At 63.1% G+C, this 53,219-nt stretch carries 58 protein-coding genes, 1 tRNA gene, 1 other RNA gene and 9 pseudogenes (1 of these 69 running past the window's edge); 40 read left to right on the plus strand and 29 right to left on the minus strand.

What is annotated here, in order from left to right; translation table 11 throughout:
* From ACZ1HK_RS07475 to ACZ1HK_RS07490, 4 genes are all read right to left on the minus strand, one after another.
* Window positions 1-83, minus strand: a tRNA-Leu gene (locus tag ACZ1HK_RS07475).
* Window positions 84-234: 151 nt separating this feature from the next.
* A complete protein-coding gene (locus tag ACZ1HK_RS07480; protein ID WP_472628169.1) occupies window positions 235-522 on the minus strand; it encodes a hypothetical protein in 288 nt (95 codons plus the stop codon).
* A 17-nt stretch (window positions 523-539) separates the two neighbouring features.
* A complete protein-coding gene (locus tag ACZ1HK_RS07485; RefSeq protein ID WP_472628170.1) occupies window positions 540-1,844 on the minus strand; it encodes a peptidoglycan-binding domain-containing protein in 1,305 nt (434 codons plus the stop codon).
* An 85-nt stretch (window positions 1,845-1,929) separates the two neighbouring features.
* Window positions 1,930-2,421, minus strand: a complete 492-nt coding sequence (locus ACZ1HK_RS07490) for a DUF2306 domain-containing protein (RefSeq protein ID WP_472630803.1) — start codon at window positions 2,419-2,421, stop codon at window positions 1,930-1,932.
* 115 nt (window positions 2,422-2,536) lie between these two features.
* Between ACZ1HK_RS07490 and ACZ1HK_RS07495 the strand changes: the two genes are divergently transcribed.
* The 10 genes and pseudogenes from ACZ1HK_RS07495 to ACZ1HK_RS07540 all read left to right on the plus strand — a co-directional run bounded on the left by ACZ1HK_RS07495 (window position 2,537) and on the right by ACZ1HK_RS07540 (window position 10,009).
* Window positions 2,537-3,088, plus strand: a complete 552-nt coding sequence (locus ACZ1HK_RS07495) for a hypothetical protein (protein WP_472628171.1) — start codon at window positions 2,537-2,539, stop codon at window positions 3,086-3,088.
* Window positions 3,085-3,297 carry a LytTR family DNA-binding domain-containing protein gene (locus ACZ1HK_RS07500; protein ID WP_472628172.1) on the plus strand — a complete coding sequence of 71 codons (213 nt, stop codon included), beginning with the start codon at window positions 3,085-3,087 and terminating at the stop codon, window positions 3,295-3,297. Before ACZ1HK_RS07495 ends, ACZ1HK_RS07500 begins: the two co-directional genes overlap by 4 nt.
* Before the next feature lie 3 nt (window positions 3,298-3,300).
* A pseudogene (lipB, locus tag ACZ1HK_RS07505) lies at window positions 3,301-3,971 on the plus strand (lipoyl(octanoyl) transferase LipB).
* Between the two features lie 105 nt (window positions 3,972-4,076).
* Window positions 4,077-5,033: a hypothetical protein gene (locus ACZ1HK_RS07510; RefSeq protein ID WP_472628173.1), complete on the plus strand. Its 957-nt coding sequence runs from the start codon at window positions 4,077-4,079 to the stop codon at window positions 5,031-5,033.
* A gap of 233 nt (window positions 5,034-5,266) precedes the next feature.
* The gene (locus ACZ1HK_RS07515) at window positions 5,267-7,189 is read left to right on the plus strand and encodes a cytochrome c oxidase subunit I (RefSeq protein ID WP_472628174.1); all 1,923 of its coding nucleotides are present in this window, start codon (window positions 5,267-5,269) and stop codon (window positions 7,187-7,189) included.
* A 108-nt stretch (window positions 7,190-7,297) separates the two neighbouring features.
* Complete coding sequence (locus ACZ1HK_RS07520) at window positions 7,298-7,750, plus strand: hypothetical protein (RefSeq protein ID WP_472628175.1); 453 nt, start codon at window positions 7,298-7,300, stop codon at window positions 7,748-7,750.
* 71 nt (window positions 7,751-7,821) lie between these two features.
* Complete coding sequence (locus ACZ1HK_RS07525) at window positions 7,822-8,259, plus strand: DUF2244 domain-containing protein (protein ID WP_472628176.1); 438 nt, start codon at window positions 7,822-7,824, stop codon at window positions 8,257-8,259.
* A 422-nt stretch (window positions 8,260-8,681) separates the two neighbouring features.
* On the plus strand, window positions 8,682-9,377 hold the full coding sequence (locus ACZ1HK_RS07530) for a hypothetical protein (protein WP_472628177.1): 696 nt from the start codon (window positions 8,682-8,684) through the stop codon (window positions 9,375-9,377).
* Between the two features lie 20 nt (window positions 9,378-9,397).
* Window positions 9,398-9,766 (plus strand): helix-turn-helix domain-containing protein, encoded by a 369-nt coding sequence (locus ACZ1HK_RS07535; protein ID WP_472628178.1) that lies wholly within the window; start codon window positions 9,398-9,400, stop codon window positions 9,764-9,766.
* A 78-nt stretch (window positions 9,767-9,844) separates the two neighbouring features.
* Window positions 9,845-10,009, plus strand: coding sequence for a hypothetical protein (locus ACZ1HK_RS07540; protein WP_472628179.1), 165 nt, complete (start codon window positions 9,845-9,847; stop codon window positions 10,007-10,009).
* A 164-nt stretch (window positions 10,010-10,173) separates the two neighbouring features.
* On the opposite strand, the gene ACZ1HK_RS07545 is transcribed toward ACZ1HK_RS07540, so the two are convergent.
* A complete protein-coding gene (locus tag ACZ1HK_RS07545) occupies window positions 10,174-10,632 on the minus strand; it encodes a GatB/YqeY domain-containing protein (protein WP_472628180.1) in 459 nt (152 codons plus the stop codon).
* Between the two features lie 152 nt (window positions 10,633-10,784).
* Between ACZ1HK_RS07545 and carA the strand changes: the two genes are divergently transcribed.
* A complete protein-coding gene (gene carA, locus ACZ1HK_RS07550; protein ID WP_472628181.1) occupies window positions 10,785-11,954 on the plus strand; it encodes a glutamine-hydrolyzing carbamoyl-phosphate synthase small subunit in 1,170 nt (389 codons plus the stop codon).
* A 90-nt stretch (window positions 11,955-12,044) separates the two neighbouring features.
* Window positions 12,045-14,054: a glycosyltransferase gene (locus ACZ1HK_RS07555; RefSeq protein WP_472628182.1), complete on the plus strand. Its 2,010-nt coding sequence runs from the start codon at window positions 12,045-12,047 to the stop codon at window positions 14,052-14,054.
* A gap of 4 nt (window positions 14,055-14,058) precedes the next feature.
* Here ACZ1HK_RS07555 and ACZ1HK_RS07560 read toward each other — a convergent pair whose 3' ends face one another.
* A complete protein-coding gene (locus tag ACZ1HK_RS07560) occupies window positions 14,059-14,694 on the minus strand; it encodes a GntR family transcriptional regulator (RefSeq protein ID WP_472628183.1) in 636 nt (211 codons plus the stop codon).
* A 99-nt stretch (window positions 14,695-14,793) separates the two neighbouring features.
* Here ACZ1HK_RS07560 and ACZ1HK_RS07565 point away from each other — a divergent pair, with 99 nt between their 5' ends.
* Together ACZ1HK_RS07565 and ACZ1HK_RS07570 are read left to right on the plus strand one after the other, a co-directional pair.
* A complete protein-coding gene (locus ACZ1HK_RS07565) occupies window positions 14,794-15,432 on the plus strand; it encodes a pyrimidine 5'-nucleotidase (protein WP_472628184.1) in 639 nt (212 codons plus the stop codon).
* A gap of 223 nt (window positions 15,433-15,655) precedes the next feature.
* Window positions 15,656-16,855 (plus strand): UbiH/UbiF family hydroxylase, encoded by a 1,200-nt coding sequence (locus tag ACZ1HK_RS07570; protein WP_472628185.1) that lies wholly within the window; start codon window positions 15,656-15,658, stop codon window positions 16,853-16,855.
* A 3-nt stretch (window positions 16,856-16,858) separates the two neighbouring features.
* On the opposite strand, the pseudogene ACZ1HK_RS07575 reads toward ACZ1HK_RS07570, so the two are convergent.
* The 3 genes and pseudogenes from ACZ1HK_RS07575 to ACZ1HK_RS07585 all read right to left on the minus strand — a co-directional run bounded on the left by ACZ1HK_RS07575 (window position 16,859) and on the right by ACZ1HK_RS07585 (window position 18,962).
* Window positions 16,859-17,992 (minus strand): annotated as a pseudogene (locus ACZ1HK_RS07575) (aminotransferase class V-fold PLP-dependent enzyme).
* A 38-nt stretch (window positions 17,993-18,030) separates the two neighbouring features.
* A complete protein-coding gene (locus ACZ1HK_RS07580; RefSeq protein WP_472628186.1) occupies window positions 18,031-18,483 on the minus strand; it encodes an Lrp/AsnC family transcriptional regulator in 453 nt (150 codons plus the stop codon).
* 23 nt (window positions 18,484-18,506) lie between these two features.
* Window positions 18,507-18,962: an Lrp/AsnC family transcriptional regulator gene (locus tag ACZ1HK_RS07585; protein ID WP_472628187.1), complete on the minus strand. Its 456-nt coding sequence runs from the start codon at window positions 18,960-18,962 to the stop codon at window positions 18,507-18,509.
* 134 nt (window positions 18,963-19,096) lie between these two features.
* Between ACZ1HK_RS07585 and ilvC the strand changes: the two genes are divergently transcribed.
* The 4 genes from ilvC (at window position 19,097) to ACZ1HK_RS07605 (ending at window position 22,253) form a co-directional block, all read left to right on the plus strand.
* The gene (ilvC, locus tag ACZ1HK_RS07590) at window positions 19,097-20,119 is read left to right on the plus strand and encodes a ketol-acid reductoisomerase (RefSeq protein WP_472628188.1); all 1,023 of its coding nucleotides are present in this window, start codon (window positions 19,097-19,099) and stop codon (window positions 20,117-20,119) included.
* Window positions 20,120-20,234: 115 nt separating this feature from the next.
* On the plus strand, window positions 20,235-20,696 hold the full coding sequence (locus ACZ1HK_RS07595; protein ID WP_472628189.1) for a GyrI-like domain-containing protein: 462 nt from the start codon (window positions 20,235-20,237) through the stop codon (window positions 20,694-20,696).
* 31 nt (window positions 20,697-20,727) lie between these two features.
* On the plus strand, window positions 20,728-21,339 hold the full coding sequence (locus ACZ1HK_RS07600) for a GNAT family N-acetyltransferase (protein ID WP_472628190.1): 612 nt from the start codon (window positions 20,728-20,730) through the stop codon (window positions 21,337-21,339).
* A complete protein-coding gene (locus tag ACZ1HK_RS07605; RefSeq protein ID WP_472628191.1) occupies window positions 21,336-22,253 on the plus strand; it encodes a DMT family transporter in 918 nt (305 codons plus the stop codon). Before ACZ1HK_RS07600 ends, ACZ1HK_RS07605 begins: the two co-directional genes overlap by 4 nt.
* Here ACZ1HK_RS07605 and ACZ1HK_RS07610 read toward each other — a convergent pair.
* The 4 genes and pseudogenes from ACZ1HK_RS07610 to ACZ1HK_RS07625 all read right to left on the minus strand — a co-directional run bounded on the left by ACZ1HK_RS07610 (window position 22,223) and on the right by ACZ1HK_RS07625 (window position 25,502).
* Window positions 22,223-22,702: a CAP domain-containing protein gene (locus ACZ1HK_RS07610; RefSeq protein ID WP_472628192.1), complete on the minus strand. Its 480-nt coding sequence runs from the start codon at window positions 22,700-22,702 to the stop codon at window positions 22,223-22,225. The genes ACZ1HK_RS07605 and ACZ1HK_RS07610 overlap by 31 nt on opposite strands.
* A 199-nt stretch (window positions 22,703-22,901) precedes the next feature.
* Window positions 22,902-24,199: pseudogene (locus ACZ1HK_RS07615) on the minus strand (8-oxoguanine deaminase).
* A gap of 34 nt (window positions 24,200-24,233) precedes the next feature.
* Window positions 24,234-25,047: pseudogene (gene hisN / locus ACZ1HK_RS07620) on the minus strand (histidinol-phosphatase).
* A gap of 68 nt (window positions 25,048-25,115) precedes the next feature.
* The gene (locus ACZ1HK_RS07625) at window positions 25,116-25,502 is read right to left on the minus strand and encodes a helix-turn-helix domain-containing protein (protein ID WP_472628193.1); all 387 of its coding nucleotides are present in this window, start codon (window positions 25,500-25,502) and stop codon (window positions 25,116-25,118) included.
* Between the two features lie 221 nt (window positions 25,503-25,723).
* Here ACZ1HK_RS07625 and ACZ1HK_RS07630 point away from each other — a divergent pair, with 221 nt between their 5' ends.
* Both ACZ1HK_RS07630 and ACZ1HK_RS07635 read left to right on the plus strand, forming a co-directional pair.
* Window positions 25,724-26,683 (plus strand): NADPH:quinone oxidoreductase family protein, encoded by a 960-nt coding sequence (locus ACZ1HK_RS07630; protein WP_472628194.1) that lies wholly within the window; start codon window positions 25,724-25,726, stop codon window positions 26,681-26,683.
* 62 nt (window positions 26,684-26,745) lie between these two features.
* Window positions 26,746-27,123 carry a VOC family protein gene (locus ACZ1HK_RS07635; protein WP_472628195.1) on the plus strand — a complete coding sequence of 126 codons (378 nt, stop codon included), beginning with the start codon at window positions 26,746-26,748 and terminating at the stop codon, window positions 27,121-27,123.
* Between the two features lie 6 nt (window positions 27,124-27,129).
* Here ACZ1HK_RS07635 and ACZ1HK_RS07640 read toward each other — a convergent pair whose 3' ends face one another.
* Window positions 27,130-27,984, minus strand: a complete 855-nt coding sequence (locus ACZ1HK_RS07640) for a LysR family transcriptional regulator (protein WP_472628196.1) — start codon at window positions 27,982-27,984, stop codon at window positions 27,130-27,132.
* Window positions 27,985-28,107: 123 nt separating this feature from the next.
* On the opposite strand from ACZ1HK_RS07640, the gene ACZ1HK_RS07645 reads away from it, so the two are divergent.
* From ACZ1HK_RS07645 to ACZ1HK_RS07675, 7 genes and pseudogenes are all read left to right on the plus strand, one after another.
* Window positions 28,108-28,332 (plus strand): DUF1127 domain-containing protein, encoded by a 225-nt coding sequence (locus tag ACZ1HK_RS07645; RefSeq protein WP_472628197.1) that lies wholly within the window; start codon window positions 28,108-28,110, stop codon window positions 28,330-28,332.
* 134 nt (window positions 28,333-28,466) lie between these two features.
* A pseudogene (locus ACZ1HK_RS07650) lies at window positions 28,467-29,226 on the plus strand (Bax inhibitor-1/YccA family protein).
* A 184-nt stretch (window positions 29,227-29,410) separates the two neighbouring features.
* Window positions 29,411-30,067 (plus strand): rhodanese-like domain-containing protein, encoded by a 657-nt coding sequence (locus ACZ1HK_RS07655; RefSeq protein WP_472628198.1) that lies wholly within the window; start codon window positions 29,411-29,413, stop codon window positions 30,065-30,067.
* Window positions 30,064-31,284 carry a chromate efflux transporter gene (gene chrA, locus ACZ1HK_RS07660; protein ID WP_472628199.1) on the plus strand — a complete coding sequence of 407 codons (1,221 nt, stop codon included), beginning with the start codon at window positions 30,064-30,066 and terminating at the stop codon, window positions 31,282-31,284. The genes ACZ1HK_RS07655 and chrA overlap by 4 nt, the downstream gene beginning before the upstream one ends.
* Before the next feature lie 102 nt (window positions 31,285-31,386).
* Window positions 31,387-31,554, plus strand: a complete 168-nt coding sequence (gene rpmG / locus ACZ1HK_RS07665; RefSeq protein WP_011454349.1) for a 50S ribosomal protein L33 — start codon at window positions 31,387-31,389, stop codon at window positions 31,552-31,554.
* A 118-nt stretch (window positions 31,555-31,672) separates the two neighbouring features.
* Window positions 31,673-32,050, plus strand: a complete 378-nt coding sequence (locus ACZ1HK_RS07670) for a hypothetical protein (RefSeq protein WP_472628200.1) — start codon at window positions 31,673-31,675, stop codon at window positions 32,048-32,050.
* Window positions 32,038-32,178 carry a hypothetical protein gene (locus tag ACZ1HK_RS07675; RefSeq protein ID WP_472628201.1) on the plus strand — a complete coding sequence of 47 codons (141 nt, stop codon included), beginning with the start codon at window positions 32,038-32,040 and terminating at the stop codon, window positions 32,176-32,178. Before ACZ1HK_RS07670 ends, ACZ1HK_RS07675 begins: the two co-directional genes overlap by 13 nt.
* 188 nt (window positions 32,179-32,366) lie before the next feature.
* Here ACZ1HK_RS07675 and ACZ1HK_RS07680 read toward each other — a convergent pair whose 3' ends face one another.
* Entirely contained in the window at window positions 32,367-33,059 is a 693-nt protein-coding gene (locus ACZ1HK_RS07680; RefSeq protein WP_472630804.1) for a metal-dependent hydrolase, read from the minus strand.
* A 123-nt stretch (window positions 33,060-33,182) separates the two neighbouring features.
* On the opposite strand from ACZ1HK_RS07680, the gene gatC reads away from it, so the two are divergent.
* From gatC to rnpB, 5 genes and pseudogenes are all read left to right on the plus strand, one after another.
* Entirely contained in the window at window positions 33,183-33,470 is a 288-nt protein-coding gene (gene gatC, locus ACZ1HK_RS07685) for an Asp-tRNA(Asn)/Glu-tRNA(Gln) amidotransferase subunit GatC (protein ID WP_472628202.1), read from the plus strand.
* Between the two features lies 1 nt (window position 33,471).
* On the plus strand, window positions 33,472-34,956 hold the full coding sequence (gene gatA, locus ACZ1HK_RS07690) for an Asp-tRNA(Asn)/Glu-tRNA(Gln) amidotransferase subunit GatA (RefSeq protein WP_472628203.1): 1,485 nt from the start codon (window positions 33,472-33,474) through the stop codon (window positions 34,954-34,956).
* 37 nt (window positions 34,957-34,993) lie between these two features.
* Entirely contained in the window at window positions 34,994-35,635 is a 642-nt protein-coding gene (locus tag ACZ1HK_RS07695) for a hypothetical protein (RefSeq protein ID WP_472630805.1), read from the plus strand.
* Window positions 35,631-36,304 (plus strand): annotated as a pseudogene (locus tag ACZ1HK_RS07700) (N-acetylmuramoyl-L-alanine amidase). The gene ACZ1HK_RS07695 and the pseudogene ACZ1HK_RS07700 overlap by 5 nt, the downstream one beginning before the upstream one ends.
* 139 nt (window positions 36,305-36,443) lie before the next feature.
* Window positions 36,444-36,828, plus strand: an RNA gene (gene rnpB / locus ACZ1HK_RS07705) — RNase P RNA component class A.
* Window positions 36,829-36,919: 91 nt separating this feature from the next.
* Here rnpB and ACZ1HK_RS07710 read toward each other — a convergent pair.
* Window positions 36,920-37,348, minus strand: coding sequence for a nucleoside deaminase (locus tag ACZ1HK_RS07710; protein ID WP_472630806.1), 429 nt, complete (start codon window positions 37,346-37,348; stop codon window positions 36,920-36,922).
* Window positions 37,349-37,490: 142 nt separating this feature from the next.
* On the opposite strand from ACZ1HK_RS07710, the pseudogene ACZ1HK_RS07715 reads away from it, so the two are divergent.
* Window positions 37,491-38,036 (plus strand): annotated as a pseudogene (locus tag ACZ1HK_RS07715) (pseudouridine synthase); the annotation flags it as partial.
* Window positions 38,037-38,047: 11 nt separating this feature from the next.
* On the opposite strand, the gene ACZ1HK_RS07720 reads toward ACZ1HK_RS07715, so the two are convergent.
* The 4 genes and pseudogenes from ACZ1HK_RS07720 to ftsY all read right to left on the minus strand — a co-directional run bounded on the left by ACZ1HK_RS07720 (window position 38,048) and on the right by ftsY (window position 42,219).
* Complete coding sequence (locus tag ACZ1HK_RS07720) at window positions 38,048-38,860, minus strand: inner membrane-spanning protein YciB (protein WP_472628204.1); 813 nt, start codon at window positions 38,858-38,860, stop codon at window positions 38,048-38,050.
* Between the two features lie 9 nt (window positions 38,861-38,869).
* Window positions 38,870-39,771, minus strand: a pseudogene (locus ACZ1HK_RS07725) (EamA family transporter).
* Window positions 39,772-39,779: 8 nt separating this feature from the next.
* Entirely contained in the window at window positions 39,780-40,682 is a 903-nt protein-coding gene (locus tag ACZ1HK_RS07730) for a hypothetical protein (RefSeq protein ID WP_472628205.1), read from the minus strand.
* A gap of 43 nt (window positions 40,683-40,725) precedes the next feature.
* Window positions 40,726-42,219, minus strand: a pseudogene (ftsY, locus tag ACZ1HK_RS07735) (signal recognition particle-docking protein FtsY).
* Window positions 42,220-42,363: 144 nt separating this feature from the next.
* Between ftsY and ACZ1HK_RS07740 the strand changes: the two are divergent.
* Complete coding sequence (locus ACZ1HK_RS07740) at window positions 42,364-43,611, plus strand: alkane 1-monooxygenase (RefSeq protein WP_472628206.1); 1,248 nt, start codon at window positions 42,364-42,366, stop codon at window positions 43,609-43,611.
* A 243-nt stretch (window positions 43,612-43,854) separates the two neighbouring features.
* On the opposite strand, the gene ACZ1HK_RS07745 is transcribed toward ACZ1HK_RS07740, so the two are convergent.
* From ACZ1HK_RS07745 to ACZ1HK_RS07765, 5 genes are all read right to left on the minus strand, one after another.
* Window positions 43,855-44,706, minus strand: a complete 852-nt coding sequence (locus ACZ1HK_RS07745; RefSeq protein ID WP_472628207.1) for an ATP-binding protein — start codon at window positions 44,704-44,706, stop codon at window positions 43,855-43,857.
* Window positions 44,703-45,578, minus strand: coding sequence for a twin-arginine translocase subunit TatC (gene tatC / locus ACZ1HK_RS07750; RefSeq protein ID WP_472628208.1), 876 nt, complete (start codon window positions 45,576-45,578; stop codon window positions 44,703-44,705). Before tatC ends, ACZ1HK_RS07745 begins: the two co-directional genes overlap by 4 nt.
* Window positions 45,575-46,093, minus strand: a complete 519-nt coding sequence (gene tatB, locus ACZ1HK_RS07755; RefSeq protein ID WP_472628209.1) for a Sec-independent protein translocase protein TatB — start codon at window positions 46,091-46,093, stop codon at window positions 45,575-45,577. The genes tatC and tatB overlap by 4 nt, the downstream gene beginning before the upstream one ends.
* Before the next feature lie 40 nt (window positions 46,094-46,133).
* Complete coding sequence (locus ACZ1HK_RS07760; protein ID WP_472628210.1) at window positions 46,134-46,391, minus strand: twin-arginine translocase TatA/TatE family subunit; 258 nt, start codon at window positions 46,389-46,391, stop codon at window positions 46,134-46,136.
* A 118-nt stretch (window positions 46,392-46,509) separates the two neighbouring features.
* Window positions 46,510-47,589 (minus strand): ABC transporter ATP-binding protein, encoded by a 1,080-nt coding sequence (locus ACZ1HK_RS07765; RefSeq protein ID WP_472628211.1) that lies wholly within the window; start codon window positions 47,587-47,589, stop codon window positions 46,510-46,512.
* Between the two features lie 221 nt (window positions 47,590-47,810).
* On the opposite strand from ACZ1HK_RS07765, the gene ACZ1HK_RS07770 reads away from it, so the two are divergent.
* Window positions 47,811-48,038 (plus strand): hypothetical protein, encoded by a 228-nt coding sequence (locus tag ACZ1HK_RS07770; protein WP_472628212.1) that lies wholly within the window; start codon window positions 47,811-47,813, stop codon window positions 48,036-48,038.
* Between the two features lie 43 nt (window positions 48,039-48,081).
* Here the strand turns inward: ACZ1HK_RS07770 and ACZ1HK_RS07775 are convergent, their stop codons facing one another.
* The 3 genes from ACZ1HK_RS07775 to ACZ1HK_RS07785 are packed head-to-tail and all read right to left on the minus strand — an operon-like array spanning window position 48,082 to window position 50,630.
* On the minus strand, window positions 48,082-49,203 hold the full coding sequence (locus ACZ1HK_RS07775) for a hypothetical protein (RefSeq protein WP_472628213.1): 1,122 nt from the start codon (window positions 49,201-49,203) through the stop codon (window positions 48,082-48,084).
* On the minus strand, window positions 49,203-49,982 hold the full coding sequence (locus ACZ1HK_RS07780) for an SDR family oxidoreductase (protein ID WP_472628214.1): 780 nt from the start codon (window positions 49,980-49,982) through the stop codon (window positions 49,203-49,205). The genes ACZ1HK_RS07775 and ACZ1HK_RS07780 overlap by 1 nt, the downstream gene beginning before the upstream one ends.
* Before the next feature lie 36 nt (window positions 49,983-50,018).
* Entirely contained in the window at window positions 50,019-50,630 is a 612-nt protein-coding gene (locus tag ACZ1HK_RS07785) for a hypothetical protein (protein WP_472628215.1), read from the minus strand.
* Between ACZ1HK_RS07785 and ACZ1HK_RS07790 the strand changes: the two genes are divergently transcribed.
* Entirely contained in the window at window positions 50,623-51,093 is a 471-nt protein-coding gene (locus tag ACZ1HK_RS07790) for a Hint domain-containing protein (protein WP_472628216.1), read from the plus strand. The genes ACZ1HK_RS07785 and ACZ1HK_RS07790 overlap by 8 nt on opposite strands.
* On the opposite strand, the gene ACZ1HK_RS07795 is transcribed toward ACZ1HK_RS07790, so the two are convergent.
* The gene (locus tag ACZ1HK_RS07795; RefSeq protein WP_472628217.1) at window positions 51,090-51,458 is read right to left on the minus strand and encodes a SnoaL-like domain-containing protein; all 369 of its coding nucleotides are present in this window, start codon (window positions 51,456-51,458) and stop codon (window positions 51,090-51,092) included. The two genes, ACZ1HK_RS07790 and ACZ1HK_RS07795, sit on opposite strands and share 4 nt — an antisense overlap.
* 189 nt (window positions 51,459-51,647) lie before the next feature.
* Between ACZ1HK_RS07795 and ACZ1HK_RS07800 the strand changes: the two genes are divergently transcribed.
* The 4 genes from ACZ1HK_RS07800 to ACZ1HK_RS07815 all read left to right on the plus strand — a co-directional run.
* Window positions 51,648-51,980, plus strand: coding sequence for a hypothetical protein (locus tag ACZ1HK_RS07800; protein ID WP_472628218.1), 333 nt, complete (start codon window positions 51,648-51,650; stop codon window positions 51,978-51,980).
* Window positions 51,981-52,161: 181 nt separating this feature from the next.
* Entirely contained in the window at window positions 52,162-52,503 is a 342-nt protein-coding gene (locus tag ACZ1HK_RS07805; protein WP_472628219.1) for a hypothetical protein, read from the plus strand.
* Between the two features lie 155 nt (window positions 52,504-52,658).
* Window positions 52,659-52,943 carry a hypothetical protein gene (locus ACZ1HK_RS07810; RefSeq protein WP_472628220.1) on the plus strand — a complete coding sequence of 95 codons (285 nt, stop codon included), beginning with the start codon at window positions 52,659-52,661 and terminating at the stop codon, window positions 52,941-52,943.
* A protein-coding gene (locus ACZ1HK_RS07815; protein WP_472628221.1) for a hypothetical protein crosses the window boundary here: on the plus strand, window positions 52,933-53,219 show its 5' portion. Its footprint extends 22 nt past the window's final position; 287 of the gene's 309 nt are visible here — the first part of the coding sequence; the start codon lies at window positions 52,933-52,935; the stop codon falls past the right edge of the window. The genes ACZ1HK_RS07810 and ACZ1HK_RS07815 overlap by 11 nt, the downstream gene beginning before the upstream one ends.

A 53,219-nucleotide genomic window follows, 5' to 3' on the forward strand; every position in this document is an offset into this window, starting at 1 on the left:
GCGGTCGAGAAGACTCGAACTTCCACGGGAGTTACCCCACAGCGACCTCAACGCTGCGCGTCTACCAATTCCGCCACGACCGCACGTGATCAGGTAGTGCGCCGCTCTCTAGCCGCTCCGCTCAGGCTTGTGAAGGGGGCGAACGGCGCAAGGGGCCACTTTTTTCAGGGCGCTTGACCAAACGAAAACGGCGCGCCGATGGGGCGCGCCGTTCAAGGTCAGGAAATGGCGGGCTTACTGATCCACCTGGAACTGCTGGACACCCCCGAGAGCGGTGATGTTTGGCTCTTGCGAGATCAGAGGCTCGATCGTGGGCTCATTGCCAACGGGCGCGGGCGCGGGCACCTGAACGGGGGCGGGTTGCACGCCAGCCACCTGCTGCGGCGCGGGAGCCACGGCTTGCGGTGCGAGGGTCGGCGCCGGAGCGACGGCCTGCGGGGCAAAGGTCGCGGCACCCGGGATCACCGGCACCTGCGGCTGAAGCGCGGTCGGCGTCGGCTGAAGCTGCCCACCAAAGGTCACGGCCACGGCCTGACGGATCAGCGGAAGGCGGCCCGCGTCCGAGGGCTGAACACAGCAGGGGCACCGGCGGCCAGCGCGTTGAGCGAGGCATCATACCATTCATGGGCGCGATGCTCGTCCTGCGTCACGCCATAGCCCTCGCGCAGGTGGTGGCCCAGAAGCTCGCCATAGGCAGGCTCACCCGAGGCCACGAGGATCAGGGCCGAGCCCAAAGCCATCTGCATGTCATCGGCGCCATAGCCGACGCCAAGGCAGACGCGTGCGGTTGCGGCCAGCTCGGCCTGCGGAATGCCGGTGGTGATCGCAAAGCCCTGCGCGGCGGCGGTTGCCTGCTGCGGGCTAACAATGCCCACAAGACTCGCCTGCGCCGAAACGGCGTCCGAGAAGCCCTGGCACTGGACCGAGATCTGCTCATACGTCATGCCCACAATGGCTTCGGTCAGGTCATGGCCCTGGTTCACGGCACTGGCACGCGCCGTGCAGAACTGCTCGGACAGCGCAAAGCCGGGATTGCTCAGGTTGCCGAGGGTCATCATCCCGCCATTGGCCTGGCCCTGAAGGGCGACGGCGTCACAGCGCGACGACAGAACGGGCGCGTCAGAGGCCCCGGCGAAGAGGTTGGGAACCTCGGTTGCACCAGTGGCCGATGCCGTCGTGACAGGGGCGCCGCCTTCAGGCACCACGGTGGTGGTGGCGGGGTTCACGATCACGGTTGTGGTCGACCCGCCCGGATTGCCTGCAACGGTCGGGCCAGTCGTGCCGTTCAGCACGTCACGGTAGGCAACCAGAAGAGGCGCACCGGTCAAACCGCCGGCCTGCGCGGCACCACCATTGGTCGCCCACAGATAGGCACCAATCAGGTACTGCGCCTGTGGCTCAGGGAACGAACGGCCATTTACGGGATAGCCCAGGGCGGCTTGGTAACGCTCGACCGCTGCGCGGGTCGCGGGGCCAACCTGGCCATCCACGAAGCCTGCGTTAAAGCCGAAATAGTTCAGCGCCGTCTGGACCTGTCGGCCAGCTTCAGTCGCCGGGATCGCAGGGCGCGGCGGATTGTAGGTCGCCTGCGGACGCGGCTGCGAAGGCGGGCGCGGCGTCGCGGCGGGCGGTTGGACCTGAGGGGGCGGCGCCGGGCGGATCACCTGCGGCGGGCGCTGCGGCTGTTGCGAGGCGGCAATGCCACCCAGGATCGCACCGCCCAACAAAAGGCCACCAATCAGGCCGCGGGCATCGTCAACCTGGGCTTGTGCGGGGGCCGAAGCGATGGGGGTCAATGCAATCGCTGCAATAAGCGATGTCGTGGTCAAATACTTCGAAAACATGGAAAACTCTCCGGGGCAGCAGAAGGGGTAATCTCTCTCCTATACACCTTAACAGGCGAATCGCCGACTCCCGATGGGGAAAACCCTACTTCGCCGGAAATAGCCGTTGGCGGCCACGGATGAACGCGAAGGTCACAACCGCAAGTGCAATCGCCACAAAGCCCATTTCCGGCGCGTCACCGAACAGCATCTCGTTGAATCGCCGCCCGGGCAGAAGTGTCAGCAAGCTCGTGATGCCAAGCGCCTGCCAGTAGAGCGCGCGCATGATCGCCTGATGCCGCCAGACCTGACCGCGAAGGATCGCTTCCATCCCCTGATAGATCGAGATCAAGGCCCAGACGCCGAACAGGTGGATCGGGCCGAACGGACCAACAAGGGGCAGCACGACCGCCTCGATAAAGAATGCGGTAACGGCAAGCACGGTCATCGCAACAATCCAGACATACCCCATGGTCTTGTGCAGCCGGTCGCGTTTCTTGCGAGAAAGGGCGACAGGGCCAAGGCTCAGGGCAAGCAGGCCCGCCGCCACATGGATTTGCACGGCAGCGGGGGCGAACAGGATCGGGTCCAGAGTCATGGTCAAAGTCTCCCTCTTCGGACGAAAACGGCATCGCTTGTGATTGCGAAGACCCTCTGGCACCTTCCCCCCACCCGCACACAAGTCTGCATGCGCCAATGACCCGGAGAGTTTCGTGAACGACCCCAACCCGCCATCCGCGCTTCGTGAATGGCGGGCGCTTGCGACCAAACCGGTCACGTGGGTGATTGTGGCAGGCATTGCGGCACTGCTGACGATATTCGGCCCGTTTGAGACCAACACGCGCCTGACCCTGTTCCCCCGTTTCGCCTATTGGCTGGCCATGGTCGCGTTGACCTATTCAGTGGGCTTTGCCGCAAACGCGCTGATGCGAAACTGGGTCACGGGCCAGCACGTCGTGGTGCGCGTGGTCGCAGTCGGCCTCGCCACCGGCATCGGCATCACGCCGGTGGTGTTGGCACTGAACTACGTGACCTTTGCCTATATCCCCGCCTCGGGCGATTGGCCGCCGCTGCTGGTGCAATTCTTCGCAACTGCTCTGATCGTGACGATTATCTTTGAGGTTCTGACTGACCCCGCACCTGCGCCTGAAATCCGCGCCCCGGCCCTGCTGGACCGCCTGCCGCTTGAAAAACGCGGCCCCCTTGTGTTGCTGTCGTCGGAAGATCACTACACGCGCATCCGCACCACCAAGGGGAGGAGATGATCCTGATCCGCCTTGCCGATGCCATCCGTGAAGCTGCACCGACCAGCGGCCTGCGGGTCCACCGTTCCCACTGGGTGGCTCTTGATGCCGTTAAAGCAGCACGCCGCGATGGCGATCGTGCGATCGTAACCCTTTCAGACCGCAGCGAAATTCCAGTCAGTCGCGCCAATGTGCCGGCGATCAGGGAGGCGGGGCTTTTGCCCCGGTAGGCCATGGTCGAATGGATCACCTCTGACAAGCCCGTCCCCTACGACCTCGCCGTGACCGAGATGGAGGCCCGCGCCAACGCCATCGCGCGCGGTGAAGCAGGAGAGGCTGTGTGGCTGCTGGAACACCCGCCGCTTTACACCGCCGGCACCTCGGCCGAGCCCAAGGACCTCAAGGACCCGGACCGTTTCCCCGTCTTCCAGACAAGGCGCGGCGGGCAATATACCTATCACGGGCCGGGCCAGCGCGTGGCCTACGTGATGCTCGATCTGTCCAAACGCGGCCGCGATGTGCGCCGCTATGTGGAGCAGTTGGAGGCCTGGGTGATCGCCGCCCTGGCCGAGTTCAACGTGCAGGGCGAAATTCGTGAGGGCCGCGTCGGCGTCTGGGTCACGCGGCCCGAAAAAGCCCCCTGCCCGACGGAAGCCCCCGCGAAGACAAGATCGCCGCCATTGGCGTGCGGATGCGCAAATGGGTGTCGTTCCACGGCATCTCGATCAACGTGGAGCCCGACCTGAGTCATTTCGACGGCATCGTCCCCTGCGGTATCGAGGGCCATGGCGTCACCTCCCTCGTCGATCTGGGCTTGCCGGTGACGATGAATGATCTGGACGTGGCGTTGAAGCGGACGTTCGACGGGGCGCTTGGAGGGCGCCGTTCCGACAATCAGCGCTGACCCGTACTGTGTCGTACGCGTTACAATCACAGTATATTCACTATTCAGAATTCTCGTTCCCAGCGATACGTGAGATGTTCCGCGCATCATAGTTTGGGGGTTACTATGGCTGCTTTGAGAGATCTGCGCCGTGTCTGCGCTTTGGCATCGATTGGTTTGATTGCTTTGCCGGGAACGGCGGCCGCGCAAGATGACCCGCTTGCCACCGGCACTGTGCTTGAGTTCAGCATCGGCGCCGCCCACACGATGAACACGCTTCAGGACCAACTCACCACGCCAAATAATGCATCGCTCGCAGCTGTGCCAGGACCGACGATCGCCAGCACGAGCCTTCTGGATATCGGGAATGGTGCGCGCGCGGATCTCTCGTTCAGCCGCAATATTACGAGTGACCTACGTGGGTTCGTTGACATTTCTTTCAGCGAAACCTCGGCAGAACAGGTCCTGACCTTGGCAGGCAGCGCTTTCCCGGGCTCCTTTGATGATGGGTTCCAGATTATCGGCGGCGATCGTTACGCGTTCGATTTCGAGCATCGCACTTTGCTTGCGTCTGCGGGTGTTGATTTTGCTGAAATTGGCGGAGTCACGATTGGCGCCGGTATCCAAGCTGGTCTGTTGGAACAGAGCAGCCTGCTTGTGCGCAACGCAGGTGCCCGCATAATAAACGTCGATGCGACCAATCGCATGTTTGGGGTCATGGTGCGTGCATCGGACTACACGTCACTATCCGATAGGACCGGTGTGCGGTTTGGAGCTTCACTCGGCGTGCTGGCAAATTCCTACGACTATGATTTCCTGAACTCCAGCGGTGGTGGAGTCGATCAACAGGCTTCCGCAAGCGGCGAAACCGGAGTGATTTCATACGCTTTCACTGCACGCCTGGAACATGCTGTGTCCGCGCAGACATTTCTGACCATGGAACTCGGCGTTGAAGGTTTTTCGGGCATCGTCAATGGGTTCGACACGTTTCTCGACTTCCGAGGACGCGAAACGTCCGCATTTGTTGAACGTGGTGTGCAGTCCGAGAGCTACCTCTCCGTTGGCGTGGCTCATCGCTTCTAGCCAAGAGCCAAGAACGTCCAGGGTGTGAATCTCCGTCCCTGCGCCAATTTTACCCACCCGATCTTCACGTAAGCGCGAGATGTCGCGTTGATCCGTATACCCGGGCGCACTAAACCCACTGCCAAGAGACTCGATTTCGGGACCTATCGTGGTGCCGAAGCGCCAGACCAGCCGATCGCCCTTCAGACGGGCGCAGGCATCAAAGCGCAGTAAGACGCGAACAGGAGACGACCATGGCAGACGCCACGCTCTCAGGGCACGAGGGACACGACCGCCCGAACTTCTTTGTTCGGTGGTTCATGTCCACCAACCACAAAGACATTGGTATCCTTTACCTCTTCACCGCGGGCCTTGTTGGCCTCGTGTCGGTGGCTTTCACCGTCTACATGCGGATGGAGCTGATGGAGCCCGGTGTTCAGTTGATGTACGAGGCTTTCTCGGCATCGCCGGACGCCATTTCAGCGATTTTCGCGGATCTTCTTTCGGATCTGAGCGAAGTCGGTGGCGCCTCGATGGGGCCGCAACTGGCTGAAATCGAAAGTGGTTTGCTTGCCGCCGCGACAGGCGTTGGTGAAAACGCTGAGGTTGTGATCGACGGCACGATGATGGCCGACTTCTCGGGCGGCTCCGTGCGCGGTGAGATGGTTGCAGCCTTTGAGGGCCTGATTGCATCGGCCACACCCGAGCAAGCCCAGGTTTTGTTGGGAACTCTGGACCAGCTGGACGGCAACCCTGACGGCCATCTGTGGAACGTGATGATCACGGGCCACGGCGTCCTGATGATGTTCTTTGTCGTCATTCCCGCCCTCTTCGGCGGCTTCGGCAACTACTTCATGCCGCTGATGATCGGCGCGCCCGACATGGCGTTCCCGCGCCTGAACAACTTGTCCTACTGGATGTATGTTGCGGGCACCTCGCTGGCCTTCTGCGCCACGTTCATCGACGGCGGGGCCGGGCCGGGCTGGACGTTCTATCCGCCGATCTCCGCCCAAGGGGTCGAGACGAGCCGCGCCGTGGACTTCGCGATCTTTGCCATCCACGTCTCGGGCGCCTCGTCGATCCTTGGCTCGATCAACTTTATCACCACCTTCCTGAACATGCGCGCACCGGGCATGACGCTGCACAAGGTGCCGCTCTTTGCGTGGTCGGTGTTCGTCACCGCATGGTTGCTTCTGCTGTCGCTGCCGGTTCTGGCGGGGGCGATCACCATGCTGCTGACCGACCGTAACTTCGGCACGGCGTTCTTCGATCCAGCCGGTGGCGGGGACCCGATCCTGTTCCAGCACATCTTCTGGTTCTTCGGTCACCCCGAGGTGTACATCGTGATCCTGCCCGCGTTTGGCGTGATCTCCCACGTTGTGGCGACCTTCTCCAAGAAGCCGATCTTCGGCTACCTGCCGATGGTTTACGCGCTGGTGGCAATCGGTGGTCTGGGCTTCGTCGTCTGGGCGCACCACATGTACACAGTCGGCATGACGCTCACGCAGCAGGCCTACTTCATGGTGGCCACGATGGTGATCGCTGTGCCCACGGGCATCAAGATCTTCTCGTGGATCGCAACGATGTGGATGGGCTCGGTGACGTTCAAGACACCGATGCTGTTTGCCATCGGCTTCATCTTCCTCTTCACCCTCGGCGGCACGACCGGCATCATCCTGTCGCAGGCCGGTGTGGACCGGGCCTATCACGACACCTACTACGTTGTGGCCCACTTCCACTATGTGATGAGCTTGGGTGCGGTCTTCGGTATCTTCGCCGCCGTCTACTACTGGATGGCCAAGATGTCGGGGCGTCAGTACCCGGAATGGGCCGGTAAGCTGCACTTCTGGGTGTTCTTCATCGGCGCAAACCTGACGTTCTTCCCGCAGCACTTCCTGGGCCGCCAGGGCATGCCACGTCGCTACATCGACTATCCTGAGGCCTTTGCCCTCTGGAACTGGTGGTCGTCGATCGGCGCCTTCATGTCCTTCGCCTCGTTCATCTTCTTCATCGGCATCGTGTTCTACACCTTGGCCGCTGGTCGCAAGGTGACGGAGCCCGCCTATTGGGGCGATCACGCCGATACGCTGGAATGGACCCTGCCCAACCCACCGCCGGAGCACACCTTCGAGGAGCTTCCGACACGCGAGATGTGGGACAAGCAACCGGGCCACTGATGCGCCCAGACAAATCAACGATAGGCGCCCTGCGGGGCGCCTATTGCGTTTGGGACCTGCCGATATCAATCTGCAAATAGCATCGCACTTGCAACCGATCGGGGTCCCATGCGCTGGTTTGAATATGCGCTAGTCATCTGCATGATCGCCTTCGGCATTTGCGCCTATTTGGCAGCACAATCCGCAGCGGCAGTCAGCCCGCAGGCGGGCGCAGCGATGGACACTTATATCCAACGGGTCGCCACGATGCTCGTGATCGGTCTTGCCATGTATCTCATCATGATGCGCCACACCCGCGCCTGGATCAAAAGCGCCGGCGCTCTTCTGCTGGGTGCGTATAGCGCCATTCAGGCTCTGGTCCTTTGGCTACGCGCCACACAGCCCGATGCCAACGCGCCCTCCGCCGCGGTCGCGCTCGGTGATGTCGACTATACTCTGGTCTCGTCGCTTGATGTGGCTCTGGCATTTGCATCCGCAGGGCTCGTGATGGCGTATCTGCTTGTCTTTGCCATCGCGACGATGCTGCGCATGGCAGGGCTGTGGACGCGGCCGTCCGCCTGATCGGCAAAAGATCTGCGATATGCGACCGTTTTGCCGCTTGCCCCAGCGGTCGGGCGATACACAATACGCGTATGCCGATCCAATCCGCCGAGCCCCTGACCAACCCCAAAGGCACCCCGCGCCTGCGGTTGATCCTGACGCCCTACAAATCCCTCACTCCCGAGGGGTTCGTGTGGTTCATCGGCGTGACCGCAGCGCTGATCTCCGTCCCCCTCTTCTCCATCCTCGGCACCTCGGTCTTCTGGGCCCTCCTGCCCTTCCTTGTCGTAGCAATGTGGGGCGTCTGGGCAGCGCTGAAACGGTCCTGGCGCGATATGGACCTTTATGAGGAAGTCACCGTCTGGGATGACCTGATCCGCATCGAACGGCACGAGCGCAAGCGTGACATGAAGGATTGGGAAGCCAACCCTTACTGGGTGCGCGCGACGCTGCACAAAAAGGGCGGGCCGGTGCCGAATTACCTGACCCTCACGGGGGCGCGCGGGAGGTCGAACTGGGCCGGTTCCTGACGCCCCTGGAACGGGTCGAGCTTAGAGGTCTGATCGAGGCCAACCTGCGCCCGGTCTGACCGCGCGCATTTTCTCAATCTCCTTCATTCTTCCTTAACCCGACCACGGGACAAAAAGTGTCGGTCGACCAAATTCCGGGGCGTGCGAAAGCATCAGCGCTTCGGGCAGGATCATGAGGGTTTGCGTCTGGTCAAAGACAGCCCCCTCATTGGGCCGAGGTCAGACACAACGCGCAACGTCGGGGCACCACCCCGGCAAACCGATCCGCCATCGGGCGGCGCCGCCTTCCTTATCTGTGGACTTTTCCGGTCCCAACCCACCCGCCGATTCCTGAAAATCGGCCCGTTTTGAGAAATCGGTGCGCAAAACCGGCGGGCCACGGTTATCTTCCCTCCATTACTCGGATCGGGAGCGCTTTGCCCATGGAAATCCTAGACCTTGCCCTGCGCATAGCCTCCATCGCCCTGATGGTCCTGCTGGCCGTCCTGCTGGTTCGCCAAACCCGCATCGGATGGGAAGGCCGCATTTCCTTTATCGCCGTGGCCGCAACCGAATCCGCCTTCCTCCTGAACACCACGCTGATGCCCCTGGGCTTCCCTGCCGCGCTCAGCGCGAACCTGACGCTGCTGGCAAGCCTCTCCCCCAACGCGGTGACCTGGCTGATCGTCACAATCTTCCTCGACCCGCCCCTGCGTCGCTGGCCGTGGCTCGTTGCCTCCTCCATCGTCTCCGCCCTGTTCTACCTGCATCAGATCATGCCCGACGCGCCGCTGGCCTATCTGTGTGCCTTTTCCGGCATGGCGCTCTACGGCGCGCTTTTCGTGCTGGCGCTTTGGTCATCGCGCGATGATCTCGTGGAGTGCCGCTGCCGCGCGCGACCGGGCTTTGCGGCCGCAATCGCAGGGCTTGGCCTGATCCTGACAGGCTCACAGGCCTTTGGATTGCTGGAGGAAGGCACCACAGCGCTCGCGCTTCTTAAGTCCACCGGCATCTTCGCCGTGACCTTTGCCTTCGCGCTCTGGATCCTCAGCCCCGACGTGACGCTCTGGCCCAGCGATCAGGGCGCGCCGCCAAGCCCCGCGCCCAAGCCCGCCCCACAAGACCCGGACGCCCCCTGATCAACAGGTTGGAGACGGCCATGGCCGAAGGCATCTGGCGCGAAGAGGGTCTGACAATCGGCGCCCTGGCCACGCGCTTGGCCGTGCCCGAGCACCGCCTGCGCCGCGCCATTAATGGCGGGCTGGGGCATCGCAACTTTTCCAGCTTCATCAACCGCCAACGGATCGAAGCCGCCAAAGCGCAGCTGGCGGACCCGGACCTGTGCGGCAAAACGGTGCTGGAAATCGCCTATGATGTGGGCTTCGCCTCCCTCGGGCCGTTCAACCGTGCCTTCCGGGCGGAGACCGGGCAAAGCCCGACCGAATATCGCCGAACGGTCTGCGAAGATCTTGTTGCCGACCTCGCCGATCCTGAAAACATCACGCCGATCCGCGCAAATCTGCACTGATTTCCAAACATAGCGCGCCGGACTGGGCGCGGAGACCCATCCTTCTGATCACACGCACTTCAGATCAGGAGTTTCCCGATGCGCCCCACCCTTCTCGCCGCCCTTATCGTCCTTGGCTTTGCAGCCCAGGCAACCGCCCAAAGCGTCGCCATGCCCAATGTCAGCTTCCCCGAGCCCGGCACCTTCTGCGGTCCGTTCCAACTCTGCCAGCCGGACCTTGTCACCCAAGGCACGAACGGCTGATCTCTCTCCCCGTCTCCTGCGACATGCGCCCGCAATTTTTCGCAAGAAAAATTGCCGCCCCCGGACTCTGCGCGACCGCGAAGCGGGCGCAACCCCGCAGGGGACAACGCAAAGGGGCGGATGCATCTGCAACCGCCCCTTTCAATTCCAGTTTTTGACAGCTCTTAGCTCAGCCGCGCCTTCACCATCGGGCCAACTGCGCCAAAATCCATCTGGCCCGCATATTTGCCTTTCAGCGCGCCCATCACGCGACCCATGTCGCGGATGCTGTCCGCGCCCGCCTCGGCAATCGCCGCCTCAACGGCGGCCTCAGACTCTTCCTCGGACAATTGGCGGGGCAGGAAATCCTCGATCACGGCGATTTCCGCCTGCTCCTGCTCGGCCAGTTCCAGCCGCCCGCCCTCTTCATAGGCGCGTGCGCTTTCCTGGCGCTGCTTGACCATCTTGGCCAGGATCGCCAGCACTTCGCCGTCATCGACGCCGTCCGCGTTGCCTTTGGCACGCGCGGCGATGTCCTGATCCTTCACAGCCGCATTGATCAGACGCAGCGTGGACAGGCGCACCTGATCCTTTTCGCGCATGGCCGATTTGATGCCGTCGGTGATCTTTGTTCTCAAACCCATGGGTCTATCCCCACCTTTCGATGTCTCGAAGGCGCCTAGATAGGGATCGCATCGCCCCTGCGCAACCCACGAGCCTTGACCCGCACCGCGCCCGCCCTTAGACCACCGAAAGTTTGCCCGCCTGCCGCCATCAGAACCCGGAGCCGCTGCCCATGACCGCCCCTGCATCTCAAGATCATCCCACTGCCTGCCTCGTCCTCGCCGATGGCACCATTTTCTACGGGCGCGGGTTTGGCGCCACTGGCATGCGCGTGGCCGAGCTGTGCTTCAACACCGCCATGACCGGCTATCAGGAGATCATGACCGACCCGTCCTATGCGGGCCAGATCGTGACCTTCACCTTCCCCCATATCGGGAATACCGGCACCACGACGGAGGATGATGAAACGGCGGAGCCTGTGGCCGAGGGTATGGTCGTGAAATGGGATGTGACCGACCCATCGAACTGGCGAGCGCAAAAGCATCTGGTGGATTGGCTGTCCGCCACGGGCCGCATCGGCATCGGCGGCGTCGACACGCGGCGGCTGACCCGCGCGATCCGGCAGCAAGGCGCGCCCCATGTGGCGATGGCCCATGACCCCGAGGGCAAGTTCGATCTTGAGGCCATGGTCGCCGCCGCCCGTGGGTTCAGCGGGCTTGAGGGCCTCGACCTCGCCAAGGAAGTCACCTGCGCCCAATCCTACCGCTGGGACGAAATGCGGTGGGCCTGGCCCGAGGGCTACACGCGGCGCGAAGGTCCCGCGCCCAAGGTCGTTGCATTGGATTACGGCGCCAAGCGCAACATCTTGCGCTGCCTCGCCTCCGCAGGCCTCGACGTGACCGTCATGCCCGCCACCGCCACGGCGGAGGAGGTTTTGGCCCAATCGCCCGATGGTGTCTTCCTGTCCAACGGCCCCGGCGACCCCGCGGCCACCGGCGAATATGCCGTGCCGATGATCAAAGGCGTGCTCGACGCCGACATCCCTGTCTTTGGCATTTGCCTCGGGCATCAAATGCTGGCGCTCGCGCTCGGCGCGAAGACGGTCAAGATGAACCACGGCCATCACGGGGCGAACCATCCCGTCAAAGAGGTCTCTACCGGAAAGGTCGAGATCACTTCGATGAACCACGGCTTCACCGTCGACAGCCAGACCCTGCCCGACGGCGTATCCGAGACCCATGTGAGCCTCTTTGACGGCTCGAACTGTGGGATCGCGGTGGATGGAAAGCCGATTTTCAGCGTTCAGCATCACCCCGAGGCGTCACCCGGCCCCCAGGACAGCTTCTACCTGTTCGAACGCTTTGCCGAGGCTGTGAACGCGCGCGCCAAGACCCCGGCCTAAGCCCCGCCTCGCACCCGTCATCGGCATTTGAGGCAAATCGTTTACGATTTGTTAACCAGCCTCGTCCAAGCCTGAAGCAGACAGGACGAGATGAAGGGCCGATTTTTGGACGGGGACCTGCCCCAGGAACGCATACCGCCTGCGCGGTCTCAGGCCAAGTCTGTCATGGCCCGCGCGGCCCCGCGTGCGCGCGCCCTTGCCTCACCGGCCGCGCAACAGACCCCGAAACACCATGATGAGGCCAAGCATCTTGCGGCCCTGCTGCAAGTTCGTGGCCTGATCAGCCCCGCAGATCTTGCCCGGGCTGGGCGGGCCCGGCGCGGCACGACGCTGTCCCTCGGCCAAGTGCTGTTGACCCAGGGCGCGATCAGCGAGGCTGAGTTGCTCTCCGCGCTCACCCATATCTACGGTGTGGGCCTTGCCGATTTCGACGCCACGCCGCCGGACCGAAGCCTTGCTCCGCATCTGCCGGCCAAGGCGGCCATCGCCCATGAAGCGGTGATCTGGCAAAGCAGCGGGGCCACGCTGGTCATTGCCACCAGCCGTCCGGATCGCATCGAAGATCTGCGCGCCGCCCTTCCGCCCGGAACCCGCATCCTCAAGGCACTGGCCGCCCGCGCGCAAGTGATCGAAGCGCAGCGCCGGGTCTATGGCCCGCGTCTGGCCCGCGAAGCCGAGGCGCGCGTCCCCGCCCGCCATTCCTGCCGATCCTGGCGCGGCAGCGCGCTTGCCCGGATCGTGATCGCCGCGTCACTTGCCGTCTTGCTCGGCCTGCTCGTGGCGCCTCACGCTGTTGCTGTGGCGGTCTTCGGGGTGGCGCTTGCGGTTTTCGCCGCCAATAGCATTCTGAAAGTCGCAGCGCTGATCGCGTCAGTCCGCGCCGCGTCCCAGCAACAAGACCCGCCCGAAGCAGAGAGCCAATTCCTGCATCTGCCCACCGTCTCAATCATCGTGCCCCTCTTCCGAGAGCCGGAGGTCGCCGGTGCCCTGGTCGAGCGGTTGCGCCAGATTGATTATCCGCTTGAACGCCTCGACGTCCTGCTCGCGATTGAAGAGGATGATCCCCTCACCCTGTCGGCCCTGCGCATGGGCACCCTGCCCCCTTGGATGCGTGCCGTGATTGTGCCGCGCGGCCACCCGCAAACCAAACCGCGCGCCCTGAACTATGTGCTGAACTATGTCCGGGGCGACATCGTGGGCATTTACGACGCCGAAGACCGGCCAGAACCGGACCAGATCCGCCGCGTCGTGCAGCGCTTTTCCGAAGTGCCGCGTGATGTGGCCTGCCTGCAGGGGCGGCTTGATTACTACAATGCGCGCCACAACTGGCTGGCGGCGATGTTTACCGTCGAATACGCCGCCTGGTTCCGGGTTTTGTTGCCGGGCGTGCAGCGCCTCGGGCTTGTGGTGCCCCTGGGCGGCACCACCTTGTTCCTGCGCCGTGACGTTCTGGAAAAAGTCGGGGCCTGGGACGCGCACAATGTCACCGAGGATGCCGAACTGGGCCTGCGTCTGGCGCGCGCAGGCTACAAGACCGAGATCGTGGACACGACCACATTCGAGGAGGCCAATGCCGCCGTGGCCCCGTGGATCCGCCAACGCTCCCGCTGGCTGAAGGGCTACCTTATGACCTGGGGGCCGCGATGCGCCGCCCGGCCGAGCTTTGGCGCGAATTGGGTGCGATGCGCTTCTGCGCCTTGCAAGTGCAGTTTTTGGGGGCTGTGCTTGGCTTTCTTTTCGCTCCGCTTTTGTGGAGCTTCATGGTCAAGATGTTCGGCCTCTGGCACCCGCTGGATGCGGTGCTGTCCCCAACAGGCTATCTCATCCTGGGTGGCGCGATGCTGGCGGGCCTTGCTGCTATCCATCGGCGTCTCGCTTTATGCCTGCCGCGCCCCCCATCTGCGCCATCTTAGGCCCATCTCCCCATTGGTCGAGCCGTACTACCTGTTCGGCACGGTGGCCGCTTGGGTTGGACTGGTGGAGGTGATGGCCAAGCCATTCTTCTGGGCCAAGACAACGCACGGCGCCTTTGGCGGGTCCGAGGCGGACCACAGCGCCAACACCGGCACGGCAGACAAGCAACTCCACGCCGCCGAGTGAGCGCCTAGGCCCCCTGCGCCTCTTCCTTCAAACGAACCTTGAAGGCCGTCGACAAATGCGATTTCAGCGCGTCCGCCGCGCGGTCGCCATCCTGGTCGGCAATGGCATCTACAATCGCCTCATGCTCGGCCAGCGCATCCTCGCCCCGGCCCTCAGCCGCCAGCGACGTGCGCGCCATCAACGCCATGGAGCGATAGACAAGGTCGAGCTGCTGCACGAGATAGCGGTTGTGCGAGGCCAGATGGATCTGGTGATGAAAGCGCTTGTTGGCCCGCGCCAGGGCCTGCGGATCGCCCAGAAGCGCGCGGTCCTGTTCGACCATATCCCGCAGAACGGCCACCTCTTCACTGGCGGCGTGTTTGGCGGCCAGACGCGCGGCCAGCCCCTCAAGCTCCTGGCGCACCGTGTAAAGCTCCGCCATCTGTCCGTGATCGAGCGAGGCCACGATCAACGACCGCCCATCGCGCGTCAGAAGCGATTGCGTCTCAAGCCGCTGTAGCGCCTCCCGGATCGGCGTGCGGCTGACCCCGAACCGTTCGGCCAACTCGCTTTCCACCAGACGCGCGCCGGGGCGGTATACGCCCGCATCAATCGCATCCAGGATCATCGCATAGGCGTCTCTTTGACTGACGTCGCTCATGTCACGCTTCCCTTACAGTCCCGTTCCGGACGCTACGCGAGGCCCGCCGCAACTGTCCAGTGACTTGCCCATCGCGACGCAGCCCGATAGCCCGCATCCATGGCACAGCTGACCGATATCGAAACCTGGGTCTTCGACCTCGACAATACCCTTTATCCGCCAACCATGGCGCTCTTCCCGCAAGTCAATGCGAAGATGACACAATGGGTGATGGAGACGCTTGGCGTCAGCCGGGCAGAGGCCGACCATCTGCGCCACAGCTACTACACGCAACACGGCACCACGCTTGCCGGTCTGATGCAGAACCACGCCATCGATCCCGCCCCCTACCTTGTCGCCGTCCACGACATCGACTTTTCCGTCCTGTCCCCCGATCCGGCCCTCGCATCAGCCATCGCTGCCCTGCCCGGGCGCAAGATCATCTACACCAACGGCACCGCCCCCTATGCCGAAGCCGTCGCGCACGCGCGCGGCCTGTCGGACCTCTTTGATGCGATCTACGGCGTGGAACACGCGGCATATCACCCCAAACCCTCCGCCGATGCGTTTCAGACCGTCTTCGCAAAAGACGGGCTTTCCCCGACACGCGCCGCGATGTTCGAGGATGAGGCCCGCAACCTCAAAGTGCCCCATGCCATGGGCCTGACCACGATCCATGTCGCACCCGCGGTCGAACCGGCCGACCATATCCATCACCACACCGATGACCTTGGCCAATTTCTCCGCACGCTCGCGTGATCGCGCACTTCCTTGTTTCAAAAATACCTCGGGGGTCAGCGTCCGTTCCGGCAGGAAGGGGCGCACCAGGGGGCCGCGCCCCTGGCCTGAGCAGGACCGCCCAGAGGCGGGCCTGCGAGGTAAACAGAATGCGGGCGCAGCCCGCCCCTTTTGAAAACGGCCCGAGACAGTCTGCCGCCTTTCCCGCAGCGCGCCAGCCCCTACCTTCCTAGGCATGAACGATATGGCTGACTTCGACATCTTCATTTCGGGCGGCGGCGTGGCCGGACTGGCGGCGACCATTGCCTTTGCACAGGCGGGTTTCACAACCCTGTGCGCTGACCCTTCTCCGCCGATCACGGATCGTGACAGCGATGGCGCGGATTTGCGCACCACCGCGTTCCTGCAACCCAGCCAAGCCTTTCTGGACCGCATTGGCCTCTGGCCGCGCCTTGCAGATCACGCCACGCCGTTGCAGGTCATGCGGATTGTCGATGCCGGTGGGCCCGATCCCGTCGCACGGGCAGCCCATGATTTCGACGCCGCCGACATCTCGGAGGCCCCCTTTGGCTGGAACCTGCCCAACTGGCTGCTACGGCGTGAAATGGTAGCCCATATCGAAACGCTGCCTAACGCCAGCTTCCGGTCCGGGATCGGCACAGCCCATGTCCTGACCCGCGCGACCGAGGCGCGCGTCCGCCTAAGCGACGGGACACGCCTGCGCGCCAAGCTGATCATCGCCGCAGATGGGCGCAATTCCCCGGTGCGCGAGGCCGCCGGCGTGCCGGTGCACACAACCCGGTACGGGCAAAAGGCCTTGGCCTTTGCCGTCACCCATGACGCACCGCACGACAATATCTCGACCGAGATCCACAGAACAGGCGGCCCGTTCACACTGGTCCCGCTGCCCGACCATGAGGGCGCCCTTGCTCGGCCATCGTCTGGATGGAAACGGGTCCCGAGGCACAGCGGCTCGCCGCTTTGTCCGAGCCGGACTTCGAGGCTGCAGATGTCCGAGCGCTCTGCCCATCTTTACGGCCCCCTAAAGCTGGCCTCGCGCCGCACGATCTGGCCGATCATCAGCCAGCGCGCGGAACGGCTGACGGCGGAGCGGACGGCCCTCGTCGCCGAAGCCGCCCATGTCGTCCCGCCCATCGGAGCGCAGGGCCTGAACATGAGCCTTGGCGATATTGAGGCGCTGCTGGTCGAGGCCGAGGCCAACCGTGATGACCCAGGCCGCGCGGCCGGGCTGGACCGCTACAACCGCGCGCGCCTTCCCGAAATCCGGGCGCGTGTTGCGGGTGTTGATGCCCTGAACCGCGCGTCCATGACGGGCATTCAACCCTTGCGCGACCTCCGCATGCGCACCCTTGGGCTCTTGCACACGGCGACCCCGATCCGGCGCACGCTGATGCGCGCCGGACTTGGGACGTCGCGCGGCTGACACCTAGTCGAAAACCTTGTCGAGGACGGCCTTGAGCCGCGCCAGCGCGGCGTCGACATCGTAGAGTTTATCGAGGCCGAAGAGACCCAGGCGGAAGGTCATGAAACCCTCGGGCTCGTCGACCTGCAGCGGCACACCGGCCGCAATCTGCATCCCGTGCTCCATGAACGCTGCACCGGATTTGATCGCGGGATCATTGGTATAGCTGACAACCACACCCGGCGCGCCGAAACCTTCGGCGGCGACAGACACGATGCCCTTTTCAGCCAGCATCGCGCGCACGCCATCGCCCAGGGCCCATTGTGCCTCTTTCAACTTCTCGAAGCCGAATTCGCGCGTCTCGACCATCGTGTCGCGGAAGACGCGCAGAGCATCCGTTGGCATGGTGGCGTGATAGGCATGGCCGCCATTTTCATAGGCTTTCATGATGTTGTGCCAGCCCTTGAGGTTGCTGGCGAAGGAATTCGACTCTGTTTCCTCCATCCGCGCGACGGCGCGCTCGGACATCATGACAAGGCCCGCGCAGGGTTGCGCTGACCAGCCCTTTTGCGGAGCGGAGATCAGGACATCGACGCCCGTGGCCTTCATGTCGACCCACGCGCAGCCCGACTTGCGATGCAATCCAATACCATCAGCGCCCCGACCTCATGCGCGGCGTCGGCCAGCGCCTTGATGTAGTCATCGGGCAGGATCACACCTGCGGACGTCTCCACGTGAGGCGCGAAAACGATGCCCGGCTTGGTGTCGCGGATCTTTGCCGTCACTTCGTCGATCGGCGCGGGCGCATAGGGCGATTGGGCTGCGTTGCCGGTGGGCCGCGCCTTCATCACCGTCACCTCGCGCGCGAAGCCGCCCGCGTCGAGGATTTGCGACCAGCGAAAGCTGAACCAGCCGTTGCGCACGACCAAAACGTCGGTGTCTTGCGCGAATTGGCGGGCCACAGCCTCCATCCCGAAGGTTCCGCCGCCCGGCACAAGCGCCACGGCGTCAGCGTTGTAGACGGTTTTCAGCATCGACTGAGATGTCGTTCATCACACCCTGGAAGGATTTCGACATCGAATTGAGCGAGCGGTCGGTGAAGACGACCGAATATTCCAGCAGGCCGTCGGGATCGACATTGGGCAGCAGCGCGTTCATGGGGCGGGTCCTTTCGGATGGGCGATGGTTTGGGCAGATTATAGCGGGCCGGGGCGCGTTTCCTCGGACAAAAGCACATTGGCCTCCACATTTCCAACGCTTGGCAGGGTCATGATGCGACGGCGCAGGACACGTTCAAAGTCGGGCAGATCGCGCGCGGTGACACGCAGGCGGTAATCGTAAAGACCAAGGACATGTTCGACCGTCTGCACCTCGGGGATGGCCGTGATCGCGCGCTCGAAATCTTCGAGGTTGCTGCGCGATTTGGTGGAGAGTTTGACGCCCAGAAAGACCGTCACCCCGAAACCGAGTTTCTCGGCATCCAGATCAATACGACGGCCTGCGATGATCCCGGCCTCGGTCAGGCGCTGGATCCGCCGCCATGTGGCGGGCTGGCTGAGGCCCACACGTCGGCCGATCTCGGACGCTTTGAGCGTCGCGTCGCGGGCGAGGTGACGCAGGATGGCGAGGTCGGTGGCGTCTGGGGTCATAGCGGTCGGTCCAAAGGAGCGCGTTATAAGGGAAGCGCCTGGGAATTCTTGATCGTCGCGACCTGCATCAGCGCCTCGATATCGGCGATGTGCGGCAGGGTCAGGATGCGGTTGCGGTAGATCTGTTGATATTCGGTCAGGTCACGCGAGATGATTTTCAGGCGCGCATCAACCCGGCCCAGAAAGGTCTGAATTTCGATCACCTCCGGCACATCGCGGGCGGCATCGAGAAATTCATCGAAGGCGCGAGGGTTGGTTTTGTCGAGGATGATGCGAAGGCTGACTTCGACTGCATAGCCGAGCGCCTGCCAGTTTATGATGGCATGCTGGCCCTTGATGACGCCGCTGGAGTGCAGCTTTTCCAGCCGCTTATAGGCCGTGGCCAGCGGCAGGCGCGCCGCCTCGGCCAGATCGCCGACCGGCTGGGACGGGTCGGCTTGAAGATGGCGAAGCAGTCGCCTGTCGCTGTCATCGAGCATTGATTATCTACCGAAATGAACATGTGTGCATGATTTTCTCACTTATCACCAGAATTTCTCCACAGCAAACGGCGAAATTGCATTGCGGATCGGGCACAAACGCCGCGAGAGATTCATTCCGATGGGAGAAAGACATGCGCGTTTACTATGATCGCGACTGCGATGTGAACCTGATCAAAGACATGAACGTGGCCATCCTGGGCTATGGCAGCCAGGGCCACGCACACGCGCTGAACCTGCGTGACAGCGGCGCGAAGAACGTCGTTGTGGCGCTGCGCGAAGGCTCCGCCTCGAAGGCGAAGGCCGAGGGCGAAGGCCTGAAGGTCATGGAAATCGCTGAGGCTGCGGCCTGGGCTGACCTGATCATGTTCACCATGCCCGATGAGCTGCAGGCCGAGACGTACAAGAAATACGTCCACGACAACCTGAAAGACGGTGCAGCGATTGCGTTCGCTCACGGCCTGAACGTGCATTTCGGCCTGATCGAGCCCAAGCCCGGTGTCGACGTCATCATGATGGCCCCCAAAGGCCCCGGCCACACGGTCCGTGGCGAATACACCAAAGGCGGCGGCGTGCCGTGCCTCGTGGCCGTTGACAACGACGCCTCCGGCCGTGCGCTGGAAATTGGCCTGTCCTATTGCTCCGCCATCGGTGGTGGGCGCTCGGGCATCATCGAGACGAACTTCCGTGAAGAATGCGAGACCGACCTCTTCGGCGAACAGGCGGTTCTGTGTGGCGGCTTGGTTGAGCTGATCCGCATGGGCTTCGAGACGCTGGTGGAAGCAGGCTACGCGCCTGAAATGGCGTATTTCGAGTGTCTGCACGAGGTGAAGCTGATCGTGGACCTGATCTATGAGGGCGGCATCGCGAACATGAATTACTCGATCTCGAACACGGCGGAATACGGCGAATATGTTTCCGGCCCGCGCGTTCTGCCCTATGAGCAGACGAAGAAAGAGATGAAGGCGATCCTGACCGACATCCAGACCGGCAAGTTCGTGCGCGACTTCATGGCCGAAAACCAGGTGGGCCAGCCCTTCTTCAAAGGCACGCGCCGCATGAACGACGCGCACCAGATCGAGGAAGTTGGTGAAAAGCTGCGCGCCATGATGCCGTGGATTTCCGACGGCAAGATGGTCGACAAGTCCAAGAACTGACGGCCCGAGCGACCGCAGTTCTCAGGCGCGTCCCCTTTGGGAGGAGGGGCGCGCCTTTTTTGTGTTTGACGACCTCTCTGCTAGACTTACGGTCACCCCAGAGAGGAGCGGACCGATGGAATTCACGCAAAAAGACCTGCCCGAACAGCCCTATATCTACGTTGATCGCGAATGCGGCTACGGCCCGGAAATCGCCGATGCCATGGGGTCGGCCTTTGGAGAAGTCTTTGGCTTTGTTCAGGAAAAAGGGATCACGCCGATGTCCATGCCTATGTCGATCTACCTCGGCATGGATCCGAAGATCCTGCGGTTTCGGGGAGCGGTTGCAGTCTCGGCGGAGGATGCGGCCAAGGCGAGCGGCGCGATCAAGGCCGATACCTTGCCGGGCGGCGCCTGCATGACGGGTGTGCATGTCGGCCCCTATGACCGCATGAATGAGACCCACCAAGCGATGTGGGCCCATATGGAAGCTGAAGGGATCAAAGGCGGTATGCCGATCTGGGAAGTTTATGTGGATGATCCTGGCATGGTTGAGCCCGACACGTTGCGGACCGAGATTTATTGCACACTCGGTTGACCGCCCGCCTTGCGCAGGCGACATCTGAGCCATGAAGGCCACCATCCGCCCCGCCCTGACCGCCGACCGGGCCGCCATCGAGGCGGCCAGCCGCGAGACGTGGGAGGCGCACCGCCAACGCCAACCCTTTGCGTTTGCCGAAAACGGGTGGGATTTCGGCATGGCGCGCTGGCACGAAATCGCCTTTCGCGGCCCCAAGGCCGAACCGCTGGAGGAAAGCGGCAATCTGTTTGTGGCCGATGCGGGTGGGCAAATGGTGGGTTTCGTGCTGCTCAGCTGGCATGTGCGGGCGGATGTCGAAAATATGCCCGATGGCGCGATCCTCGATATCTGGGTCCATCCGGATTGGCGCCATAAGGGTGTCGGCCGGAATTTGGTGAGTTTTGTCCAAGACATGGCCAGAGAGGCGGACTGGGACAATCTGACAGCGGATGTTTGGGTCGGCGCGCCATCGAGCGGCCTGTTTGAGGGCGCCGGGTTTGTGCCGCAAAGCACCACCTGGCGCTTCGGTCCCGACCGCCCGGCGCAGGCGCGGGTCAAACGACCCGAGACGAATGCCGGAGCCGAGGATCGTTTGTGGAAATGGGCCGTTTTTCTGGTGATCGTGGCATGTTTCGCCGCCGTGATGATGTCCCAGCAATGAGCGCATCGCCAACGCAGCCCGGGGCGCTCAACTGGGTGTTGATCATAGCACTTGGTGTGATCTGGGGGACGGCGTTCATGGGCGTCTCCACCGCGCTGACCGGTTTGACGCCGTGGTGGATCACGGCCGGCCGGGTTAGCTTGGCGGCCCTGATCCTTGTGCCCGTCGGCGCCTTGATGGGACAAGGTTTGGGCAAGGTAGACAGCACACGCGCCTGGGTCGTGATCGGCTTTATTGGTTTGTTTTCAACCGCTTTGCCCTTTGCGCTGCTCAGTTGGGGATTGACGCAGGTGCCCTCGGCCTTTGCGGGGGTGGCGATGGGATCGGTGCCGCTTTTGGTGTTGCCGCTGGTTGCGGTCTTCTCACCTGATGAGGGGATTGGCCCGCGCCGGATCATTGGCGTGATCCTCGGGTTTGCGGGCCTCATTCTGCTGATGGGGCCAGGAGCCTTTGGCGAGGGCACCTTGGCCGGGCGGTTGGCCTGTGTGGCGGCGGCGGCCTGTTATGCCGTGGGCTCGGTCGTGACGCGACGCGCGCCGCCTATCCCACCGGTGGCCTTTGCCGCTGGCAGCATGCTGATTGGCGCCATCGCTTTGATCCCATTGGCCTTTCTACTTGAAGGCGCGCCCGAGCTGACCCGGCCCGCAGCCCTATGGGCGCTGATCTACGTGGCGCTTGTGCCCACAGGTTTGGCCGCGATCATCCGCGTGCGGGTCATTACGACGGCAGGGTCGCTGTTTATGTCGCTGACCAGCTACATGGTGCCCCTATGGGCCGTCATCTTTGGCGTCACCCTGATGGGAGAGGCCCTGCCCGCCCAATTGTTCTGGGCGTTGGGCATCATCCTGGCGGGGATTGGCATCAGCCAATCCCGTGCCATTGCTCAGCAACTGCGCCCAAGGACCAGAACGTAGTAGCCGCCGTTATTGGCAAACCCGAATTGCGTGGCTTGCGGCGCAAGGATGTTGCGGCGATGGCCGTTCGAATTCATCCAGTCAGAGAACACCTGTTGCGTCGTGGCCTGGCCGTAGGCGATGTTCTCGGCCACAAAACAGGCATTGTAATTGGCCGCCCGTGTGCGGGAGTTGAGCGTGGACCCGCCGGAGCCGGTATGCCCAAAATTGCCGGTGCGGGCCATGTCATCGGCATGGGCCTGCGCCGCCGCCTGGAGTGCCGCGGAATGGCCCAAGGGCCGGGTCAGACCGTTTCGTGCGCGCAGGGCTGACACCCGTGCGCCAACAGCGGCGATATCAATGCTCTGCCCAAAGGTCAGCCGCGTGTCCCCGCCCGCGCTATCGCGGCTGGTCACGGCAGGCGTGCAGGCCATGGTGGCCAGGGTAAGCGCCGCAAGCGCGGCGATCATGTGGACCTTCATTTTGAGTGATCCCTCTTTTTTGCTCGATACGCCCAAAATGCCTGACGCGCGGCCAAGCAGCAAGCGTGATGAAATCGGCGTTTGACGGGATTGTGGATAAAACTTTGGATAAGTTTTATGGATGTTCTAAAAGTGTCATTTTTTGGAGATTTTCACCGAAATATTGGAGAATTTCAGCTCGAATAGACTAGGCGTGATCAGCAAGACCCTGCGCGAGACGCCGCTGTTGTGTGAGGTGCGCCCCAAGATCAAGCGTCGCAATCTCACCTTCCGCAACAACGCACCTGCCTTCGACGAACAGATCGCGCACCTTGCGGGGCCCGGCCAGAAGCAGCGCCGCCATGTCCCAATTCCCTGCCGCCTCAACACCTGTCATGTCCCAGATGGCAAGGTCGGCGCGGTAACCGGGCCTGATTTGGCCCAAGGCTTCGCCCCGGCCCAACACCTCCGCCCCGCCCCGCGTCGCGATGCGCAGCGCCTCGCGCGCCGACATCGCAGAAGGACCGGACGCGACCCGTTGCAAAAGCATGGTCTGGCGCGCCTCATCGACCAAAGACCCAGCATCGTTTGACGCCGATCCATCAACCCCAAGGCCGACCTTCACGCCGGCGTCGCGCATCGCCCGCACCGGCGCGATGCCTGAGGCGAGGCGGCAGTTCGAACAAGGGCAGTGGGCCACGCCCGTGCCGGAGCGGGCGAACAGGTCAATCTCCTGTCCGTCCAACTTCACACAATGGGCGTGCCAGACATCATCGCCTATCCAGCCGAGATCTTCGGCATATTGACCGGGGCGGCAGCCGAATTTCTCAAGCGAATAGGAGATATCTTCATCGTTTTCAGCAAGATGGGTGTGCAGCATCACGCCCTTGTCGCGCGCCAGAAGGGCCGCATCGCGCATCAATTCGCGGCTGACGGAAAAGGGCGAACAGGGGGCCACGCCGACCCGGCACATCGACGCCGGGGACGGATCGTGGAAAGCGTCGATCACGCGGATGCAATCGTCGAGGATGGCGGCCTCATCCTCCACCAGGCTGTCCGGGGCAAGCCGCCGTCCGACACACCAATCGACATCGCGCCGCGTGTCGGGTGGAAGCGCAGGCCAATCTCGGCGGCGGCCTCGATCGTGTCATCCAGGCGCGACCCGTTGGGGTAGAGGTAGAGGTGATCGGAGGACGTTGTGCAGCCCGACAAGGCCAGCTCGGCCAGCCCAATCGTGGCCGAGACACGCATATGCTCCGGCGTGAAGCGCGCCCAGATGGGATAGAGCGTCTGTAACCAGCCAAACAAAGCCGCATCCTGCGCGCCGGGCACCGCACGGGTCAGGGTCTGGTAAAGGTGATGGTGCGTGTTGACCAAGCCAGGCGTCACAAGACAGCCCGCGCAATCCAGGCTCTCGGTCGCCGAAAGCCCGGGGCCAATCTCCGAAATCTCCCCATCTTTCAGCAGGATATCGGTCTCGCGCAGCTCATCGCCCGCATCGTTCATTGTCAGGGCAAGGCCGACATTCTTCAGAACCAGCTCAGCCACGAATAGCCCCTTGAACCAGCGCCATCGCCTCGGCATGCAGCGCTTCGGAGGAGGCTGCAATCGCGCGCCCGCCGTCATGGACGGGGCCGCCCTCCCAATCTGTCACAATGCCGCCCGCGGCCTCGATCACAGCAATTGGGGCCGCAATGTCGTAGGCGTTCAGGCCCGCTTCGATCACCAGATCGATCTGCCCGGCGGCCAGTAGCGCGTAGGCATAACAATCGCAACCGTAGCGGACCAATTGCACGCGGTCGCGCACGGCCTCAAAACCGGCGCGGTCCTCAGCCGTGCCAACCTCGGGGAAGGTCGTGAAAAGCGTGGCGTCCGCCAGCGTGGCAGAGGGCGCAACGGCCAGCGGTCGCGTCGCCTTGAGGGCCAGTCAGGCGGGCATGGCCCAACCCGCCTTCGAACCGCTCCCCGATATAGGGTTGGTCGATGACCCCGTAGAGCGGGCCGTCCGAATTGTTCAACGAAATCAGCACGCCCCAGGTTGGCGTGCCGGAGATGAACCCCCGCGTGCCGTCGATAGGGTCCAGCACCCAGGTCAGCCCGCTGGTGCCGGGCTTGGTGCCTTCTTCTTCCCCCAGGATCGCATCATCGGGCCTGCGCTCGGCCAGCACGCCACGCATCGCGGCCTCGCCCGCACGGTCGGCGACTGTGACCGGGTCGTAATGGTCGGCGTCCTTCGAGACCGTGCCAAGGAACGCGCCCCGAAAATGCGGCAGAATGGCCGCACGCGCGGCATCGGCCATGGCATGGGCGCAGGCCACAATCTCATCCTGAAGGTCTTTGGAAAGATTTGTCATCGCGTCGTCCCGGTCCGGTTGCATCTTGGGGTGCACCGGGCCGGGGGCCGCGTCAAGCGCTCTGCAGATCAGGCAGCCGCAGATTCCGACAGCACGCGCGCCAGATCAAACAGGCGACGACGCTGATTTTCCGGGATCGCGTAGTAGGATCGGACAAGCTCCAACGCCTCACGATCTGCCAACAGATCGCCGGGCAAACCCTCAGCCGTCTGGGCGGCCTCGGCAGCGCCCTCCTGTTCGTCCATGCCTTCGAAGAAATAGGCAACCGGGATCGAAAGGGCGGCGGCCATATCCCAAAGCCGCGAGGCCGAGACACGGTTCATCCCGGTCTCATACTTCTGGATTTGCTGGAATTTGATCCCGACATGGCCGGCCAGCTGTTGCTGGGTCATGCCGACCATCCACCTGCGATGGCGGATCCGTTTGCCCACGTGAACGTCAATGGGGTGCTTCACAAGGTCTCTCCCTCGATAGAACACGGTCGTCCGATACACTGTCTAAGCCGTCACCGACGCCGAGGTCTGAAGCCGGCGCGTCCTAAGCCAAGGGTAGTGCGGCAGCAGAGGCGTTCAATGAATGGTTGTAATTTTTTCGCCGATTGCCGTTTGGGCCGGGCTGGCCAAGCGTGTTCGGACAGGCTAGGCCAAAGCCGATTGCGGCAGAGAAAGGCGAAGCTATGCGTGCATTTGTGGTGTCAGATCATGCCATTGCCCCCAGCGTGATCGAGATTGACGAACCCGCCCCCGGCCCGGGACAGGTCAAGATCCGCATCCACGCCTGCGGTTTGAATTTCGGCGATCTGTTGATGATCAAGGGCACCTATCAGGACACGCCCGCCCTGCCCTTCACTCTGGGCATGGAAATTGCCGGTGTGGTCGAGGCGCATGGTGCGGGTGTCAGCCAGCCCGCCGTGGGCACCCGCGTTGCCGTGTTCGAAGGCGCGGGCGGCTTGGCAGAGGCAGGTGTTTTCGACGCGACGCGCTGTGTAGAGATCCCTGATGAAATGCCGTTCGACCATGCGGCGGGTTTCATTGTCGCCTACGGCACCTCCCATCTTGCTCTGACCGACCGGGCGCATCTGAAAGCGGGCGAACGGTTGCTGGTTCTGGGCGCCGCAGGCGGCGTTGGCCTGACGGCGGTCGAACTGGGCGCCGCCATGGGCGCCGAAGTGATCGCGGTGGCGCGCGGGGCTGAGAAGCTGGCCGTCGCCAAGGCGGCAGGTGCGGCCCATGTGCTGGACAGCGACACCGCCGATATCCGGGCCGAGGTGAAGTCCCTGGGCGGCGCCGATGTCGTCTATGACGCGGTGGGCGGCGACGGGTTCAAGGCCGCGATGCGGGCCACGAACCCGGGCGGGCGCCTGCTGGTTATCGGGTTTGCCAGCGGCGATGTCCCGCAAATCCCGGCCAATCATCTGCTGGTCAAGAACATCGACGCCATCGGCTTTTACTGGGGCGGCTACTTGCGATGGGCGCCAGAGCGTTTGGCGAAAAGCCTTGGTAAACTGATGGACATGTACCGCGATGGTGCGCTGAAGCCGCATATCGGTGCGGTCCGCCCGTTGGATGAGGCAGGCGAGGCGATGGACCTGCTGCGGCAGCGCAAGGTCTCGGGCAAGGTTGTCGTAACGATCTAGGTCGGCGGCCATCCGCATGTGTTAGAGTGCCGGCATGCCCCCCAATTCAAAGGCGCGCCTTGATGTCCCGACGCCCCATTTGCTTTCTGGCGACCGATAACGCCGAACAGGCGAAAACCTTTTACGCCGATGTTCTGGGCCTGCCTCTTGTAGAGGTTTCACCCTACGCGCTGGTCTTTGACGATGCGGGAACGATGTTGCGCGTGCAGATCGTGGAAACGGTCGTCGCCCCGCCATACACGGCCTATGGGTGGCACGTTGACGACATCGCCGCAGAGGTTGCGCATCTGGCCGCCCAAGGCATCCCTTGTTTGCAGTTCGCGCACCTGCCCCAAAACAGCGCGGGCATTTGGACCAGCCCGGACGGTGCCCAAATCGCATGGTTCAAGGACCCTTGCGGCCATACCTTGTCGTTCACGCAATTTCCCGGAGTCACCTAAGCGGCGTCACATCGCGCGGTAGGATTGGCGCAGGAACTCCACCAGCGAATCCAGCGGCTCTGTCCGCTGAAGCTCGGTCCGGTACATGTTGATCTGGATGCGCGGCAGCGCGGGCAGCGCCCCGCCATGTTCGATCTTCTCGGCATAGGGTGATTCCGTGCCCTCGATGATAGCGTGCACGGCCAGATCGGCGCTGACGGTCGCCTCCACGGTGCGGATCGAGTCCGCCTCGACGGCCATTTCCCAGCTGATCCCGGCCGCATCCAGCGCCGACAAAGCGGGCCCGCGAAAGATGCACGCGTCCTCCAACGCCAACCGCAGGGGCCGTTGCCGCCACATCTGGCCTTCTTTCGCCCCGACCCAGACCATGGGCCGTTCCAGCAGCGTTTCGCCGCCGCGGTCCAGATCCTCCTCCGTGGTCAGGATCACATCAATCTCACCGCGCGCGAAGGCCGCCTTGAGGTTGATCGTGCCCATCGACAAAAGCTGCACCTTCATCCGGGGATAGGCCTTGTTGAAGCGCTGTAGCACCTCGGGGATGGCCGGATAGACCACATCATGGGGCACGCCGAGCGAGATCTCGCCCTCATACTCCTTGGATGTCAGTCGCCCCAGAACTTCATCGTTCAATTCCAACATTCGCCGCGCATAGCTGAGCATCTGTTCGCCCGCGCCAGTCAGGTTCAACTTGCGTTCGGCGCGGTTGAACAGGGCCACATCCAGCGCCTCTTCCAGCCGCTTGAGCTGCATCGATACGGCGGATTGCGTGAGGTTGAGAAAGCCCGAGGCTTTCGTGACACCGCCCGCATCCACAACCGCCACAAAGGCGCGGAGCGAGGTGAGATCGAGATTTCTGGGCATTCATCAATCCTTGTGATGATAGGCTTCACAATCATTCACTATCAAAATGTATTCCATCGGTCCATACATCACGTATCGAAATGAACTCTCCCCATTTCGTCACAAACGCTGAAAGGAAAGCAAATGGCTGATCTGTCCCTGTCCCGTCCCCATTCCGGTTGCAGTGCAAAGACTGCGCCCGAGGTCCGCCTGACTGTCCTTCAGCGGATTTTCGGCGTGTGGCGTCAACGCCAGCACCTCGACCGGCTCGACGCACATATGCGCCGCGATATCGGGGTCACCGACGCGCAAGTGCACCGTGAGGTGGAGCGCCCAATCTGGGATGTGCCGACCACCTGGCGGCTCTGACGCCACGCGATAGCAAAAAACTATCGGTCCTTGTGGTTTCCATAGGGACCGATAGCTTGAAAAAGCCGCGCACGTCACCGATATTCTCCTGTGAAAGGCCCAATTGCCGGGCCTTGCCTATTTTGGAGGACCAAATGGCTGAATATCAGACGATGCGCTCCCAGGGCATGGCGACCTCCGCGGCGGAGATCGACGCCGGCCTGCGCGCGCACATGAACAAAGTCTATGCGACCATGTCGATTGGTCTGCTGGTGACATTCGCGACAGCTTGGGCATTCGGGGCCAACCCGGCCATGCTCCAGATCTTGCGCGATCCGCTTACGCTGCAACCGACCATCCTTGGGTGGATCGTGATGTTTGCACCGCTCGGCATGGTTTTTGCCTTCGGCGCCGTCATCACCAAGGCCTCTGCGGCGGCCGCACAGCTTTTCTTCTACGTGTTCTCGGCCGTCATGGGCGCCTCGATCGCCTATATCTTCGCGGTCTACACGGGCGCGTCCATCGTGCAGTCGTTCCTGGTGACGTCCATCGCCTTCGCATCGCTTAGCCTGTTCGGTTACGTGACGAAGCGGGATATCTCCGGCTGGGGCGCCTTCCTGTTCATGGGCCTGATCGGTGGCATCGTGCTGATGATCATCAGCCTTGGTGATGAGCGCCTTCTTCGGCATCGTCATCCCCGGCTTTGACATCGCCATCTCGCTGATGCTGCTGCTCGTCTTCGCCGGTCTGACTGCGTATCACACGCAGACGATCAAGCAGGACTATGTCGACCACGCACAGTATGGCGACACGGAGTGGCTTCAGAAATCCGCCATCATGGGCGCGCTGAACCTCTACATGTCGTTCATCAACATGTTCCTGATCATCCTCAGCTTCCTCGGCAATCGCGAGTAAGCGACGGACCATCCACATTCAAAGGGCCGGGATTTTCCCGGCCCTTCTTTGTTGCGTGTCATGGCCCGCTAAGGCACGGTCCGCCCACGGGGCAGCGGCGCCCCGTCAGGCCTCCGCCACCGGATCAAGGGCCCAAGGTTCCGCACTTGCGTAGCATTGGACGATCCGGACAGGAGCCCACCCCATGACCCACTTCCCCACGATCCAGCCCATTGACGTTTTGGCGCGCCTTGCCGCGCCGAACGCCCCGATTGTGCTGGACATCCGGCTGCCCGACGATTTGGCCGACGACCCGACCCGCCTGCCCGGCGCGGTTCAGATCGCCTTCGATGACCTGCAAGGCCAACTGAACCTCTCCGCCACACGCGGGGCTATCGTTGTTTGTTGGAAAGGGCTGAAGCTCAGCGCCGGGGCAACGGCCCGGTTGCGGTCCCATGGGGTCGATGCGGTGCGAATGACCGGCGGCCATGTCGGGTGGCGCGCAGAAGGCTTGCCCGTCCTCAGCAATGCTGCCCCGTCTCGGATCGCCCTGCCCGTCGATGCAAGCATACCAGAAGCTCTCGCCGCATGGGCGTGCCTGCGGTTCGACGCGCCCCTCGCCGAACTGCTTGAAGTGCCGCGCGAAGATTTGCCCGGTGTCGTGGATCGTTTTGAGGCCACGGCACCCACATCGATGCCCGATCTCCCCGGCCTGAGCGCCCTACCCGGCGCGGACCACCTTGTCGCCCTCGCCCTCGCTGAAGGCCCGCCTTCCGCCCTGTTCCCCACCTTCGATCTCGCCTTTCGCGGCGCACTGCGTCATGAAAGGGTCACCTCCGCAGCGCATGGGGCTGAGGCATGAGCACACCCTCCTTATCCCAGATGTTCCGCGTCTTCGGACGTATTGGAATGCTGTCCTTCGGCGGGCCCGCCGCCCAGATCGCGCTGATGCATAAAGAGCTGGTCGAAGATCGCCCGTGGCTGACCGAGCGGCAATACCTGAGCGCCCTGTCCTTCTGCATGTTGCTTCCGGGGCCAGAGGCGATGCAGCTGGCCACCTATGCCGGCTGGCGCATGCGCGGCACGCCGGGGGGTCTGCTGGCGGGGCTTCTGTTCGTGCTCCCCGGGGCGGCGGTGATCCTGGCACTCGCCAGCGCCTATGCCGCCTACGGGTCCCTGCCATGGGTGGCCGCGGCCTTTCTCGGCATCAAGGCGGCCGTCATTGTCATTGTGCTCCAGGCCTTGCTGAAGGTCTCTGCCAAGGCTCTGAAAAGCCCTGTCGCCTACGGTCTGGCCATCGCAGCCTTCCTCGCCATCTTCACCCTCGGCATCCCGTTCCCATTCATCATTGCCGCCGCAGCCCTGGTCGGCGCGCTTTTGATGCGTGGCACGGCCGCAGAGACACCGACCATAACCGTCTCCCCCACTCGCACCCTAGGCACCATAGCGCTCTGGGGCACGCTCTGGCTCGCCCCCCTGCTCGGCCTGTGGCTGTTCGCCCCAACCCTGCTTGCCGATATTGCCGTGTTTTTCTCAACCCTTGCGATTGTGACCTTCGGCGGGGCCTATGCGGTGCTGGCCTACATGGTCCAAGAGGTCGTGCAGGGCTATGGCTGGCTGACCACCGATCAGATGATGGACGCGCTTGGCCTGGCCGAGACCACGCCCGGCCCCCTGATCCTGGTCACGCAATTCGTGGGGTTCATGGCAGGCGCGCAGGCGGGCGGCTGGGGCATGGGGGCGCTGGCCGCGATGATCACGCTTTGGGTCACGTTCGTGCCGTGCTTCCTTTGGATCTTTGCAGGCGCCCCTTACGTGGAATGGATCGCGACGCGGCCCCGCCTGACAGGCGCGCTCTCGGGCATCACCGCCGCCGTTGTGGGGGTGATCGCCAATCTCTCGATCTGGTTCGCCCTCAACATCTGGTTTGCAGACGGCACCTTCGCGCTTTCGGCGCTCGATCCGCGTGCGCTGGCCCTCTCCGCCCTTGCCGCTGCCCTGCTCCTCTGGCGCAAATGGGACCTGCTAATCGTGCTCCCGATCCTGGCCGCGGCCGGGATCGGCGCATCTTTGATTTGAGGTGTTGACTCGGGGCACCACCCCGGTAAAAGGCGCGTCTCTACCAGATGACAGCGTAAGCCGCCCGCGCGGCGCGCCCCGAGAATTCGCAGGAGCCTTACGATGGCGAAGCCAACCACAATCAAAATCCGCCTCAACTCGTCCGCGGGCACGGGCCACTTCTATGTGACCAAGAAGAACGCACGCACGATGACCGAGAAGATGGTCGTACGAAAGTACGACCCCGTTGCGCGGAAGCATGTCGAATACAAGGAAGGCAAGATCAAGTAAGATCACCCCCTTCCAAAGACCGACAAAAGGCCGCGCCGGAAAATCCGACGCGGCCTTTTCTTTTGTCGAAAGCGGGGTGTCCCGCCAACGACGGCCCAACATACAGGAGGACAGGGCCATGGTTGAAGAGATCGTCATAAGAACCACCAGCGGGGCCGATCTGCCCGCTATCGACTCGCTTCTGGGCGCGTCCTACCCGGTGCTTCTGAAGCCAGACTACCCGCCGTCGGTCCTCGTCACCTGCCTGCCTCTGATCACCCGTGCGCGACCGGAACTGCTCCGCTGCGGCTCCTACTACATGGCCGAGGATGAAAGCGGCCGCGCGCTCGCCGCAGGCGGCTGGACCCACGGCGCGCCGCAAGGCGGCGTGGGTCCGCGCGATGTCGGCCATATTCGCCATGTCGTCACCCACCCCGAGGCCACCCGTAGGGGCTCGCCCGTGCCATCCTGCAACGCAGCTTCGGCGCGGCGAAAGCGGCAGGTGTGCGCTGGATGATGTGCCAATCCACCCGCACGGCCGAGCCGTTCTATACCGCCATGGGCTTCCAACGGCGGGGCGAGATCGACATCCTGCTGCGCCCCGGCATCGCCTTCCCGGCGGTCGAAATGATCCGCGCGCTCTGACTCGCGTCACGGCCGGATCACCAGCGGCCTGCGTGGATCTCTCCCCCGCGCGGGCCGCCCCTCTTTGTTCCCTGAAAATGCCCGCCGGAGGCGAACCCAACTCTGCCCCTGCGCGAACGCCCGCAGAATGGCATCAAGGGGCGGGAGGGCGACGGGTGGGTGGGTGGGGTCGCTCTCCCGCCCCGGCCCTAAAGCGCGACCGTTTCCATCACCTCCGGGTCCAGCACCCGGACACCCGGCAAAGCTGCCTTGAGCGGGTCTGCCGACTGCTCCAGCAAAGGAAAGGTCTTGTAATGCACCGGGATCACCGTCTCGAACCGGAACAGCTTCGACGCCGCATAGGCCGCCCGTTCCATATCCATCGTGAAATGCCCACCGGCGCACAGGATGCCGATCTCGGGCGCATGAATATCCTGTAGCACCGACATATCGGCCATCACATCGGTATCGCCCGACACATAAACCGTGCGCCCTTCCCCTTCGATCATATAGCCCGCCGGCGCGCCCGCATTATACAACCGCCCATTATGCGTGAGCGACGAGGAGTGGGCCGCGTTCACCATCGTCACCGCCACATCCCCAATCCGCACCGTGCCGCCCTTGTTGAAGCCGACCGTCTCGATCCCATGCACATCCGCCAGGAAGCCCGCCAATTCCACGATGGCGTACAGCGTGACGCCAAGATCTTTCGCCATCTCCGCCACGCCGTCGGCATGGTCGAAATGGCCGTGGGTCAGCAGGATCGCTGTCACCCCTGCCAAGGCCTCCGCGCGGCGCTCATCTGGGAAGGACGGGTTGCCCTCCAACCATGGATCAATCAACAGCACGTCTCCGGCGATCTCCAACCGCACACTCGCATGGCCCAACCAGGTGTAATTCATCGCACATCTCCCAATTTCCGCACCCATCCAGCCTACCCTGCTCGACCAACGGCGCAACCACGCTTGAAGCCCCCGCGCCCCGCCGCTAAACCCGGCCCGTTCGCACGAGAGGATCAAGCGCCCATGTCCATCGATACCGCCACCGCCGCCAAGGTCGCGAAACTGGCCCGGATCAAGGTCGAAGAGGCCGAGCTTCCGGCCCTCGCCCAGGAATTCAACGCCATCCTCGGTTTCATCGAGCAACTCGAAGAAGTCGACGTAGACGGCGTGGAGCCGATGGTCTCGGTCACGCCGCAACGCCTGAAACGGCGCGAGGATGTGGTCACCGATGGCGACCAGCCCGCCAAGGTGCTGGCCAATGCGCCCGATGCACGCGAAGGCTTTTTCTCGGTTCCGAAGGTGGTCGAATAACATGTCCGATCTGAACAAACTCACCATCACTGAGGCCCGCGATGCGCTGCGCAAAGGCGATGTGACCTCCGTGGAGCTGACCGAAGCTTGCCTCTCGGCAATCGACGCCGCCGACGCACTTGGCGCCTTCGCCCACAAGACGCCCGATCTGGCGATGGAGCGCGCCCGCGCAGCAGACGCCCGCATCAAGGCGGGCGATGCGCCCGACATGTGCGGTGTACCCGTCGGCATCAAGGATCTGTTCTGCACCGAAGGCGTGCCGTCGCAAGCAGCCTCAAAAATCCTCGAAGGGTTCAAGCCGGAATACGAATCGACCGTCTCGGGCAAGCTGCGCGATGCGGGCGCGGTCATGCTTGGCAAGCTGAACATGGACGAATTCGCCATGGGTTCGTCGAATGAGACCTCGGTCTATGGCAATGCGATCAACCCCTGGCGCGCGGGCAATTCCGATGCCGCACTGACGCCGGGCGGCTCTTCGGGCGGTTCGGCCTCCGCCGTGGCCGCTGACCTCTGCCTCGCTGCCACCGGCACCGATACCGGCGGCTCCATCCGCCAGCCCGCCGCCTTTACCGGCACCGTGGGCCTCAAGCCCACCTATGGGCGCTGCTCGCGCTGGGGCATCGTGGCGTTTGCCTCCTCGCTGGATCAGGCGGGACCAATGACCAAAACCGTGCGCGACACCGCGATCATGGGTGCTGCGATGATGGGCCATGACCCGAAAGACAGCACGTCGGCCGACCTGCCCGTGCCCGATTTCGAGGCGATGCTGACCGGCGATATCAAGGGCAAAGTCATCGGCATTCCAAAGGAATACCGCATGGACGGAATGCCGGACGAGATTGAAAAGCTCTGGGCCGATGGCACCGCCATGCTCAAGGATGCAGGGGCCGAGATCCGCGATATCTCCCTGCCGCACACCAAATACGCGCTGCCCGCCTATTACGTGATTGCGCCCGCTGAAGCCTCGTCCAACCTCGCCCGCTACGACGGCGTGCGCTTTGGCTACCGGGCCGAGATGGCGCCGGGCGACGGCATCACAGAAATGTACGAGAAAACCCGCGCCGAAGGCTTCGGGGCCGAGGTCAAACGCCGCGTGATGATCGGCACCTATGTGCTATCGGCAGGCTTTTATGACGCCTACTACAACCGCGCCCGCCGTGTGCGTGCGCTGATCAAGCGTGACTTCGATGAGGTTTTCGCCGCAGGGGTCGACGCGATTCTCACCCCGGCCACCCCGTCCGCCGCATTTGAATTGGGCAAAGAGGTCAGCGATCCGGTCGAGATGTATCTTAACGACGTCTTCACCGTGACGGTGAACCTCGCGGGTCTTCCCGGTGTGGCGGTGCCCACGGGCATGGATCGCAACGGGCTTCCCCTGGGTCTGCAGCTGATCGGCCGCCCGTGGGAGGAAGGCGAATTGCTCAACACCGCGTATGCGCTGGAATCCGCCGCAGGCTTTGTGGAAAAGCCCGCGCGTTGGTGGTAGGTTGCCCGGCAACGAGACGTATGAGGCGAGTAAAGTGATGGTGTCCCCCCGTTTTTCGGCAGGTGCTCTGGCATGTGCCCTGTTGGCCCTGGGGGCCTGCGGCAACGTTCCCAACGATGTGTCGCCAGGCTTGCAACAGCAGACCAATCTGGGCCCGGTCGGCCAGCGTCCCACCAATGGCCAAATCTCAGCGACCCCTTTTGAGGCTGGCGATCCAAGCGTCGCCGGACCGTCGGGCAGCATCGAAAGCATCGCCGCAGGCGCAATTGCCGAGGCGGAGCAAGCCGGGGCAACAGGTGGCAGCGGTGGGGGCGTCTTTGACAATATCCAGCCGCAAAACGCCGCCGACGCCCTGCCGCCGCCAATCATCCCGCGCGTGGCGGCCTTTGCAATCCGCACAACCCATGCGCCCGGCCAGCGGCAATGGCGACGCAATCCATTCCGCCGCAACAACGCCTCCGATTGCGCGTCCTTTGAAAGCCGCGATCTGGCGCAGGACGCGTTCCTGCGCGAAGGCGGACCCGAACGGGACCCGCTTGGGCTGGACCCCGATGGCGATGGCTTTGTCTGCGGCTTCGATCCGGCCGGATACCGGTCAGATGCCGCCGCCGCCAACGCGCCAGAGCCGATCCCACAATTCGGCGACCCGCTAGACGCGACGGGCGAAACTGGAAATTGACCGCTCCATAAGAAGCCCCAATTTCGGGGAACGGCGCGACGGGCTTCGGCCCGAGCTTGTGGTGATCCACTACACAGCCATGCAGGATTGCGCGGGTGCGGCCAAGGCGCTGTGCGACCCTGAGCGCGAGGTCTCTGCCCACTACCTGATCGGTCGCGACGGCGCGGTGTTCGAGTTGGTCGACCCCAACATGCGCGCCTGGCACGCGGGCAAAGGCAGCTGGCACGGCAGGGGGGATGTCAATTCCCGCTCCATCGGGATCGAGCTCGATAATGACGGGCTGTCACCGTTCTCGGAGCCGCTGATGGCGGTTCTGCAACCCTCCTCGCATCGCTCCTCAAAGCTTACGGGATCGGGCCTGAAGGCGTGATCGGGCATTCGGACATGGCGCCGGGGCGCAAGATTGATCCCGGACGGCGGTTTGATTGGAAACGTCTCGCGCGGCAGGGTCTGGCCGTGTGGTCAGAGGCAGCAGGTGAGGCCGTGCACCCCAAGGCGTTCCTGCGCGACGCCTCCGCCTTCGGGTATGGCGAAATGGCCGACGAGTTGCTGCTGGAGGTCGTACGAATGCGGTTCCGCCCTTGGGCGCATGGGACATTGGATGGTGTGGATTGCGCCATCATGGCGGATCTGGCAGCGCGGTATGGGCGCCCTCTCACTGCAACCTGACGGCAAGCCGTCAGAACGCAATTGCCGGGCCCGCGCATTCTCACCCAGTGAAAATACGCTGGATTGCGCCATCATGGCGTATTTGGCGGCCCGCTTCGGGCTTGATCAGGGGGCTGCCGGCGCGTAAGCGGGGCGTCGCGCGGAGGGCTGGATGGCCGCTGGGGCGTTTTCCCGCGAACGCGGAAAAGCCGCCCTAGAGGAAAGTCCGGACTCCCTGAAGAAACGGTGCCGGGTAACGCCCGGGCGGAGCAATCCGACGGACAGCGCCACAGAGAACAGACAGCCATGCGTGCATGGTAATGGTGAAACGGTGGGGTAAGGCCCACCGGGGACCTGGCAACAGGACCCGCATGGCAAGCCCCACCGGGAGCAATGCCGAATAGGGACCGCGCTATGGGGGCTTCACCCCGCGGTCCGGGTTGGCAGCTGGAGCGTGTTGGCAACAGCACGTCGAGAGGAATGGTCATCTATTCCGGGGGAAACCCTCGGTTGGACAGAATCCGGCTTACAGGCCCTCCGCGCATCTATTCGATTTATTGTAGCGCTACGCGCCGGGGGCGCCGCCCCCGTCCTGCGGACTCCCCGGAGGTATTTTTGACCAATGGAAGACAGGGCTCAGCGCTTGGTCGCAAAGAAGTCTTTCAGCAGCGCGGCGGCTTCTGCTTCGTGCAGGCCGGAAATGATCTCGGGCCGATGATGGGCTTGGGGATGGTCGAAAACGCGGGGACCCTGCGCGATACCGCCGGATTTAGGGTCGGGCGCCGCGTAGTAGAGTTTGTCGAGGCGCGCCGCTGCGATGGCGCCTGCGCAGGCGGGGCACGGCTCCAACGTGACCCAGAGCGCGCAACCGGTCAGGCGTTCCGTTTCAAGGGCCGCGCAGGCCGCGCGGATTGCGAGCATTTCTGCATGGGCGGTTGGATCGTGCAATTCACGCATCCGATTACCCGCACGCGCGATGATTTCACCATCCTTTACCACCACGGCGCCCACCGGCACCTCGCCACGCGCGGCCGCCGCGCGGGCCTCAGACAAGGCGTCGGCCATGAAATCAGTGAAATCGCTCATGGCCCGTTGGTTGCCGCTTTCGGGCGGGGTGTCAAACCTGTAGGGCTGTTCCATGGACGGAGATCGTATCGCAAAAGTGTTGAGCCGCGCGGGCGTCGCCTCGCGCCGGGAAGCCGAGCGCATGATTGGCGAAGGCCGCATTTCGGTGAACGGCAAGGTGATCGACAGCCCCGCGTTGAACGTGACAGACCGCGACACGATCCTGGTTGATGGCAACCCGATCCCCGAGGTCGAACGCCCGCGCCTGTGGCTTTACCACAAACCCTCCGGCCTTGTGACCAGCGCCTCGGACGAGAAAGGGCGCAAGACCGTGTTCGACGACCTGCCCGAAGCGATGCCGCGCGTGATGTCTGTGGGGCGGCTCGACCTGACCTCCGAAGGGCTGCTTCTTTTAACCAATGACGGCGGCATCAAGCGCAAGCTGGAGCTGCCCTCCACAGGTTGGGTCCGCAAATATCGCGTGCGCATCAAGGGCGCGCCGAAGGATGAAGATTTTGCCCCCCTCCGCAAAGGCACGACGATCGAGGGGGAGCGCTTCCAACCGATGGAAATCACCTTCGACCGCCAGCAGGGCGCCAATGCCTGGGTCACTATCGGCCTGCGCGAAGGCAAGAACCGCGAAATCCGCCGCGCAATGCAGGAAATCGGCCTGGTCGTGAACCGGTTGATCCGCGTGTCCTACGGACCCTTTAGGCTGAACCAACTCAAAGCCAGCGAGGTCGAAGAGGTCCGCCCTCGTGTCCTGCGCGACCAACTGGGGCTAGAGGCCGCGACCGAAGGCCATGCCGAAGCAAAACCCAAAGCCCGCCGCAAGAAACCCGCAAACGCGGCCAAACCCGGCACTTCGTTGAGGACGAAGGCGGCTAAGCGCCCCCCGTCCGGGCCGTCCGGGTCGTCCTCCTCAAGGCTGAACCGCTCGATCAGCGGGGCCTGGGACATGAAGACCACGAACAGGAACGCCGGCAACACGAAGGTCTCGAACGTGACCCAGAAGCGATCGGTCTGGGTGCGCCAGATCACCTCGTTCGCGACGCCCATCGCCACAAAGGCCAGCGCCAGCCGCTTGGTCATGATCATCCAGCCCTCATCGGCCATCGGCAGGCGATCCCCCATCAGGAACTTCAGGTAGGACTGGCCGCGCGCCAGCCCGATCCCCAGCATCCCCGCAAAGAAGGCGTAAACGATTGTGGTCTTCATCTTGAAGAATTGCGGGTCGTTGAACCAAACAGTCAGCGCGCCGAAAAACACCACCAGGATCGCCGTAAATACCTGAATTCGGCTGATAACGCCCGTCAGCTTCCACAGGATCGCCGTGGTCGTCAGAAGGATTGGCACAAAGGCGGCCGTGGCGATGATGAAGCCATCATACTCCGTCCCGCTGACCGTCACGGTCGTGTCTTCCAACCGCAGATACGCGATGAAGAACAGGATCGGCGGCCCGAGTTCGAGGCCGTTTTTCAGCCAGGGATTGATTGCGCGTTCTTCAGGCATGACTGCTCCTTACCCACCCGCCTCAACTATCACCGCGCCCGCTGCGATCAACCCCATCAACGCGACACGGGCCGGGCCAACCTTTTCCTTGAGGAACAGCCAGCCGATCAGCGCGGCGAAAACGGTCGAGGTTTCGCGCAACACGGCCGCCTCACCCACATTGTCGAGGCGCGTGGCCAACATTACCGCCCCGAAGGAAAAGGGCGCGATGATCCCGCCTGCCATGCCGCGCAGCGCAAGGGGGCCGAGCGGTGGGCGTTCCTCCATCGTCAAGTAGAAGCGCAGGGCGAGCACTGGAAACAGCAGCCCGTCGACGAAGAAAAACCAGGCGAGGAAGGTGAAGGGGTCCGCCGTGGCACGAATGCCATAGGCGTCGAACGTGGTGTAAAGCGCCACAAACAGGCCGGTCAGCACAGCGAAGCCGAGCGCAGGTACCAGGGTATCGCGCGCCACCGTGATCTTGGCCATGTTGTAGGCGGCCAGCCCGTAAAGCCCCGCCAGCAGGACGGCGACCCCGATCCACTGAACCGCGTTGAACGTTTCTCCAAACAGCAACCATGCGCCGAAAATGGTGAAAAGCGGCCCCGTGCCGCGCATCACCGGATAGACAACCGTGTAGGCCCCGCGCCGGAACGAGGAGAGAACCGCCCATTTGTAAGGCACGTGGATCACGAAAACGCCCAGGAAAATCAGCCACATATGCGGCTCGGGCCAAGGCACGACGAAGAACGCGAAGGGCGCGGCCATCAGGCAATAGCAGATGTCGATGACGCCGCGCGACAATAGCGGATCGTGCCGCCCTTTTGCAGCGCCCCGAAGGCCGCGTGTAGAACGGCGGCCATCAGCGCGAGGATCAGGGCGACCGTGGCCCCGGTCGGCGTCCCCTCAATGCTCTGGACCCACGCGCTCACCCGCCGCCCTAATTCGCGGGCGACCAGTCGGCGGTCAGCGTCAGGCGATCAGGCACGGCCTCCAACAGCGATTGCCCGCCGGCCACATCTGCGGCGATCGCGGCGGGCGAAAACGGGGCGTCGTTCGTCAGTGACAGGCTGAGGTCGCCACGCGGGTTGGGAATGGTGGCGATAAAGTCGACAATCGCCTCCTGCGACGCGGTCGGCACCAGGGTTGTGGGCACATTTGCCAGCAATCCAAAGGCCATGGCCGACATGAATTGCGCCGATTCGGGCGTCAGCGCGGTGCCGTTGGCCTCAATCGGTGGCGCAATGGCTAGCTCGAAGAGACCGTTGAAAGCGATATCCAGGCCAAGCTGCGTCAGGCCGAAATCCTCGTCCCGCAGGACATAGGGCCGCCAGCCATCCGCCTGCCCTTCCAGTGCAAGGGTCACGGAATTGCCGTCACCCAGATCGATGCGGAACGTGTTGACCGACAGCTCTTGCTTGGCCTCATTCCAACCGGCGCCAAGAAAGATGCTCTGGGCCGAGATCGGGACGATCCACTCAAGCCCCGCAGGCACCCCGAATTCGGTGTCGATGGCCACGTCGAGGATTTCGAGCGTCACATTGGCCGGCAGCACAACTTCCCCGCGCACCCAGTCCATCGCCTGCGGCGCGACAAGGCTGGCAGTGCGGGCGGTGTAGCGCACACCAAGCTCTTGCACGTAGATCTCAAGGTCCGTGACCGAACAGGCCCCCGGCCGCGCCTGCGCGGTGGAGGTCGGCGATTGCGTCACCTCCCACCCAAACTCGGCGTCCAGGATGGTGTAAATCTGGCTTTCAATCTCGCCGCATTCGGCCGTGTCAAAGGCACTGACGGGGGCGGACAGGGCCGCCAGACAGGCGACGGACATCAGGGTGTGGCGCATATTCGCCCTCCAAAAGGTTATCCACAGGGGGTGTGGAGAAAGATCAGGAACGATCAAACCCAACAAGGGCATCAGCGAATTCTTGCGGGTCAAATGGTTGCAAATCATCAATCTGCTCCCCTACCCCGATGGCATGGATGGGCAGGCCGAACTTGTCGGCCAAGGCCACCAGCACGCCGCCTTTTGCGGTTCCGTCGAGTTTGGTCATCACCAGCCCTGATACATCCGCCATCTTACCAAAGAGTTCCACTTGGCTCAGCGCGTTCTGGCCCGTCGTCGCATCCAGCACCAACAGCGTATTATGCGGCGCGTCCGGGTCCTTCTTCCGGATCACGCGGACGATCTTGGCCAGCTCCTCCATCAGATCGGCGCGGTTTTGCAGCCGGCCCGCCGTGTCGATCATCAGCAGATCGGCACCATCCGCCTCAGCCTTAGTCATCGCGTCAAAGGCAAGGGCCGCGGGGTCCGAGCCCTCAGGCGCGGTCAGCACAGGCACACCTGCGCGCTCCCCCAGACCTGCAACTGCTCCACCGCCGCCGCCCGGAACGTATCCCCCGCCGCGATCACCACATTTTTGCCCGCCGCCTTGAACTGGCTGGCGAGTTTTCCGATGGTCGTCGTCTTGCCCGACCCATTCACTCCCACCACAAGCACCACTTGCGGCGTCTTGGGATAGATCGGCAAGGGCCGCGCCACAGGCTCCATCACCCGCGCGACCTCGTCTGCCAGCAACTCTTTGATTTCACGGGCAGACATCAGCTTTCCATAGCGCCCCTCGGCCATGTTCGACGTCACGCGCAGGGCAATATCGACCCCCATATCGGATGTGATCAGCAGCTCTTCCAACTGCTCTAGCATATCATCATCCAGCGCCCGGCGCGGCTCAGACGTCCGGCCCATAAGCCGCCCGAGGAGGCCGGGTTTCTTGGCCGGCTCCGCCTCTGTCAGGGCGGGGGCCACGGATTCTGATGGGTGGCAATTCCACAGGCGTAGGCGCGGGGGCCGGGTCAACCGCAGGGGCTGGCATTTCAACAGGCGCAGGCTCGGGCATCGGGTCCGGCTCTGGGATCGGCTGCTCCACCGGCGCGGGCGCGGGCGCCTCCACGGGCACAGGCTCAGGTTCGGGCAGTTCCACGGGCGCAGGCGGTTCAACCGGCTCAGGCTCAGGCTCAGGCTCAGGCTCAGGCTCAGGCTCAGGCTCAGGCTCAGGCTCAGGCTCAGGCTCAGGCTCAGGCTCAGGCTCAGGCTCAGGCTCAGGCTCAGGCTCAGGCTCAGGCTCAGGCTCAGGCTCAGGCTCAGGCTCAGGCTCAGGCTCAGGCTCAGGCTCAGGCTCAGGCTCAGGCTCAGGCTCAGGCTCAGGCTCAGGCTCAGGCTCAGGCTCAGGCTCAGGAAGATCTGCCACAGCCTCCGCCGCGCGCAACGCCTCCTCTACACCCTCTTCCTCGACTGCACCCTCCTCAATAATCGCATCCAACCCCTCGTCGAGCTTCGACGACGATTTGAACATGCGATCCTTCAATTTGCGGAAAAAGGACATGGGCACCCTATATCTTTGCCTGACCCAACCCACCTAATACCCGAAAGCGCGCTTGGAAAGGCCCGCCAAAACCGCCATTCTTTCGCCAGATTGCCGTGGTACACGCGTGCCAAGCACGCAGACACGACCCAAAGGACCGACCCGATGCCCGTCATCGCCCGCTACGCCGCCATAACCCTGCCGCCAATGCTTCTGCTTTTGCTGGCGGGCACCGCCTGGGGCGGTTTTGCTTGGGCAGCGCTGGCCTGGCTGACGATTGTGGCTGCCGTTGCTGACCGTTTGCTGGAACCGCCCAAAACCCCCGCGCCGGAAGAAGAGACCGTCCCTTGGTCCGACACCCTCTCCGCCGGGCTTGGCGTGGGCCACCTGCTGGTCCTGATCTCCACCTGCACCGCTCTGGGGTCGGCAAGCCTCACCTTCGGGCAAAGCATCGCGCTGTTTCTCGCCACGGCCAGCTTCTTCGGCCAGGTGAGCCACCCCAATGCGCATGAGCTGATCCACCGCCGCAACCCGTTCTTCAAAGCGCTCGGCGCGGCGGTCTACACCTCCGTGGGCTTCGGCCACCATGTCTCGGCACACCGTCTTGTGCACCACCGTTTTGTGGGCACGGAACAGGACCCCAACACGCCCCTTCCGGGGGAAAGCTTCTGGGCCTATCTGCCCCGTGCCTGGCGCGGCTCGTTCGAGGCCGGGATCATGCAGGAGGTCGATCGCCTTGACCGCAAGGGCCGTGGCCCGAACCATATCTCCAACCCCTATTGGCTCTGGCTCGGCGGCGCGCTGCTGACCGTCATCGCAGTCGTGAGCGGCGCGGGCCTTGGCGGGCTCCTCGTTCTGATCGGCCTTGGCGCACTCATGGGCGCTCAAATCCTGATGTCGGACTATGTGCAGCACTATGGCCTTCAACGCCTGATCCTGCCCAACGGGCGCACCGAACCGGTCGCCGCCCACCACAGCTGGAACGCGCCCAAGGGCTTTTCGTCCTACCTGATGATGAACGCGCCCGCCCATTCCGAGCATCACATGCACCCCGACCAACCCTATGAGCGTCTGGATACCGAGGCGCAGGTGCCCACCTTGCCCTTCTCCATGCCCATCATGGCCATGATCGCCACGGTGCCCGCAGCCTGGCACCGAATGATGGACAAGCGCGCGCTGAAGGTGATGGAGGCCGCGCAGGCCGCCCATCTTGCGCCAAAGCCCGCCGCACAGCATTCCGCCGTCGCGCCCGCAAGGACGGAAACCGCTCCAGCCCCCGGGCCTGACCCACAGGATGCGGCCCCCAACAGCCCTGTTGTGCCCAAGCAAGACGCGCCCGAGGCGGCGGCACCCCTATCCGATGATCCGGAAACGGACGCCATGTTGCAGGCCATCCGCGCCGCCACGCGCTAAGGCACTTTGCGTTTTATCTGAGCCACTCCTATCGCGTGCCGCGCGGGCCATCGGCGCGAGGCAGCGGGTTGCGATGCAAATCAAACGCAAAGCGCTCTTAAGCGCCCCCGCAGGAGAGGTGCGACGACCCGTCCATCTTTGTTCCATGAAAATGCAAACGTGACAGCCGCCCCACAATGCAGCCGTCGCAGTTGAAACGCCACAATCCAGGTCAATCACCCGCATGACCCGAGGACGGGCCGTTCAGCTCAAAGCCACCCCACGCCGCCCGGCCAGATCCGTAAAGTACTGCCAAGCCACCCGGCCAGACCGAGAGCCGCGCGTGGCTTGCCATTCGATGGCCTCCGCCCGCAGATCCTCGTCCGAGATCTCGACGCCGAACGCGTCACAATAGCCCCGGATCATCGTCAGATAGGCATCCTGATCACAGGCATGGAAGCCCAACCACAACCCGAACCGATCCGACAGCGATACCTTCTCCTCCACCGCTTCGCTGGGGTTGATGGCCGAGCCGCGTTCATTCTCGATCATGTCCCGCGGCATCAGGTGACGGCGGTTCGACGTGGCATAGAAGACCACGTTGTCAGGCCGCCCCGATACGCCGCCGTCCAGCACCGCTTTCAGGCTCTTGTAATGCTGATCATCATGGCTGAACGACAGATCATCACAATAAAGCACCGCCCGCACGTCCGCGCCGCGCAGCAGCGCCAGCAAACGCCCAATCGACGGCAGATCTTCGCGCTGGATTTCCACCAGCTTCAGGCCCGGAAAATCGCCTTCCAGCGCACCGTGGACGGCCTTCACCAGCGAGGATTTTCCCATCCCCCGTGCGCCCCACAACAGCGCGTTGTTGGCGGGCAGCCCTTCGGCGAACTGGCGGGTATTGGCCATCAGCGTATCGCGCGCCCGGTCGATGCCGTGCAGTAGCTCCAGCGGGACACGGTTCACCTGCGCCACAGGCTCAAGATGGTCGGGGTCGGCGTGCCACACAAAGGCGCTCGCTGCGGACCAATCCGGCGCTGCGGCAGGCGGCGGGCGCAGGCGTTCCAGCGCCGCGGCGATGCGTTCCAGCGCGCCGTCGGGCAGATCGCTCAAAGCGTCTCGTCCTCGCCCAGAATACCTTCTTCGCGCAGGCGCTTGTTGCGAGAATGCTCGACCCAACGCACCAGCTGGATTGAAATCTCGTATAGGCCATAGACCACGACAAACAGAATCACCTGCGTGATCACGTCCGGCGGCGTCACCAGGGCGGCCAGCGTCAGGATACCCACAACCGCCCATTTGCGCACATTGCCCAGACCCTCCGCGCTTACCAAACCGGCCTTGCCCATCAGGGTCAGAACCACCGGCAATTGGAAACACAGGCCAAAGGCGAAGATGAACTTCAGTGACAGGTCCAGCGAGTCCTTGGCCGTACCAAGGAACACGGTCTGCAACTCGTCACTTTCAGCAGACGGCAGATATTCCTGTCCGGTCAGGAAGGCGGTCATGGCCGGGATCACGTCCGAGAAGCCGATGAAGAAGTTCATCGCAAGTGGCGTGACCACGAAATGCGCAAAGGACGCGCCGAGGGCGAACAGGAAGGGCGACGCAAACAAGAACGGAAGAAAGGCGTTCTTCTCAGACTTATAAAGCCCCGGCGCCACGAACCGCCACAACTGATGCGCGATGATCGGGAAAGAGGCTGCAAAGCCCAGGATCATGGCGACGCGCACCAGGACAAAGAAGTATTCCTGCGGCGCGTTGTAGACGATCTGCGTCGGCAGACCGCGCGACTCCAGGATGCCGCGCAGGGGTTCGAGGATGAAATTGTAGGCATCTTCGGCGATGATGAACATCAGCACGAAGCAGACCACAAACGCCATTACCGACCGGATCAGGCGGGTCCGCAACTCGGCCAAATGCTCCACCAGCGGGGCGGCGCTGTCGTCCAACTCTTCTTCAGGCGGGGTAGAGGTGTCGCTCATGACCGCTCCGGCTCAACATTGGCAGGGCCCGGATCGGCCGGCTTGATCACTTTGACCGGCCCCTCGGGCGCCTCGGTGTCCGCGGCATAAACCGGCTCCTGCGGCTCTTCCTCGGGCTCTTCCGAGGTTTCAGCCGCCTCACCCGACTTCATTGCAGCAATCCGTTCCTTGGTGGCGGCCTGTGCCGCAGCCTTCTTTTCCGCGATGGCGCGCGTGGCGCTGCCTTCTTCGAATTTGGACGGGTCGATGTCATCCATCATATCGCCCATCATGTCCTTGGCCATCGCCTTGGGATTAGCAAATTTGGTGGCCGAGCGCAGGTCCTTCGTCATCTCGGACATGCCCGACTCGTCGGCGGCTTCGTTCATCGCACTAGAGAATTCCTTGGCCATGTTGCGGACACGGCCAGTGATTTGCCCCAGCTTGCGGAACATTTTCGGCAAGTCTTTCGGGCCCACGACGATCAACGCCACGACCCCGATGACAAGCATTTCCATCATGCCGATGTCTGGCATAGACCCCGTCCTCCGCCGTCACTTGAAGGGATAGGATCCGTTACGCGTTGTCGCGCTCCGAGCGCTCCTCAGGCGTCACGTCACGTGCGGCTGTGGTCGCATCCTCAACCTCGTCCGAGGCATCCTCGATCTCGTTTTCCGGCTGCTTCAGGCCCGACCGGAACGAGTTGATGCCCTTGCCGACCTCACCCATCAAACCGGCAACCTTGCCGCGCCCGAACAGGACCAGAACGACAACGGCAATCAGAACCGCGCCCCATGGACCGATGTTCTGAATAAACAAAGGTGTCGTGTACATTTCATTCTCCCTCCGCGAAGCGCACATCCCGCGCGCGCCGCGCATTTGTCTTTAATTCCCCTGCATAGGTATGGTCTCGGGCCGCCAGATCAAAGCCCAAAAACGCATTTCCTGGGGCTCAATCTCTGTTTCCAAACACAAAACAGCGATCCCGGCGGATGGTTAACCACAATGCCGTCCCCGGTTTGGGCAGGAAAACGTTGGGAACCGTGGCCTTCAGCATCGATCCGTCGAAATCCATGCGGAATTCGACAAGGCTTTCATGGCCCATGAAACGCGCCCGTTCCACAACGCCGCGCGCCGGCACGCCATCCTGGGGCGTCGGGTTCGGCCCTTTGCCGCCACGGTCGAAGTCGATCTTCACATGCTGCGGGCGAAACACGATCTCAACCGTGCCGCCATCCGGCACACCGGGGGCCAGGAATTGCCCGAAGGCCGTGTCGATCAACGCGCCATGAACGTCGCCCGTTATCACGTTGATATCGCTGAAAAATGCTGCCGCATCCTTGTCGCAGGGTGAGGTGTAGATGTTGTAGGGCGCGCCCGTCTGCACCACGCCACCATCGCGCATCAACGCGATCTGATCGGCCATGCGCATCGCTTCTTCCGGCTCATGCGTGACCAGCACCACCGCGGTGCCCTCTTCCTTCAAAAGCGCCAGCGTCTCGTCCCGGATCCCGTCCCGCAGGCGGTTATCGAGGCCCGAAAACGGCTCATCCATCAGCATGATCCGCGGCCGCGGCGCCAGCGCACGCGCCAGCGCGACCCGCTGCTGCTCACCCCCTGACAGCATATGCGGCGCCTTGTCGCCGTAGCCCGCCAAATCGACGCGCTCCAGCAACTCGTCAACGCGCTTTTTGGTGTCCACGCCACTGCCGCGCAGGCCAAACCCGATATTCTGCGCCACGCTCAGATGCGGGAAGAGGGCAAAATCCTGAAAGATCAGCCCCACACCCCGCGCCTCCGGCGGCAGGTGAATATCGCCATCCGACAGGACCTCCCCATCGGCCAGGATACGCCCGCGCGAGGGGCGATCGATGCCCGCAATCATCCGCAAGGTCGTGGATTTCCCGCAGCCCGACGGCCCCAGCAAGCACAGGATTTCCCCCGCGCGCACCGTCAGGTCGACCCCGCACACAACCTCACGCCCATCAAAATGGGCGCAGGCATGTTCGATTTGCAGGCGGGGGGCGGTCACGGGCGATGAAGTCCGATTGTTTCAATCGGGAATGCAGCTAACAGGTTCGAAGCGACGGGGAAGGCCGGACGAACGGTCTTGCTATCGCAGATCAGCAGCCGTTTTATTGAAACGATTACACCAAATCAGCTCTTCACTAGGCCGACAAACGTTCCCCAAAATCGCCGTATTGATCATTTATCCCAGTTGCAAACGGGGTTTGGCCAACAAGGATGCACGCATTGGATGTCGTTTGGTCATTTCTGCGACTGCTCTACGCGATACTGCCCTTCTTGACCCTCGCAGGTGGCCTGCTCCTCGCCCTTCGGGTCATTGTTCTGATAATCATGGATTCCAATACTGTTGGACGGATTCTCAGCAACCAATATGCGGAAAAAGACAAATGGCTGGTCCGCTCATTCCTGATCTGCGTAGCCCTTCTCGCGATCACACCGGTTTTGGTTTATTGACTGCGGCAAGGGTCACAGGATTCGGGTCATTTTCAGTAGCACGTTACCCGCGCAACTCGAACCCCAGCACGTCGCACACCACCCCATTCACCATCAGCGAAAGCTCATGTGGCCCCGCGACCAGCGCGTAAGTCGTAGCATCGCCCTTGAAAACCTGCGTCTTCTTCAATTTCAACGGCTGGCCGGGCTTCACCACACCCTGCTTCACCTTGAACACCTTGTCGCTCACCGCGCCTGAGGGCCGCGTGAAGCCGATGGAATAATCCACCAGAACCGGCACCTCCGCCGCCGCCGACAGCTCGATCTCCACAACCACCTTGTCGCCGATCCTTGGATCGGGCGGCACCATCTCCAGCCGATCCACGGTTACTTCCGCATCCGCCGAAAAGCCCAGCATCTCCATCGCCCGCGCGTCACCCTGCTTGATCAACGTCCGCAGCGCGTGGCTGGTCATCCATTTCAGCTCCTTCGCGTCCTGCTGCCCCAGCACGCGCCAGCCGTCGATCACATCCATGACGCGGGCCGCATCCACACGGCTCAGGTCGTTCATGTGGTTGCAGACCGACCGCGTCACAAACCGCGCCGGGTCAGCGTGCAGCCGGTCCAGCAGCGGCAGCGGCGCCATCGGATCAATCGTGATGTTCTTCGCCCAGGGCAGGCGCGGGCGCGTGCCCTCGCTCACCAAACGCCGCACATGGTAGTTCTCATGGCCCGCCCAGACCGCCAGCCGCGCCATCGTTTCGTCGGGCCAACGGTTCAGGAAGGGCCGGATGTAGAACTCCATCGAAAACCGCTGCGTGGCCTGCTCCAGCAGATCCAGCGCCCGGTCGCGATGGTCTTCCAACCCATGCCGCACGGCCAGAATGCCGGGCACTGCATGGATGAAATGCCCGAAATCGTCGTCGCGCAAGTTGGGGTCCAACCGCTCCGGCATCGCCGCCTCAAGCTGATCGGCCATTGTCGGGAAATCCGACGCCAGCCGCGGCTCAAGGCAATCGGCCATCCACTCCAACCGCTCCAGCAGCTCACGCCCCTCAAAGCCCGCCAGAACGTCCGCCGCGAACCCCTCCGCGTCAAAGCCGGGCAGGACCGAAAATTCACCAGCCAACCGCCCGATCGTCTCGGCGTTGAACAAATGGTCCTTGAGCGAGAATTTTTCAGCCATCAGATCGTGGCATTCGTCCCGCCGCCATCACACAGGATGTTCTGGCCCACGATGAATCCCGCATGCTCCGAGCACAGAAAGGCACACATCGCCCCGAATTCCTCACGCGTGCCATAGCGCCGCGCCGGGATCGCCGCCGCGCGCCGCGCCTTGGCCTCGTCCATCGAGATACCTTCTTTCTGCGACACGCCCGTATCCAACTGGATCGCCCGGTCCGTGGCATGAATGCCCGGCAGCATGTTGTTCACGATCACCCCAAACGGCGCCACCTGCCGCGCCGTGCCCGCCACATAGCCTGTCAGGCCGGTACGCGCGGCATTCGAAAGGCCAAGCTGCGGGATCGGCGCCTTGACCGATTGCGAGGTGATGTTGACCACCCGGCCCCAGCCCTTGTCGATCATCTTCGGCATGATCTCGGTCATCAGCGCGATGGGCGTCAGCATGTTGGCGTCGAGCGCCGCGATGAAATCCTCGCGCGTCCAGTCCGACCACATGCCGGGCGGCGGGCCGCCCGCATTCGTCACCAGGATATCCAGATCACCCGCCGCGGCCAGCACCTTCGCGCGCCCCTCATCCGACGTGATGTCAGCAGCCACCGCTACAACCTCAACACCGTATTCATCGCGGATTGCCTGCGCCGTCTCCTCCAACGCCTCCGCGCCACGCGCGTTCAGCACAAGGTTGACGCCCGCCGCCGCAAGCTGCTCGGCGCAGCCACGTCCCAAGCCCTTGGATGAGGCGCACACCAGCGCCCGCTTACCAGAAATTCCCAGATCCATAACGACCTCCCCCGATTGCATTCCGTGTCCCAAGCCTTAGCAGCGGCTCAGGCCCGCCACCAGCCTTGACCCACCGCCACAGCACTTGTCTAACCGTCTGCACACGATCCCGAGGATACACATGGCCAGCCATCCCCCCTGCTCAGGTTTCAAACCTTCCCCTCTGCCGCCCTGCGCGCCATCTCGGGTGCCAATGTCGGCGATGGGATCGGGCTGGAGGATGCGGCCCTGCCGGGCGACATCTACCGTCTGGCCGGCTCCGCCACCGCGCAACGCCTTGCGATCTCGGATGCCGGGGCGGGCGATCAGCCCTGTGTGGCCGATGGGTCGGCGGTTGGCGGGCCGGGCGATCCACTCGCCATCTCGGCCTGTCACATGCTGATGGGCCCGTCTGGTGAGGTGGTCGAGGTCCTGATCCTGACATTGACCTCTGGCACTGACGACAGCCTGCATGTCCTGCCCCTGTCCGATCTCAAGCCGGATACCGAATACGAGTTGGTGGGAACGGAAACCGCCTCCGCCCCCGAACGGTTCGCAGACATCGCCTCGGTCAGCTTCCTCGCTGGCACGCATCTGACGATGGCCAGTGGCAAACAGGTGCCCGTCGAACTGCTCAGCGTGGGCGACATGCTTCTGACCCGTGATCACGGGCCCCAACCGATCTCGCTGGATCGGGTTCCAGACCCGCCGTGCCGTGGGCGCAGCCGCGCCCGTGCGCATCACCGAAGGCACGCTCAACACCTCGCGCGATCTGCGTCTGTCGCCGCAACACCGCCTGTTCATCTGGCAGCGCCGCGATGAATTGGGCACAGGACGCGCCGAGGTCATGGTCAAGGCCGAGCTTCTGGTCAACGGCGACACAGTGGTGCGTGAGGCCGGCGGCCATGTCGACAGCTATCAGATCGTGTTTGACGGTCATGAGATCATCTACGCCGAAGGTATCGCGGTGGAATCGCTGCTGGTAACGGGTCAGACCCGCACCCTCCTGCCCGAGGATCTCGCGATCGACGCCGGGACGGAGGCCGCAGCCTCCGCCGCCGCTTTGGAGGTCAATGAAGAGGCCTCCGATATGGTCGAACGCCTGTCGCGCGCCTCCAAGGGCAAGCTCTAGGCGGTGCCGTAAAACTCTTCCCGAACGATCTTGCCATCGGCCACGTGGTAGACCGCGACCTCGCTCATTTGCGACCGCTCACCTGATGCCTTCTCCGTGACATCCATCGAAAAGATCACCGCAAAGCGGTCCTCGCCATGCAGGAACGGCCCCTGCACGTCGCCACCATGCACGTCGAAATTGCTGGCCCACCATTCGTGCTTGCCTTTGATGCCGTCGACACCTTGCGTCTCGCGCCCCATGCCCGAGAAATCAGCCGCCTCAACCGAGACCGCGTCCGCGTGGTAATGATTGTCGAGCAGCGAGGCCTCATTCTGCGTGCGGCACGCCTCGACCAATGTATTGGCGATGTCAGAAAGACTCATCTTCTCACTCCCTATTGATGTTCATGTAATGTTCACATGATGCGCGATTCCCGCGCCCATGTCATCCGGCTCAAGCCATCCTCCTGCCATTCTGTGTCAGGATTTCCGTAGTTTCACGGTTCCGTGAACGGACGTAGACACCGCCTCGTCAAATTATTGGCATACAAATCATTATATAGGATAATTACTTTGAAACACTTCGTTCTCCCCACCCGCACCCTCGCTGTTCTGGCCGCCGCATTCGCATTTGCATCGCCTGCCATGGCGCTCGACATCCAGGCGCCTGACCTCAACCCCGGCCCGCAATTCGACCTGCCGGGCGACATCGCTCCCCCGCAAAACGGCGGTGGAAATGGCGGCGGTTCTGCTGCGCAACCCACCCATGCAGGGGGCGACAGCCAGATCGGCACAGCCTTTGCTGATCCCTGCCCGAACGGTGAAATGCAGGTCTCGTTCGAGATGGACGCAGACGGCCACCCGATCCCGACGTCGTTCTCTCGCGAATGCGTTGTTTTGCGTTAATTACCTGCACCAAAAGCGGCCTGCCCCACCGGGGCGGGCCTTAAGCGACACCCGAAATGCCAGTGGGCAAGTCCCCGCCGACCAGTCAGGAAACCCCCCATATCACGCCGCCGTGATCACCGCGTATAAAGGGGTGCGAGCTATTTTTTCGCAAAAACACCTTTTTATTCGGAGCATTCCAATGACCAACCTCAAGACCTTCGCGTCGCATATTCTGATCGCGTCCGCTGTCGTATTCACGGCAGTCCCCGCAATCGCCTTCGATGGCGCCACCGACTTCGCCCCCGGTGGCAACGGCCCTGACCCGTGGGAGCCCGGCGGCTTCGCCCCGACCCCGCCCGGTGGTGGCGACGGTGGTGGTGGCGGCGGCGGTGCCGTCAGCCATGGCGGCGGCGACGGCTACATCGCGAACTCCGCCCCCAACGAATGCCCCAACGGCGAATTGGTCGTGGAATTCGAGGTCGACTCTGACGGCCACCCGATCCCCACCTCCTTCTCACGCACCTGCGTGATCCGGCGCTAAGTGCCACGCCCAGATCCGGCCCGCCCCCGGCGGGCCTTTTCTGGCGGATCCCCGCTTACCAGTCGGGAATACCAGCATTCCCCCGGTTGCCCCTTGGCCTCAGACTTGGCCTTGGGAAACGGGATCATCGCCAAACACCCGAAAGGAACACCACGATGACCCGCGTAACGAAACTGACCCTGTGCGCTATTCTGGCGCTCACACCTGCCCTGGCCTCGGCCCAAACCTTGCGCATCCAACCCGCTGAACCGTCCGTCCGTGGCCTGACCGCGGGCCAAGTGCCGGACAGCCGCACCCAAGGCCCACAAACGCCCACCGGCTCAAGCACATGGGATATCATCTGCGGCGAGGCCGGCTATATCCAATGGTGGGAACAGGATGAAAACGGGAACGAAATTCCTGGCACGATCCAGACCGAATGCCTGCCCGATGACGGATAAAGCCCGCCAAAAAATCGGCAGGGCAACGGCGCTTGTCTGCGCGGTTGCCCTGCCGATGGCTCCGACATTTGCCTTGGCCCAAGCGCAGATCCGCGCCCTGCCGGATGACGTCGCCCCCGCCAGCCCAACCCTGCGCGCACCCGGACAGCCACGCAACACAACGGCCAACCCGCCCGTGTTCTGCGCAGATGATGATTGGTTCTACTGGTATGAGGAGGATGAAAACGGCAACGAAGTCCCCGGCACACGCCAATATGGCTGCGCCGACAGCGACCC

This window comes from Gymnodinialimonas sp. JB5-7, from assembly GCF_055693405.1.

What these genes read in the sequence shown, in the direction of transcription:
- ACZ1HK_RS07485 (WP_472628170.1), bottom strand. Translation starts at nt 1,844, where the DNA reads ATGTTTTCGAAGTATTTGACCACGACATCGCTTATTGCAGCGATTGCA.
- ACZ1HK_RS07490 (WP_472630803.1), bottom strand. Translation starts at nt 2,421, where the DNA reads ATGACTCTGGACCCGATCCTGTTCGCCCCCGCTGCCGTGCAAATCCAT.
- ACZ1HK_RS07500 (WP_472628172.1), top strand. Translation starts at nt 3,085, where the DNA reads ATGATCCTGATCCGCCTTGCCGATGCCATCCGTGAAGCTGCACCGACC.
- ACZ1HK_RS07510 (WP_472628173.1), top strand. Translation starts at nt 4,077, where the DNA reads ATGGCTGCTTTGAGAGATCTGCGCCGTGTCTGCGCTTTGGCATCGATT.
- ACZ1HK_RS07515 (WP_472628174.1), top strand. Translation starts at nt 5,267, where the DNA reads ATGGCAGACGCCACGCTCTCAGGGCACGAGGGACACGACCGCCCGAAC.
- ACZ1HK_RS07520 (WP_472628175.1), top strand. Translation starts at nt 7,298, where the DNA reads ATGCGCTGGTTTGAATATGCGCTAGTCATCTGCATGATCGCCTTCGGC.
- ACZ1HK_RS07525 (WP_472628176.1), top strand. Translation starts at nt 7,822, where the DNA reads ATGCCGATCCAATCCGCCGAGCCCCTGACCAACCCCAAAGGCACCCCG.
- ACZ1HK_RS07530 (WP_472628177.1), top strand. Translation starts at nt 8,682, where the DNA reads ATGGAAATCCTAGACCTTGCCCTGCGCATAGCCTCCATCGCCCTGATG.
- ACZ1HK_RS07535 (WP_472628178.1), top strand. Translation starts at nt 9,398, where the DNA reads ATGGCCGAAGGCATCTGGCGCGAAGAGGGTCTGACAATCGGCGCCCTG.
- ACZ1HK_RS07540 (WP_472628179.1), top strand. Translation starts at nt 9,845, where the DNA reads ATGCGCCCCACCCTTCTCGCCGCCCTTATCGTCCTTGGCTTTGCAGCC.
- ACZ1HK_RS07545 (WP_472628180.1), bottom strand. Translation starts at nt 10,632, where the DNA reads ATGGGTTTGAGAACAAAGATCACCGACGGCATCAAATCGGCCATGCGC.
- carA (WP_472628181.1), top strand. Translation starts at nt 10,785, where the DNA reads ATGACCGCCCCTGCATCTCAAGATCATCCCACTGCCTGCCTCGTCCTC.
- ACZ1HK_RS07555 (WP_472628182.1), top strand. Translation starts at nt 12,045, where the DNA reads ATGAAGGGCCGATTTTTGGACGGGGACCTGCCCCAGGAACGCATACCG.
- ACZ1HK_RS07560 (WP_472628183.1), bottom strand. Translation starts at nt 14,694, where the DNA reads ATGAGCGACGTCAGTCAAAGAGACGCCTATGCGATGATCCTGGATGCG.
- ACZ1HK_RS07565 (WP_472628184.1), top strand. Translation starts at nt 14,794, where the DNA reads ATGGCACAGCTGACCGATATCGAAACCTGGGTCTTCGACCTCGACAAT.
- ACZ1HK_RS07570 (WP_472628185.1), top strand. Translation starts at nt 15,656, where the DNA reads ATGGCTGACTTCGACATCTTCATTTCGGGCGGCGGCGTGGCCGGACTG.
- ACZ1HK_RS07580 (WP_472628186.1), bottom strand. Translation starts at nt 18,483, where the DNA reads ATGACCCCAGACGCCACCGACCTCGCCATCCTGCGTCACCTCGCCCGC.
- ACZ1HK_RS07585 (WP_472628187.1), bottom strand. Translation starts at nt 18,962, where the DNA reads ATGCTCGATGACAGCGACAGGCGACTGCTTCGCCATCTTCAAGCCGAC.
- ilvC (WP_472628188.1), top strand. Translation starts at nt 19,097, where the DNA reads ATGCGCGTTTACTATGATCGCGACTGCGATGTGAACCTGATCAAAGAC.
- ACZ1HK_RS07595 (WP_472628189.1), top strand. Translation starts at nt 20,235, where the DNA reads ATGGAATTCACGCAAAAAGACCTGCCCGAACAGCCCTATATCTACGTT.
- ACZ1HK_RS07600 (WP_472628190.1), top strand. Translation starts at nt 20,728, where the DNA reads ATGAAGGCCACCATCCGCCCCGCCCTGACCGCCGACCGGGCCGCCATC.
- ACZ1HK_RS07605 (WP_472628191.1), top strand. Translation starts at nt 21,336, where the DNA reads ATGAGCGCATCGCCAACGCAGCCCGGGGCGCTCAACTGGGTGTTGATC.
- ACZ1HK_RS07610 (WP_472628192.1), bottom strand. Translation starts at nt 22,702, where the DNA reads ATGATCGCCGCGCTTGCGGCGCTTACCCTGGCCACCATGGCCTGCACG.
- ACZ1HK_RS07630 (WP_472628194.1), top strand. Translation starts at nt 25,724, where the DNA reads ATGCGTGCATTTGTGGTGTCAGATCATGCCATTGCCCCCAGCGTGATC.
- ACZ1HK_RS07635 (WP_472628195.1), top strand. Translation starts at nt 26,746, where the DNA reads ATGTCCCGACGCCCCATTTGCTTTCTGGCGACCGATAACGCCGAACAG.
- ACZ1HK_RS07640 (WP_472628196.1), bottom strand. Translation starts at nt 27,984, where the DNA reads ATGCCCAGAAATCTCGATCTCACCTCGCTCCGCGCCTTTGTGGCGGTT.
- ACZ1HK_RS07645 (WP_472628197.1), top strand. Translation starts at nt 28,108, where the DNA reads ATGGCTGATCTGTCCCTGTCCCGTCCCCATTCCGGTTGCAGTGCAAAG.
- ACZ1HK_RS07655 (WP_472628198.1), top strand. Translation starts at nt 29,411, where the DNA reads ATGACCCACTTCCCCACGATCCAGCCCATTGACGTTTTGGCGCGCCTT.
- chrA (WP_472628199.1), top strand. Translation starts at nt 30,064, where the DNA reads ATGAGCACACCCTCCTTATCCCAGATGTTCCGCGTCTTCGGACGTATT.
- rpmG (WP_011454349.1), top strand. Translation starts at nt 31,387, where the DNA reads ATGGCGAAGCCAACCACAATCAAAATCCGCCTCAACTCGTCCGCGGGC.
- ACZ1HK_RS07670 (WP_472628200.1), top strand. Translation starts at nt 31,673, where the DNA reads ATGGTTGAAGAGATCGTCATAAGAACCACCAGCGGGGCCGATCTGCCC.
- ACZ1HK_RS07680 (WP_472630804.1), bottom strand. Translation starts at nt 33,059, where the DNA reads ATGAATTACACCTGGTTGGGCCATGCGAGTGTGCGGTTGGAGATCGCC.
- gatC (WP_472628202.1), top strand. Translation starts at nt 33,183, where the DNA reads ATGTCCATCGATACCGCCACCGCCGCCAAGGTCGCGAAACTGGCCCGG.
- gatA (WP_472628203.1), top strand. Translation starts at nt 33,472, where the DNA reads ATGTCCGATCTGAACAAACTCACCATCACTGAGGCCCGCGATGCGCTG.
- ACZ1HK_RS07695 (WP_472630805.1), top strand. Translation starts at nt 34,994, where the DNA reads ATGGTGTCCCCCCGTTTTTCGGCAGGTGCTCTGGCATGTGCCCTGTTG.
- ACZ1HK_RS07710 (WP_472630806.1), bottom strand. Translation starts at nt 37,348, where the DNA reads ATGGCCGACGCCTTGTCTGAGGCCCGCGCGGCGGCCGCGCGTGGCGAG.
- ACZ1HK_RS07720 (WP_472628204.1), bottom strand. Translation starts at nt 38,860, where the DNA reads ATGCCTGAAGAACGCGCAATCAATCCCTGGCTGAAAAACGGCCTCGAA.
- ACZ1HK_RS07730 (WP_472628205.1), bottom strand. Translation starts at nt 40,682, where the DNA reads ATGCGCCACACCCTGATGTCCGTCGCCTGTCTGGCGGCCCTGTCCGCC.
- ACZ1HK_RS07740 (WP_472628206.1), top strand. Translation starts at nt 42,364, where the DNA reads ATGCCCGTCATCGCCCGCTACGCCGCCATAACCCTGCCGCCAATGCTT.
- tatC (WP_472628208.1), bottom strand. Translation starts at nt 45,578, where the DNA reads ATGAGCGACACCTCTACCCCGCCTGAAGAAGAGTTGGACGACAGCGCC.
- tatB (WP_472628209.1), bottom strand. Translation starts at nt 46,093, where the DNA reads ATGCCAGACATCGGCATGATGGAAATGCTTGTCATCGGGGTCGTGGCG.
- ACZ1HK_RS07760 (WP_472628210.1), bottom strand. Translation starts at nt 46,391, where the DNA reads ATGTACACGACACCTTTGTTTATTCAGAACATCGGTCCATGGGGCGCG.
- ACZ1HK_RS07775 (WP_472628213.1), bottom strand. Translation starts at nt 49,203, where the DNA reads ATGGCTGAAAAATTCTCGCTCAAGGACCATTTGTTCAACGCCGAGACG.
- ACZ1HK_RS07780 (WP_472628214.1), bottom strand. Translation starts at nt 49,982, where the DNA reads ATGGATCTGGGAATTTCTGGTAAGCGGGCGCTGGTGTGCGCCTCATCC.
- ACZ1HK_RS07795 (WP_472628217.1), bottom strand. Translation starts at nt 51,458, where the DNA reads ATGAGTCTTTCTGACATCGCCAATACATTGGTCGAGGCGTGCCGCACG.
- ACZ1HK_RS07805 (WP_472628219.1), top strand. Translation starts at nt 52,162, where the DNA reads ATGACCAACCTCAAGACCTTCGCGTCGCATATTCTGATCGCGTCCGCT.
- ACZ1HK_RS07810 (WP_472628220.1), top strand. Translation starts at nt 52,659, where the DNA reads ATGACCCGCGTAACGAAACTGACCCTGTGCGCTATTCTGGCGCTCACA.